Here is a 57,671-nt window from a genome sequence, read left to right on the forward strand (position 1 = left end):
GTTCGCGCAGCGCATCGAGCTTGCGCACGGTGCTCTCGCGGCCCGACAGGACCGTCAGCACCTCGGGACTGCCCGAGAGGTCGAGACGCACCACAACCGAGGCATCGCTCTGGCGGATGAGGAAGCAGCGCGAGTGCGCCGGGAGCGTGCGGATCACTTCGAGTTCGTGGAGCGACAGGCCAAAGCCCTCGCAGTAATCCTCGGGCCGCGCGCGCGAGTTGGGCATGAAGAGCATGGTCGCGGTCTGCTCGACCAGCGCGGTCGAAATGCGGCTGTCGAGCGCGTCGCGCGCCGACTGGGTGGCAAAACCGACCAGCGCGTTCCTCTTGCGCAGGGTCTTGAGCCAGTCGCGAATGCGCGCGGCGAAGACCTCATCATCGAGCGCCTTCCACCCCTCATCGATGAGGATCATGGTCGGCTCGCCGTCCAGACGCTCATCGATCCGGTGGAACAGGTACATCATCACCGGCGTGCGCAGACGCGGGCTTTCCAGAAGCGCGGTCATGTCGAAACCCAGGACACGGGTGTCGAGATCGAGCCGGTCCTCGGCGTTGTCGAAGAGCCAGCCGTGTTCGCCCCCTGCAATCCAGGCATCGAGACGCGAGGCGAGATCGCCCGGTTCGGGACGGCGGGCACCGGCCAGCAGCTCCCGGAAATGCGAGAGACGGCGCAGCGAGGCATCGTTGTGATAGGCCGCATCGACTGCGCTTGCGATGGTCGCCATCTCTTCGGCGCCCTTGGCCTCGAGCAGGACGCCCAGCCAATCGCGCAGGAATGCGCGGTTGGCGTCGGTATCGGGCAGCGCGAGCGGGTTGAAGCCGGTAGGGTGGCCCGCCGCGATGCGGCTGTAGGTGCCGCCGATACCGCGCAGGAAAACCTCGGCGCCGCGGTCCTTGTCGAAGAGGATCGTGCGGGGCGCGAACTTCTGCGCCTGCGCGGCCAGGAAGTTCATGACCACCGACTTGCCCGAACCCGACGGTCCGATGACAGTGAAGTTACCAAGATCGCCCTGGTGGAAGTTGAAGAAGAACGGGGTCGAACTGGTGGTCGCCAGCAGCGTCACCGCCTCGCCCCAGTGGTTGCCGCTCGCCTGACCCAGCGAAAAGCCGTGGAGCGAGCCGAAACAGGCCATGTTCGCGCTGGAGATGAGCGCACGGCGCACGAGGAACTCTTCGTTTCCGGGGAACTGCCCCCAGAAAGCAGGCTCCAGATTCGCATCCTCGCGTACCGCAACCGCGCCCGCATCGGCGAGCGAAGCGGCGCAGGCCGCGCTCAAGGTATCGAGTTCGTCGAGCGTGTCGGCGCGGACCAGCACCGAGAGGTGATGGTCGCCGAAGCCGACCGCGCCAGTGCCCAGCGCGTCGCGCGCGGAGACCATCTCGGACCGCTCGGCCATGGCCTCTTCGTCGGCCGAACGCAGGCGTCGAATGGCAAGATCGATGCGCTCGCGCGCGATCTGGCGATCACAGGGCGCATAGGTTTCGGTCAGCACCATCTCGGCGGGCAGGCGCAGCAGCGCATCGGTCAGCCCGGGCGACGTCGCATCGGGGTATTCCTTCAGGCTGACCATGGCGCCAAAGGCAGGCCGCCCATCGGCCCCGCGCAGTTCCAGCGCGTCGAGGCCGAAGTTGATGCGGCGATAGGGCAGCATGTGGCCGATGTCGGTGCCCGCAGCCGGACGGCGCACAGGCCGCATCTCGCCGTTGTAGAGCGCGCTCAGCAGTTCAAGGACTTCCGAACAGGTGCCCGTCGTGCCTTCGTAATCGCCCAGAAGCCGCGCGCCGTAAGCGCCAAGCGAAGCCACCATGGCCGCGGCGGCCGCGCGCAGCGCGCGCACATCGGCCGGGTCGATCCCGGTGCCATCCTCGCCCTTGCTGCCACGCAAGCTACGCGAAAGACGATCGGCCCAGCCCGCCTTGCCGCGCGCGGGACGGCGCACCAGGGTAATGAACTGGTCGTTGACGAACAGATCGCCCGAGCGCGTCCGCTCACGCCAGCGCGCGTCGATATGCGCGGCGAGCGGGTCCTCGAAATGGCCGTCGAGTTCGACTTCGACGCGGCGGCGGATGACGTGGTGATAGAGCACGAAGCGCGCATCGAGCGAGGAGCGCAGCAGCACCTCGCGCGTCGCCACGTGGGCGTTGAGCTCATCGGTGTCGGCGGTCTCGAAAGCCAGCCCCGGCACCATCAGCGCCAGCGCCAGCGATCCATCGCGCAGGCGCACCACGCTTTCATCGACAAGCTGCGCATAGGGCAGACGGTCCCCCGCCACCGCTTCCTTGGCGGCCCAGCCCGTCAGCACGTCCTTGAAGCGACGACCCATTGTCATTCCCCCGCGAGCGCCCCTCAGGGCGCGTAACTGTTGCAGCCCCAGCGCTTCCAGTTGCGCACGCGGGGACACTTGCTGACTTTCTTGAGCCAGAGATCGAAGACCCGCGGTTCACGCAGGCAGGCGAGGTAGCCGATCGCGTGCATCACCGCGAAGGCGAGCAGCGCCGCGAAGTTCTTGGTGAGCAGGAAGACCTCGGTCGTCACCATCCCGTTGATGATGAAGTAGCTGAAGGTCACTCCGGCGAACATCTGCGGCCGGGTCAGCGCCCTGTGAACCGGGAAGCGGGCCAGCGCCATCGCGGCTCAGCCTGCGACCTGCTGGATGCCCGATACGATCGCGCCCGCACCGAACAGCACGAAGACGCCGATGATGACCGTCGCGCCAAAGCGCCAGTTCATGCGGCCCGTCAGCATGCCGAAGCCCACCGCGGCCACTGCCATGACGGCCACTGCCGTGGCGACATTGCCAAGCAGGGTACCCTGCAGCCAGGTGAGCGCGTTGACGATGGGGCCCGAACCGGCAGGGTCCTGCTGACCGGCCACCTGCGCGAAAGCGCGCACGGGGCTGAGAAGCATCGTTGCAAGGGCCAGGAGCCCCGAAAAAACCTTGGAAAGCGATCGCCGTGAAACGCAAACGAACGTCATAACTCGAATCATCCTGCCCTGTGTCTGGGGGCGGATTGCGCGAATCTTGTGACAAGCTTGTGACGATCACACGGCGAAGACGTCATTCTCCCATCTCCCCTGCGCCAGAGCGCCCACGGGGCCCGGCTGGCGACGCAGGCGCTGACGAAGCAGGAGCCCATTCTAGATGGTGCCGGCGCGACCCGAAAGGCGACCATCCGAGGTAGGGCATCGGGGGTAGGAGCAGGGCCAGAAGGGATGAGGCGCCCAGCCGCGGCCACATCGGTGAGCCGCGTGCAAGGCAATCGCAGGCACGTGCGAGCAGACCTGCCGGGGGCAGGAAGAGGACAGAGACAAGGGCCCGCCGAGACAGGGGCCCACCCAAGGCTCAAAGACTCGCGCGCGCGAGTCGGGCGGTGGGCCCAGTACTCGAAAAAGGGAGGCGAAACCTCAGAGCATGGCGAGCGTGCGCTGCGCGTCGAGCCCTTCACGCTTGGCGGTCCGCGCAATGTAGCGCGAATCGATCCACTTGCCGCTGCCGGTTTCGAGGTCGTAGCGCTCATCGCTGACAATGGCGGCATCGTAGGCCTTGCGCGCGTCGTGGACGCGGCCAAGGCGGGTATAGGCCGCCCCCAGGTTGATCAGGAGCGCAGGGTCCTCCCCGCGCACCTCGCGCGCGGCCAGCAGCTTGGCGAGCGCCGCCTGGTCCTGCCCGGCCACGAGTTCGGCGTAGGCCACGTCCTGCGATTCGGCGCGCGGCAGTTCGACCGTGAGCGAAAGGGCGGACTGGCCAGCAAGGAGAGCCAGAGCTGCGGCGGTCAAGGACATGTGTTTTTCTCCCTCGAGTTCATCAATGCGGCCGATTGTGCGCGAAAAGCCACAGCCCTCAAGCAAAATGACAGGAGTGTCATAAAACTGCAATCTTGATGCGAACCCCGCAGAAATACGTGAGTCGTTGCGAACGGTTCTTCGTCCCCGCACGCCTTGACACACGACCGTCACATCCCGGTCAGAAAAGTCCATATTTCTGTCATGGCAACGCCAACAAATTGTCACCCCCCACCCCTAGGACGCCGCCAACGATGGCGGGCCCGCCGCGATCGTCGAATTTGATCCACTCGATCGAAACCGATCCAACGGGGGAATACACGTGAAGAAATTCTCTGGCCTGATGCTCCTGGGCTGCAGCGCTCTCGCACTTGCGGGCTGCGGGGCCGATGACATTGCCTCGCCCGGCGCCGGAAGCGTCGTGGTCAACAACGGTGGCGGCACCACGCCGACGCCCACGCCCACGCCGACCACCGGCGTGATCGAAGCGGCCGCGGAATGCCCGACCTTCAACGCGACGGGCGGCCTGTCGAACGACGGCACCATCGAGGACCCCAACGGCAATTCCTGGCGCATCTGCACCCTGCCCGCACTGGTCGATGCCAGCTCCAGCCTGCCCAACGAGACGGGCGTTCTCTATCGCATCAACGGCCGCGTGGACGTGGGCTGCGACGGCGGCTTCTCGGTCCCGTCCTCGGGCTCGCCCTACACCACCACCACCGCCTCGTGCCTCAACGCCGGCATCTCGAGCCTGACCTCGGACACCGCAGTTGAGCTGACCATCGATCCGGGCGTCATCGTCTACGCCGAGAACGCCGCCGATCCCGCCTGGCTTGCCGTCAACCGCGGCAACACGATCCAGGCCAACGGCACCGCCTCCTCGCCGATCGTGTTCACCAGCCGCCAGAACGTCGTCGGCTCGGCCACCGACAGCTCGGATCGCCAGTGGGGCGGCATCGTGCTGCTCGGCCGCGGCATCATCACCGACTGCACCGCGGGCGGCAGCGTCGCCACCGACGATTGCCAGCGCGAGACCGAAGGCGCCGCGACGCCGGCCACCTTCGGCGGCCGCGACAACGGCTACAGCGCCGGTTCGCTGCAGTACGTGCAGATCCGTTACTCGGGCTACAACCTGGCGCCCGACGCCGAGCTCCAGTCGCTCACCGGCGGCGGCCTGGGCACGGGCACCACGCTCGACTACATCCAGACCGTCAACAGCTCGGACGACGGCTCGGAGTTCTTCGGCGGCGCGGTCAACATGAAGCACTACATCGCGGTCAACGCCGACGATGACAGCCTCGACACCGACACCGGCCTCAAGGGCAACTTCCAGTACCTGCTGCTGCTCCAGCGTGCAGGTGCGGGCGATGCCTTCTTCGAGATCGACTCGAACAACAACATCAACTCCGATCCGGCCGACCGCCAGCAGTCGACCTTCGCCAACTTCACCGCGATCCAGTCGGGCAACCGTCCGGACAACTCGGACGAAGCCAGCATCCTGGTGCGCGGCGACTCGGACATCAACTTCGTCAACGGCATCATCAACACGCCGAGCAACGAGTGCATCCGCGTCGATGGCCGTACCGCCACCGGTTCGGCGACCTTCACCGCCAACTCGGTCGTCATGACCTGCGGTGACACCGGTCCGTTCCTGAGCACGGGCAGCCAGTACTCGGGCACGAACACCGCTGAAGACATGTTCAACGCGGGCACCAACAACAACGCCTCGATCACCTCGACGCTGACCAGCACCTTCGTCAACGGCTCGAACGAGAGCGGTGTCGTGGCCTACGCCAACATCACCGACTTCTCGAGCTTCTTCGACGTGGTCGACTACATCGGTGCCGTGCGCGATGCCAACGACACCTGGTTCCGCGGCTGGACCTGCGACAACGCCACCGCCGATTTCGGCACCGGCAGCCTGTGCACCGGTCTTCCGGTCGCCTGAACGATCGCCCGTTGAACGGGGAAAGGGGCGGTCTGTCGGGCCGCCCCTTTCGCTGATCCGAATTTATGTGTTTCTGAGGGGGAACCTTCCCATGACCAAGTCGCGGCTCGTCCCGCTCCTGCTTCTCTCCACGGTGATGACGCCGGGTATCGCGCAAGCGCAGGACAGCACTACCACGCCCGAAACCCTTGCCGCTCCCGCCGAGACGGCGCAGGACGAAACCGAAGTCGAAGGCCCCGACGTTTCGATCCCGGGCGGTGCGATCATCGTGACCGGTCGGCGCATCGTCAACGTCGAGCGCTCCGCGACCGAGGTCCTCTCGGTTCTCTCCAGCGAAGATATCGCGCGCACTGGCGAAGGCGACATTGCGGGCGCCCTGGGCCACGTCACCGGCCTTTCGGTCGTGGGCAACGGCTATGTCTACGTGCGAGGCCTGGGCGATCGCTACTCGCTCGCGCTGCTCAACGGCTCCCCCCTTCCCAGCCCTGAACCGCTCAAGCGCGTCGTTCCCCTCGACCTCTTCCCGACCAGCGTCGTGGCCTCCTCGATGGTGCAGAAGAGCTACTCGGTGAACTTCCCGGGCGAATTCGGTGGCGGTGTGATCAACCTGACCACCCAGGCCGTGCCCGAGGAAAGCTTCCTCAAGATCGGCGGCGGCATTGGCTGGGACAGCGAGACCACCAACAAGCTGAGCTATTCCTACTACGGCTCCAAGACCGACTGGACGGGCTATGACAACGGCCTGCGCCGCGTGCCCCATGACATGCAGGCGCTGTTCGACAGCAACCAGGCGCTCAACCCCAACAGCGAGCTGGCCGACGACATCGGCTCGATCCTGTTCACGCCGCGCAACTCGGTGATCCAGACCATCGAGAACACGCAGCCCAACTTCAGCGCCGATCTTTCGGCGGGCACCTCCTTCGACCTTGGCGGCGCGACGCTCGGCGTGATCGCAACCGCGGGCTATTCGAACACCACGCAGACCCGCCAGGCGCTGCGCCAGTCGACCCAGCTCCTCTCGGGCGCTTACGAGGACCGCGATCAGGACGGCACCACTGTCCAGAGCGACAACCGCATCATCGTCAACGGCCTTCTTGGCCTGGGCCTTGAATGGGGTGAAAACTCGATCCGCTGGACCAACGTCTATATCCACGACACCGACAAGTACGCGGCCCTCGCCTCCTTCAAGCAGCCCCAGCAGAACGATGACTGGGACTTCATGGAGCAGAGCACGGGCTGGTACGAACGCCAGCTGATCGACAGCCAGTTCACCGGCGAGTTCAAGCCCACCGACGACACCACGATCGATCTGCGCGCCGGATACGCGAACTCCAAGCGCCTCGCTCCCTACGAAATCGTCTCGCGCTACATCCGCCGCAACACCGGCGATGGCAGCGTGGGGGACCTGTTCACCAACGCGCTGGGCAGCGGCACCGGATCGGCGCCGACTTCGATCTCCTTCTCGCGCCTCAACGAAGATGTCTGGTCGGCGGGCGCCGACGTCAGCCACCGCTTCTCGACCAACTGGTCGGGCACGGTGGGATATGCCTACCAGATCAACTCGCGCGAGAGCCGCCAGCGCCAGTTCCTGGTCATTGCCAACGGCGATTCCGAACTGATCGAAGCGCTGGGCACCGCGCGCCTCGACGTGCTGCTCCAGACCGGCATGTGGTACCTTGATCGCACCGGGCTCGACTACGACCTGCAGCTGCAGGACCCGACCGCGCCTTACGCCAACTACCGCGCACGTCTGCTCAACCACGCCTTCTATGCCAAGGTCGATGGCACGCTGGCCTATGGCCTCACCCTCGATGCGGGTGTGCGCTGGGAGTGGGCCAAGGAGCAGTCGCTGCTGGTCCCGGTCGAAGGCGTGGCCGAAAGCGGTGTGACGCTGAAGAACGAGTACTTCCTGCCGGCCGCCACGCTGACCTACGAGATCGATCCCGAGATGCAGATCCGCATCAACGGCTCGAAGACCATCGCGCGGCCCCAGTTCCGCGAGCTGATCTTCCAGAACTTCTTCGATCCGGAAACCAACCGCACCTATCAGGGCAACCCGCAGCTCATCGACAGCCAGCTCTACAACGCCGAAGCCCGCTGGGAGTGGTACTTCAACCGCGACGAGCATGTCTCGCTGGGTGGCTTCTACAAGCACATCAAGAACCCGATCGAGAGCTACCTGCTCTACTCGAACGGCTACTTCACCCGCTATGCCAACGCGCCAAGCGCCGATCTTTACGGTGCGGAAGTCGAACTGCAGAAGTACTTCGACCTCTACAACCTGGGTTCGTTCTTCGAGACCCGCCGCATCGCCGTCAACGCGAACTACACCTACACCAAGTCGCAGCTCAACGTGACCGCCGATGACGTCACCAACGTCAACGGCTTCCTCTCGGCGGCGACCAACTACTTCGTCGACGGCGCGCCGCTGACCGGCCAGTCCGAGCACATCGCCAACTTGCAGTTCGGCCTGGAAGACACCGACAGCCTCTCGCAGCAGACGATCATGCTCAACTACGCCTCCAAGCGCGTCACCAGCCGCGGCGTCAACGGCACCATCCGTCAGCCCGACATCTTCGAGCACCCCGGCTTCACCATCGACGTGATCGTGCGCCAGGGCATCATGATCGGGGCGAGCGAACTGGAACTGAAGTTCGAGGGCCGCAACCTCACCGGACGCGCCCACAAGGAGTACCAGAGCTTCGAAGACGGCGACGTCCAGTTCAACACCTACGACCTGGGCCGGGTGTTCAAGGCATCCGCCTCGATCAAGTTCTGACCTTACCGTTTCTTGCGAACACGCCGGGAAGCCCCCTTCCCCCGCGTGACCTCACAGCCCGGCCGCAGCGATGCGGCCGGGCCTTTTTTTGGCTTACCGCCCATCGAACATCGCCTCCACGCCCGTCTTGCACCGCGCCGATCACGCAGCTAGGAGGCGGGCTCGTCACACGGGGAGTAGCCGCCTGCCCTCCCGCCCCTGCTTCCCGGCAAGGGTTCCGGCAGGCCCTGTCGTCAACATACTTGGCCGAGAGGCCATGGCGCACAGGAGATCGCGCAGAATGGTTCAAGGGCCTTCCTATCGCGCTTCGGGCAAGACCAGAGACGCCGGACGCCATCGCCTGGCCGGGCGGGGGCCGATGGCCTCTTTGCGTTCACTGCCCGCCCGGCCCGGATAGAAATTCGATATGATGGAAGCCTTTCTCACCTCGAGCGCGGTTGTTGCTCTCGCCGAAGTCGGCGACAAGACGCAGCTCCTCGCGATCGTGCTCGCCACTCGCTTCAAGAAGCCCTGGCCGATCGTCGCGGGCATTCTTGTCGCCACGCTTGCCAACCACTTCCTCGCCGCGCTCGTGGGCGAACAGGCCGCGGCGTTCCTGGATGGCCTGTGGTTCCGCTATCTCGTGGCGGCCAGCTTCATCGTCATGGGCCTGTGGACGCTGATCCCGGACACGTTCGACGAGGACGATGAGCCCAGGCCGGGCCGCTTCGGGCCGTTCCTCGCCACGACCATCGCCTTCTTCCTCGTCGAGATGGGCGACAAGACCCAGATCGCGACCGTGGCGCTCGCCGCCCGCTTCGAGAGCGTGGTGCCGGTCATGCTGGGCACGACGCTGGGCATGATGATTGCCAATGCGCCGGCCGTATTCCTCGGCAACGCGCTCATCGAACGCGTCCCCATGCGCGTGGTCCACTTGATTGCAGCGCTGCTGTTCGTAGCAATCGGCCTGTGGCTGCTCGTCCAGACTGCGGGCTGGCTCGGCTGATCTCCTTGTCGGAACGCATGGCGTCTTCCTCGCGTTGAGGTTTCAAACACCAACACGAGGAGATACGCCATGGACGACAAGGTTCAGCACACCTTCTGGAAGGCCTTCGCCGACAGCCCCTTCATCATGATGAAGCTGTCCGATGCGCCTGGCCACGCCGAGCCGATGACGGCGATGCTCGACAAGGATGCGACCCATTCGATCTGGTTCTTCGCGCGCCGCTCCAACCGCATCGCGGGCGGCGGCAAGGCAATGGGCCAGGTCATGACCAAGGGCCACGACGTCTTCGCCTGTCTATCGGGCACCCTCACCGAAGATACCAGCGTCACGCGCCGGGGCGACCTCTGGAACAACGCGGTCGAGGCCTGGTTTCCCGAAGGCAAGGACGATCCCGATGTGATCATGCTGCGCTTCGACATTGCAGATGGCGAAGTATGGACCGCCGACATGGGCCTGAAGCAGGTCTACAAGCTCATCACCGGCAAGCCGATCCACGCCGAGAACGTGGGCGAGCACGCGCTGGGCGCGGTCTGACAGTCTGAAATGCGCGTGACGACGCGGCCCGCTCAGGCCGCGTCGAACACGTAACCGAGCGAGCGCACGGTGCGCAGCGGATTGCCCGCCCCCACGCCCTTGAGGGCACGGCGCAGGCGGCCGATCCACACGTCCACGGTGCGCTCGTCGACCGGCGGCTCCTGTTTGCCCAGCGCCGCGATCAGCTGCGCGCGTGTAAAGACCCGCCCCGGATGCTCGATGAAGTAGCGCAGGAGACGCAGTTCGTTGGGCATGAGCGAAATGGGCTTGCCCTGCCAGCGCGCCTGGAAGGCCGCGACATCGACGGTCAGGTCACCCTGGGCCACGGTGCGGATGCCGGTGGCATCATGTTCACTGACATTGGCCCCCAGCACGCGGTCGAGCAGTGCGTTGCGCACGAGCGGACCGACTATGTAGTCATCCGCCCCCATGCGCAGCGCGCGCTTGCGGTCCTCGACATTGTCTTCTTCGAGCACCATCGTCACATGCGCATGCGCGGTCAGCGCATCGGCGCGCAGACGGCGGCAGAGCTCCAGACCCGACATTTCGGGGAGCACCCAGTCCACGAAGACCCACAAGGCGCCCTCGATCAGCGGCAGTTCGCAATAGTCTGTCCAGCGGTGCAGCACCACGTCGAAGTCGTCGTGGCGAAACGGCGCGTAGCCGCCCGAGAGTTCGCTGGCCAACAGGATATCAATACGCCGCATTGGCCCCTTTTCCCCTAAGGTTCCGCGGCTACTTGCAGGCGAAGTGTGACGGACAGGTGACAATTCGGCGACGTCCGCGTGAATTTGGCACACAGGTACAGATTGTCACACAAGTGCCGCCCAACCGTCACGCCCACGCAACGGCGTCATGGCAGTTCACAGGGACACGCTGGAGCAACCGGGGAGGCCACGCATGGCCAAGGACGTGGACGCACTTTTCGAGATGGCAGGCAAGATTCCCGAGTGGCTCGACCTGCCCGACCCCAAGGGCTTTCGCCCCAAGCGCAAGTATGAAACCATCTGGATTTCCGACGTGCACCTGGGCACACGCGGCTGCAATGCCGACATGCTCGTCGACTTCCTGCGCTCGGTCGAGTGCCGCACGCTTTACCTCGTGGGCGACATCGTCGATGGCTGGCGCCTGCGCAAGAACTGGTACTGGCCCGACGCCCACAACGAAGTGATCCGCCGCATCCTCAAGATGGCGCACCGCGGAACCCGCGTGGTCTTCATCGCGGGCAACCACGACGAGATGCTGCGCGACTACGCCGGGCTCACCTTCGGCGGGGTCGAACTGGTCATGGAAGCGATCCACGAAACCCGGGACGGCCGGCGCCTCCTCGTCACCCATGGCGATGCCTATGACGGCGTCGTCCTCTACCACAAGTGGCTCGCCTACCTTGGCGACCAGGCCTACGGGCTGCTGCTGCGCGCGAACATCGTCTTCAACGCGGTGCGCCGCCGTCTCAAGATGCCCTACTGGTCGCTCTCGGCCTATATGAAGAAGCGCGTGAAGAACGCGGTGGCCTATATCTCCTCGTTCGAGGAAGCGGTTGCCTCCGAAGCCACCCAGCGGGGCTTCGACGGGGTCGTCTGCGGCCATATCCACTGCGCCGAGATCCGCGAATTCGGCGGCATCACCTACTACAACGACGGCGACTGGGTGGAGAGCTGCACCGCGCTGGTCGAGGACTTCACAGGCGCGATCTCGATCGTCGACTGGGTCGCCGAGACGGGCGGGCGCACAGCGCCTGCCGCCGCACCGGAGCATACCCCCCAAGGTGCCGATCATCCCGCCCCTCTGCCCGCCCCTGCGGCAACTGGAGCCCTCGCATGAGACTGGCGCTTGCAACCGATGCCTGGCTGCCGCAGGTCAATGGCGTCGTCCGCTCCCTTCGCGCAACGCTCGAGGAACTGACAGCCCGCGGCCACAGTGTCGAGACGGTCACCCCCGACAAGTTCCTCACCGTTCCCATGCCTGGCTATGCCGAAATCCGGCTGGCGATGGCTCCGCGCTTCGGCGTGCGGCGCATGCTCGATGCCGCCCAGCCGCAGCTCGTCCACATCGCCACCGAAGGCCCCATCGGCTGGGCGGCGCGCGGCTGGTGCCTCTCACGCGGGGTGCCCTTCACCAGCGCCTTCCACACCCGCTTCCCCGAGTACGCCGCCGTGCGCACCGGAATCAGTGCCGAGCGGTTCTGGCCGATCATGCAGCGCTTCCACGCGCCCTCGAGCGGGGTCCTTGTCTCGACCCGCAGCTTCGCGCGCGAACTGGCGGGACGCGGGATCGCCAACACCATGCCCTGGAGCCGGGGTATCGACCATGACCTGTTCCGCCCGGAAGGACCGCGCCATCCCTTGATGGCCAAGCTGCCGGGCCCGATCCTTCTCAACGTCGGACGCGTCGCACCTGAGAAGAACCTGGAAGCCTTCCTCGACGCCGACATTCCGGGCAGCAAGGTCGTCGTCGGCGATGGCCCGGCGCTCGAAAGCCTCAAGCGCCGCTATCCCGAGGCCCATTTCCTCGGCCCCATGCGCGGGGAGGAATTGGCGAGCGCCTACCGCGCGGCCGATTGTTTCGTCTTCCCCAGCCGCACCGACACCTTCGGCCTCGTCGTGATCGAGGCGCTGGCCTGCGGTGTGCCCGTGGCGGGTTATCCGGTAACCGGCCCGATCGATATCCTGGGCGAAGACGGGTGCGGCGTGGATCTTCCGGTCGTCTGCCCGGCAGGCGTGCTCGACACCGATCTTTCCCGCGCCATCGAGGGCGCACTGGCCATCCCGCGCGAGGATGCCGCGACAATGGGCAGCCTCTACTCCTGGGAGCGTGCGACGGACCAGTTCCTGACCGCCATCACCCGCGCCGTCGAAGCGGCCCAGGATGGGCGCGCGCACGAAGCGGCCTGAGAAGCGGCCTTCATTTTCCGCCCCTGATTTACACTTTGCCTGAAATGAAAACGCCGGGAGCCTTTCGGCCCCCGGCGGATATTCAGTTGACGTCCATCGCGTAACCCGCCGCACGGACCGTGCGGATGGGATCGGCCTCACCATCACGGTTGATCGCCTTGCGCAGGCGCCGGATGTGGACGTCCACGGTGCGCTCGTCGATGTCGGAGTCCATGCCCCACACCCCGTCTAGGATCTGCTGGCGCGAGACCACGCGGTTCGGGCGCTCCATGAAGTAGCGCAAGAGGCGAAATTCGGTGGGGCCCAGGTGCAGCGGCTCACCGCCGCGACGTACCCGGTGGCTTGTCGCATCAAGCTCGATATCGCCCCACTGCAGGACATTGCCCGCAAGGCTGGGGCGCGAGCGGCGAAGCAGCGCCTCGATCCGGGCCATCAGCTCGCGCGGGGAAAAGGGCTTGGTCATGTAGTCGTCGGCGCCCGTCTTGAGGCCGCGGATCATGTCCTCCTCCTCGCCGCGCGCGGTGACCATGATGACGGGGATCTGCGCGGTTTCCTGGCTCTTGCGCAGCTGGCGGCAGACCTCGATGCCCGGAATCTGCTCGATCATCCAGTCGAGCACGATGGCATCGGGCGCCTGTTCGCGCACCATGACGAGAGCTTCCTCGCCATCGCCCGTGCTGCGCACGTCATAGCCTTCGGCAGAGAGGTTCCAGGTGAGCAGTTCGCACAAGGCGACATCGTCTTCGACAACAAGGACCGAGGGGTTCATCGGATCTTCCCTAGCTGGGGGAGGCACCTGCCCGGCGCCCCCCGGATCAGGTTCACAAGGTTCAGGCGAAGCCGCCGGTATCGTCGGTCTGGCTGTCGCGCTCGGTGCAGTATTCACCCGTTGCGGCGTAGTAGACCATCTCGGCGACGTTGGTCGCGTGGTCGCCGATGCGTTCGAGGTTGCGCGCGATGAACAGCATCTGCGCGGCCACGGTGATGGTGGAGGGGTTCTCCATCATGTGCGTGAGCAGCGAACGGAACAGCGTGTTGTAGAAGTGGTCGAGCTTGGCGTCGCGGCGGATGACCTCCACGGCCAGCTGCGCATCGCGCGAGCCATAGGCGTTGAGGACGTCGCGCACCATGCCTTCAGCGATCTCGGCCATGGTCGGGACCAGGGTCACGGGATCGATGTTGGCCGCGCGGTCAAGCGCGTCGATGCGCTTGGCGATGTTCTTGGCATAGTCACCGATACGCTCGATCACGCCCGAGATCTTGAGCGCGGCGATGACGTCGCGAAGGTCGTCGGCCATCGGCGCGCGAAGGGCAATGGTGCGCACGGCAAGCCGGTCCACCTCGGCCTCGAGCGCGTCGAGCTTGGCGTCATTGGCGACAACCTCGCGGGCGAGCTCGTCGTCGTGCTGGGTCAGCGCCTTGATCGCATCGCGAATGGCCACTTCGGCAAGCCCGCCCATTTCGGCGACGAGGCCGCGCAGCTGACCGATCTCGGAATCGAAGGCCTTGACGGTATGATCAACCATACGAATGTCCCTGTTGGCCCGCGCCCCTTTTGCAGGGGTCTAGCGGGACTGAAGCTATCAGCCGTAGCGGCCGGTAATGTAGTCCTTGGTGCGATCCTCACGCGGGGTCGTGAAGATCTCGCTCGTCTCGCCGTATTCGACCAGGTGCCCCAGGTGGAAGAAGGCGGTGCGCTGCGACACGCGCGCGGCCTGCTGCATCGAGTGGGTCACGATGACGATGGCGTAGGTGTCCTTGAGCTCGTCGATCAGCTCCTCGATGCGCGCGGTCGCGATCGGGTCGAGCGCGGAGCACGGCTCGTCCATGAGGATGACCTCGGGACTGACCGCGATGGCGCGCGCGATGCACAGACGCTGCTGCTGGCCGCCCGAAAGCGCGGTCCCCGCGTCCGAGAGGCGGTCCTTCACCTCGTCCCACAGGCCCGCCTTGGTGAGCGAGCGCTCGACGATCTCGTCCATCTGCGCCTTGCCCTGGGCAAGCCCGTGGATACGCGGCCCGTAGGCGATGTTCTCGTAGATCGACTTGGGGAACGGGTTGGGCTTCTGGAACACCATGCCCACGCGCGCGCGCAGGGCAACCGGGTCCATCGAGGCCGCGTAGATATCCTCGCCATCGAGCAGGATCTCGCCCGTCACCTTCGCGCCCGCGATGGTGTCGTTCATGCGGTTGAGCGAGCGCAGGAACGTGGACTTGCCGCAGCCCGAGGGGCCGATGAAGGCAGTGACGATGCCGTTGTCGATGTCGATCGAGACGTTGTCGATCGCCTTTTTCTCGCCGTAGAAGACGTCGACGTTGCGGGCAATAAGCTTGGGTTCGGTCATAATCCTACCAGCGGACCTCGAATTTGTTTCGAAGGTATATGGCCAGGCCGTTCATCGCCAGCAGGAAGACCAGCAGGACGATGATGGCAGCCGAGGTGTTCTGGACAAAGCCCTTGTCGATCTCGTCCGACCACAGGAAAATCTGCATCGGAAGCACACTCGAAGGGTCGGTGACGCCGCCCGGAGGGGTGGCGACGAAGGCGCGCATGCCAATCATCAGCAGCGGCGCGGTTTCCCCCAGCGCACGGGCCATGCCGATGATCGTGCCGGTGAGAATGCCCGGAAGGGCCAGCGGCAGCACGTGGTGGAAGGTCGTCTGCACCTTGCTCGCCCCGATGCCGTAGGCGGCCTCGCGGATCGAGGGCGGAACGGCCTTGATCGCGTTGCGCCCGGAAATGACGATGACCGGCATCGTCATCAGGGCCAGCGTCAGGCCGCCGACCATCGGCGAGGAACGCGGCAGGTGCAGCGTGTTGATGAAGACCGCCAGGCCCAGCAGGCCGAAGATGATCGAGGGCACGGCAGCCAGGTTGTTGATCGAGACCTCGACGATGTCGATCCACTTGTTCCTGGGCGCGAACTCCTCAAGGTAGATCGCGGCGAGCACGCCCATCGGGAAAGCCAGCAGCAGCGTCACCAGCATGGTGAGGAGCGAGCCCTTGGCCGCGCCCCACACGCCCGCGATGTCGGGGTTCGTAGAGTCCGCGCCCGAGAGGAACGACCAGTCAAGGCCGCCCAGCCCGTTCTTGAGCATGATGACAAGGAGCAGCGCCAGGAACGCGACCGAGAGGACGACGGCGCCAAGGCCCAGAGCCTTGAAGCGGCGTTCCGCGGCGTGGCGCTTCGCAAGGCGCTTTTGCGCCTCGGGCGATTGCCAGGTTGGATTACTCATAAGCTTCCCGGAACCGCTTCACCACGCGCAGCGCGATGATGTTGAGGACGAGGGTGACGATGAACAGGATCAGGCCCAGCGCGAAGGCCGACAGGGTCTTGGGGCTGTTGAATTCCTGGTCGCCCGTCAGGAGCTGGACGATCTGGAAGGTGACCGTGGTCATCGAATCGAGGGGGTTGGCCGAAAGGTTGGCCGCCGCGCCCGCGGCCATGACGACGATCATCGTCTCACCAATGGCGCGGCTGATCGCCAGCATGACGCCTGCAACGATGCCCGGAAGCGCGGCGGGGAGCAGCACCTTCTTGATCGTCTCGGAACGGGTTGCGCCCAGCGCCAGCGAACCGTCGCTCATCGCGCGCGGGACGGCGGCAAGCGCATCGTCGGCCATCGAGGACACGAAGGGAATGATCATCACGCCCATGACGAGACCGGCGGCCAGCGCGCTTTCGGTGGAGGGGTTGTCCGCTCCCATCGAGGCGGCGAAGTCGCGGATCATCGGCGCCACCGTCAGCGCGGCGAAGTAGCCGTAGACGACGGTCGGGATGCCGGCGAGGATCTCGAGGATGGGCTTGAGCCACTTGCGCACGCGGCGCGAGGCGTACTGCGTGAGGTAGACCGCGCTCATCAGGCCGAGCGGAATGGCAACCGCCATGGCAATGATCGCGCCAATGTAGATCGTGCCCCAGAACAGCGGAACCGCGCCGAAGTTCTCGTCGATGTCGGCGCCCATCGCGTTGCCAGGCGACCAGTGCGTGCCGGTGAGAAACGCGATCGGCGAGACGTCCTTGAAGAACAGCCCGGCCTCGAACACCAGCGAGGCGACAATGCCGAAGGTTGTCAGGATCGCCATCAGCGAGGCGAGCAGGAGCACGCCCATGACCACGCGTTCGACCTGGGTGCGCGCCTCGAAGCGCGCGCGGATGCGGGTGAAACCATAGGCACCGCCTGTAAAGGCGACAATCGCGACCAGCAGCGCGCCGATCAGCGAAAAGCGGGTGATGATCGCACGCAGCGGCGCGGCAAGCGCCTGCGCCTCGGAAGCGAAGACGGCCGCGCCCGGATCATTGGCCAGAAGGTAGGCCTGCGAGATGATCGCGCTGCGGTGCATGGCGTTGTCGGGGAGCGCCGCCGCAGCCGGATCGGCCAGCAACGCGCCTTCGACGAGGCCGGGCTGGATGCCCGACCACACGGCCCAGACGACAAGCGCCGGGACCACGATCCACAGCGCCAGGTGCCAGCCATGATAGTTGGGCATCGAGTGCATCGATCCGCGCCCGTCGTAGAGGAGGCGCGCACGCCCCCTCCCCACGAACCAGCCGATGAGGCCGAGGCCCACTACGGCCAGGAGAATTCCTGTCAAAATCATGGCCGGCAGCCGGTCCTTCTTACTTCAGTTCGCTCGGGTCGAGGAGCGTGCCCTCGGCGATGACCTTCGCGTTCTTTTCGCGCACGTCATCGGGCGAGATCACCATGCCCTTTGCCTTGAGAATGCCGTCGGGGCCCCAGGCCTTGGGCCAGGCGGCGACGTAGTCGGCAAGGCCCTTGATCGGGGCCATGTGCTGCTTCTTCACGTAGATGTAAAGCGGACGAGCGCCGGGGTAGGAGAAGTCGGAGATCGAGGCATAGGTCGGGGTCACGCCCGACATCGGAATGCCCTTCAGCACATCGCCGTTCTCTTCGAGGAACGAGTAGCCGAAGATACCCACGGCCTTCGAATTCTGCGAGATCTTCTGAACGATCAGGTTGTCGTTCTCACCCGCATCGACATAGGGGCCGTCTTCGCGGATCTGGTGGCAGGTCGCCTCGTACTTGTCCTTGTCGCTGTCCTTGAGCGCCTTGGTCGCCGCGTCGGTCTTGCAGCCTGCTTCCAGAATCAGTTCCTTGAGCGCATCGCGCGTGCCCGAAGTCGAGGGCGGACCGTAGACGAGGATGGGCATGTCGGGCAGCGCCGGGTTCACGTCCTTCCAGGTCTTGGCGGTGTTGGGCTTGCCGAACGGATTGGCGGCCAGCGCCTTGTAGATGTCGGTCGGCGTCAGCTCCATGCCGGGGCCGTCCTTGGCCTCGGCAAAGGCGATGCCGTCGATGCCGACCTGGATCTCCATGATCTCGGTGACGCCGTTGGCCTTGCAGGTTTCGTATTCGGACTTCTTCATCCGGCGCGAGGCGTCCTCGACATCGGGGAAGTCGAAGCCGACGCCCTGACAGAAGAGCTCCATGCCCGCGCCCGTGCCGGTCGATTCGATGACCGGCGACTTGCTGCCCGAGCTGCGGGCGAAGTCCTCGGCGACCGCGGTCGCGAAGGGATAGACCGTCGAGGAGCCGACGGCGGTCACGTAGTCGCGCGCACCCGAGGCGCCGCCGCCCGAGCTGCCGCAGGCGCTGAGCGCGAGCACCGAAGCCGCGGCGAGGACGAGAGAACTGATGGATCGCATGAAGATATCCCTTGGTCTGGACGTGCCGACGCCCCTATTGGCCTTGAATGACACTTCCATGACGAAAGCATGACATTCTTCGGCGGGGCCCGGAATAGGTCGTATCAGGTTCGGTCTAAGTCGGTCTTCCGCGCAGGCGACCAGCCCTCCTGGACTGGCCATCCTGCAGCGGGTCTAGGGCGTGCCCCGAAGCGATGCAAGCTGCACCGGGCACGCAAAGGTCGGGATTTCCTCCTCCTTTTGGACAGGAAAACCCGCAAGGTCAGGAACCGGGAGGCGCAGGCGGTGCCAATGGCTCGGGCGCACGCCTCCCGTTTGTCAGGACAGGATCAGAAGTCGACCTGCGCGCGCATCGCGATCACATCCACACCGTAGGAGCGGCTGCCGTCCGCGGTCTGATAGAACGCATCGGTGTAATCGAGGCGCGCGTAGTTGAGCATGAGGCGGGTGTAGTCGGTCTGGGTCCAGATCAGCGAAGCCTCATAGCCCTTCTGGCTGCCGCCCACGATGCCCGCATCAGTGAGGTCGAGGTAGTCGTAGCGCAAGTTGAGCTGGAGCGCCCCGAAGCCGCCCTCGCCCACCGGACGCGCGGGCTTCACGCGGTCGAACGTCCCGTGCTTGTAGCCGCGGGTATCGCCGCCGGTGAGGAAGTAGCCCACCTCGATCGCGCCGCCGAAGAAGGTCGGATCGGCATCGCCCACCGGGCGTGAGACATGCTGCCAGTGCCCTTCCGCGCTGGCGTGGAAGCGCCCGGCAATGACCGCGCTCTCCAGGCCATAGCCGATCTCGGCGTCGGCCGAGAAAAGCCCGGTGTTGATGTAGCGGGTCGAAGTGAAGTGCTCGAAGGGCCGCTGGCGGTAGCGCACGGCCGAACCCTGCTCGGGCAGCTTGGCGTAATGGTACGAACCGCCCAGGTGCACCTGGGCCGAGCCGATCTTCGGGGCATAGACCACGCGCGTGTCCACGCTGAAGTTCTTGTTCGGCGTATCCTCGGCGTTGTCCGAGAAGATGCCGCCCTGCAGCAGCAGGTCACCGGTGCTGTACTGGGCCGAGATGCCGATGCGGCGCTCGAAGTTGAAGGCGTCGGTATAGGCCGCACGCTCGATGAACGAGGTGTTGAGGCTGCTCGAGAGTTCTTCCAGGCCCTGGAAGGTGTTGTGCTGGCCCGCCTCGATGGTGAGACCACCGTCCTGGTAGCTGACGTAGGCGTCGGTAAAGTCGGCGGCGCCCGGTGCGAACTCGGTCTCGAACTTGTAGCCGAAGCCGCCCGGAATCTTGCCGGTCACGCGCAGACGCGCGCGGCGCACTTCGCTGCCGAAGCCGTCACTCGGCCCCAGGCTGTCGGGCGCATCGATGTACCCGGCATCCAGGTTGAGACGCCCACCCAGCTTGAAGGCCCAGCCATCCGAGGTGGTGACCTCGGGGCCGCCCTTGAACTTGACCTTCACGTCAGGCCCGGCCGCCTTTGCCGGTGCGGCGGCGGCGGTCACCACGGGCGCGGGGCTTGCACCCGCATTGGCCGCCAGCGCAGGCGTAGCCGCAGCCGAGGGAACGGCCGCAGGCGCGCCATTGCCTTGGGCGACCTGGGCTTCCAGATCCGCGATACGCGCCGCCATGCGCGCCATCTGCGCACGCATTTCCGCAAGCTCGCGCGCGACGGAGCTATCCGCACCTGCCTGCGCACCGTCGGCCGCATAGGCATCGATGGGGGCACCACCAGCCAGCACAAGTGCAACGGCCGCTGCCGAAATTCCAAGAACTGAACGCAACCCGAGACCTCATTTTTATAACGTCGATGTGTCTGTTGGGCGACGCCACTATGACCAGCAAATGTCACTTTGATGACATGGAGTGGAAACAGAGGTGCCCGCGACGGACAAAGCGACGTGTTCAAATGCTCAAGTGCTTGTCTTCGTACTCAAATCAATTTTCGCGCAGCGGCAGCATCAGGCTTGCGGTCGTGCCCGCGCCGGGGCGGCTGTCGATATCGAATCGGCCGCGGTGACGCTCGACGATGTGCTTGACGATGGAAAGTCCGAGCCCCGTTCCGCCCGCCGCGCGGCTGCGGCTGTTGTCGGCACGGTAGAAGCGTTCGGTCACGCGGGGCAGGTGTTCAGGCGCGATGCCTTCGCCTTCGTCGCGCACCATGACCAGCACCCAGCCGGTGCGCGCGACCTCCACCGAAAGGTGCACGGTGCCATCGGCCTTGCCGTACTTGAGCGCGTTGTCGATGAGATTGCGCAAGACCTGCAACAATTGCCCCTTGTCCCCTGCGATCACCGCGTGCTCGGCGTTGACGACCAGCTCAATGGTGGCGCTGGAGCGGAATTCGCCGGCGACTTCCTGAGCGAGCTGGACCATGTCGACGCTGTCCGAAGGGACCTCGTGCTTGACCGCCTCGATCCGCGAGAGCGACATGAGGTCCGAGATCAGAGCCTGCATGCGCTGCGCCTCGTGGCGGATCGTGCCGAGGAAGCGTTCGCGCAGTTCCTCGTTGCCGCCCGCCTTCGGGTTCATCAGGGTTTCCACGTAACCAATCACGTTGGCGAGCGGCGTGCGCAATTCGTGGCTGGCGTTGGCGACGAAGTCGGCGTGCGACTTGGCCACGCTCACCCGCTCGGACAGGTCGTAAAGGCTGACGATCCGGTCACCGCCCGGCAGCACCTTGCAGTCCACTTCCCACACGCTCCCCCCGGTGGAAAGCCCCGAGATACGGGCCGTGCCGCCTGTTTCGCTGAGGATCGCGGCGACCGCCTTGGGATCGCGGATCGCAATGCGCACGTCCTGCCCGACGATGTGCGCGCCCAACAGGTCCTTCGCCGCCGAATTGGCAAAGCGCACCTGCCCGCGCGCGACCATGACCGCCGGTGTCTGGAGATGCTCCAGCAGATCCACCCCTTCGATGACCATCAATCGCGTATCCTCAATCTTCATCCACCAGCTGTCCGCTCTTGCCCTGAAGGCCCTTCCGGCGCCGGGGCTCTCACCCCCCCATGCAGCGCCGCAGCGGACACACCGTCATGCAACGCCGCCGTGCGATCAGCAAGCCTTGCTAGAGGCGCAAGACGACAGTCCTGTGGCAAGCTGCACGCACGCTGCGTCGATCTTGCACATCCTGACCGCATGGGGGGCGCAAGCTGCGTTCAAAACGGAGCAACTGCCTAGCGGATGACATATACCCTTGATATGCTGCGCCCGCGTGGTCCAAAGAGGCCGTGACACAAGATTCACGATGGCCGGGAGGAGGAGCTCGGCCTCAGGTGGAAAGGCTTACGTGACCAAATTCACTTCCGATCGACTCCTCCTGTTCGGCGCGACGGGCGACCTTTCGCGTCGAATGCTCCTGCCCTCGCTCTGCGCGCTGGATGCCGAAGGGCTGCTCGATCCCGATATCCAGATCATCGGCACCGCGCGCTCCGAGATGGACGACCAAGCATTCCGCAACTTCGCACGCGAATCGCTGGAACAGTTCCTCGCGCCCGAACGCCGCGGCGGTATGGCGACCTTTCTCAACCGCCTGTTCTACCAGCAGCTCGATGCCAACGACCCGGAAGGGTACAAGGCGCTTGCGGCCAAGGTGGGCGAGCCCAGGCAGGGCCTCTCGATCTTCCTGTCGACCGCGCCCAGCCTGTTCGAGCCGACGATCCGCGGCCTGGAACAGAACGGCATGGCCGGACCCAACGTGCGCATCGCGCTCGAAAAGCCCTTGGGCGTCGACCTGGAATCCAGCAAGGTCATCAACGATGCCGTCGCCTCGGCCTTCCCCGAGGACCGCATCTTCCGCATCGACCATTACCTGGGCAAGGAAACCGTCCAGAATCTGATCGCGCTGCGCTTTGCCAACCTCATGTTCGAACCGCTGTGGAACGCAGCGCACATCGACCATGTCCAGATCACCGTCTCCGAAACCGTCGGCCTGGAATCGCGCGTGGGCTACTACGACGATTCGGGCGCGCTGCGCGACATGGTCCAGAACCACATGCTCCAGCTTCTCGCGCTCGTCGCGATGGAGCCGCCCGTATCCTACGAAGCGACGACCGTGCGCGATGAGAAGGTCAAGGTCCTGCGCTCGCTGCGCCAGATCAAGGCCGAGGAAACCGTCACCGGCCAGTACCGCGCGGGCGCCATCAACGGTGAAGCCGTTCCCGGCTACGACGAGGAACTGGGCAAGCCCTCCGACACCGAAACCTTCGTCGCCATCAAGGCCCATATCGACAACTGGCGCTGGCAGGGTGTGCCCTTCTACATGCGCACCGGCAAGCGCATGCCCAAGCGCACGACCGAGGTCGTCGTCCAGTTCCGCGACGTGCCGCACTCGATCTTCACGGGCCGGGGCGCCAGGACCGTGCCCAACCGCCTCGTCATCTCGCTCCAGCCGGACGAGAACATCACGCTCTCGCTCATGGCCAAGATGCCCGGGCTCGACCGCGAGGGCTTCGGCCTGCGCGCGATCCCGCTCGCCATCTCGATGCCCGACGCCTTTGCCGGCCCGCAGCGTCGCATCGCTTACGAACGCCTCTGGCTCGACCTGATCGAGGGCGACCAGACCCTGTTCGTGCGCCGCGACGAAGTGGAGGCCCAGTGGGAGTGGATCGACGCGATCCGCGCCACCTGGGAGGAACACCGCATCGAGCCCAAGACTTATACGGCTGGAAGCTGGGGACCGTCCGCCGCCATCGCCCTTGCCGAGCGCGACGGCGTGACCTGGCACGAATAAGGCCGTCCCGCGACCTCTCGCGGCCCGTCGTTCGGGCCGGAAACATGAAGATTGCACGCGCACGCGCCGCACCGCTCGGCCGGGCAGGCGGCGTGAAGCGCGATCAGGAGAAGACCCATGACCAACCTCGCCCCCGTGGTAGACCGCGTCACCGACCGCATCATCGAACGCTCGAAGGAAAGCCGCGCGGCGTATCTGGAGATGGTGCGCGGCGAAGCCGGGAAGCACTCGGACCGCTCGTTCCTGTCCTGCTCGAACCTGGCCCACGGCTTTGCCGCCAGCGGCGAGGACAAGGGCGCCATCGCGGCGATGAGCACGATCAACATCGGTATCGTCACCGCCTTCAACGACATGCTGAGCGCGCACCAGCCCTACGGCCGCTACCCCGAGCAGATGAAGCTGTTCGCGCGTGAAGTGGGCGCTACCGCGCAGGTCGCAGGCGGCGTGCCGGCCATGTGCGATGGCGTGACGCAAGGCTTCGATGGCATGGAGCTCTCGCTCTTCAGCCGCGACACCATCGCGCTCTCGACCTCCGTCGCGCTGTCCCACGCGATGTTCGACGGCATGACCCTGCTGGGCATCTGCGACAAGATTGTCCCCGGCCTCGTCATCGGGGCGCTGCGCTTCGGGCACCTCCCGGCTGCGTTCATTCCCTCAGGGCCGATGCCCAGCGGCATCTCCAACAAGGAGAAGCAGAAGACCCGCCAGCTCTACGCCGAGGGCAAGGTCGGCCGCGAGGAGCTGCTTGCCAGTGAGAGCGCCAGCTACCACTCGGCGGGCACGTGCACCTTCTATGGCACGGCCAACTCCAACCAGATGATGATGGAGATGATGGGCCTGCACATGCCGGGCGCCGCCTTCGTGCCGCCCAACACGCCCCTGCGCCAGGCCGTCACCCGCGCGGCCACCCAGCGCGTTGCTGCGATGAGCCGCAAGGGCGACGACTATCGCCCGATGGCCGAAGTCGTCGATGAAAAGGCCATCGTCAACGCCATGGTCGGCCTGCTCGCGACGGGTGGCTCGACCAACCACGCCATCCACATTCCCGCGATGGCGCGCGCGGCGGGGATCCTCGTCGACTGGCAGGACCTCTCCGAGCTGTCCTCCGCCGTCCCGCTCCTCACCCGCGTCTACCCCAACGGCTCGGGCGACGTGAACCACTTCCACGCCGCGGGCGGCATGGCCTGGGTCGTGCGCGAACTGCTCGATGCAGGGCTCGCCCACGAGGACGTCCTGACCATCGCGGAGGGCGGCATGCGCGCCTATGCCACCGAGCCGACGATGGACGGCGACCAGCTGACCTGGAAGCCTGCCCCCGAAACTTCGGGCGATGACACCATGCTGCGCCCCGTTGCCAATCCCTTCCAGCCCGATGGCGGCATGCGCCTTGTCGAAGGCAACATCGGGCGCGCTACCTTCAAGACCAGCGCGGTCGAGAAGGAGCGCTGGACGATCGAGGCCCCGGCCCGCGTGTTCGACACCCAGGAAGCGGTTTCCGCCGCCTTCAAGGCGGGCGAGCTCGACCGCGACGTCGTCGTCGTCGTGCGTTTCCAGGGCCCGCGCGCCAACGGCATGCCCGAACTGCACAAGCTGACCCCGCCGCTCGGCATCCTGCAGGACCGCGGCTACAAGGTTGCGCTGGTGACCGACGGGCGCATGTCCGGCGCCTCGGGCAAGGTTCCCGCCGCGATCCACGTCACCCCCGAAGCGCTCGCGGATGTCGAGGGCAACTGGGGCCCGCTCGCCTACCTGCAGGACGGCGACATCGTGAAGGTCTGCGCCGAGACCGGCGAACTTTCGACCACCGCCGATCTTGCCAGCCGCGCGCCCGCCGAAGCCCCGAAGCCCGCGATGGGCATGGGCCGCGAGCTTTTCGCCATGTTCCGCCTTTCTGCCAGCGGCGCGGAACAGGGCGGCTCGGCCATGCTCCAGGTCGCAGGCCTGTGAGCGCGGCTGAGACCATCGCACGGCCCGAAGCTGCGCCGACTAACGGCATGGCCGGGCAACCGGAGAAAGAGATGACCCAGCTTGTCTCCGTCGACATCGGCGGAACCCATGCCCGCTTTGCCATTGCCACCGTAGATGCCGATGGCGCGATCACTCTGGGTGAACCGGCGACGCTTCACACCAAGGACCACGGCAGCTTCCAGCTTGCCTGGCAGGCCTTCGCCCAGATGAACGGGGGCACGCTCCCCAAGGCCGTCTCCTTCGCGGTGGCCGGACCGGTCGGGGGCGAGGTGATCAAGTTCACCAACAACCCCTGGATCATCCGCCCGGCCATGATCGAGGAGCGCCTCGGCGCCACCAGCTTCACCATCGTCAACGATTTCGAGGCGGTGGGCCACGCGGTCGCCTGCGCGCAGGAAAGCGAGTTCGTCCACCTTGCAGGTCCCGACACGCCCCTGCCCCCGCGCGGAACCCTCAGCGTTCTCGGGCCCGGCACCGGCCTTGGCGTGGCTCATGTCTGGCGCGACGGCGTGAAGGGCTACCACGTCCAGGCAACCGAGGGCGGCCACATCGACTTCTCGCCGCTCGACCTCATCGACGATGCCATCCTGGCGCGGCTGCGCAAGCGCCACAACCGCGTCTCGGTCGAACGGGTGGTTTCGGGCCCGGCCATCGTCGATATCTACGAGACGCTGGCCGCGATGCAGCAGACCCCGCACGTCGACAAGACCGACATCGAGATCTGGACGGCGGGCACCTCCGATTCCAAGGAAGACCCGCTGGCTGCCGCCGCGGTTGACCGCTTCTGTCTTTCGCTGGGCGCGGCGGCAGGCGATTACGCCCTGGCGCAGGGCGCCAGCGGCGTCGTCATCGCGGGCGGCCTTGGCTATCGCATCCGCGAGACCATCCTCAAATCCGGCTTCTCCGAGAAGTTCTGCGCCAAGGGGCGCTTTGCCAACATGATGGCAAACCTTCCCGTCAAGCTTATCACCCATCCCCAGCCCGGCCTCTTCGGAGCCGCCGCGGCCTATGTCCGGGAGCACCTTTCCTGATGTCCGACTATGCAGCCCGCGTCGAGGCCGTGATGCGCCTCGCCCCCGTCGTTCCCGTCCTCGTGATCGAGGATGTGGCCCACGCCGTGCCGATCGCCGAGGCGCTCGTCGCCGGCGGTCTTCCCGCGCTCGAGGTCACGCTGCGCACGCCCTGCGCGCTCGACGTCATCAAGGCGATGAAGACCGTACCCGGCGCAACCGTGGGCGCAGGCACCGTGCTCAACCCCACCGACATGGAAAAGGCGCTCGATGCGGGCGCGGAGTTCCTTGTCTCGCCCGGCCTTACCCCGCAGCTTGGCGAAGCCGCGCTCAAGGCCGACGCACCGTTGCTTCCCGGAACGTCGAATGCGACCGACGTCATGCTCGCGCTCGATATGGGCTTTGAGCGCCTCAAGTTCTTCCCGGCGATGGCGGCAGGCGGCCCCCCGGCTCTGAAAGCCATTTCGGCGCCGCTCGCGGCGGCCAAGTTCTGCCCCACCGGCGGCGTCTCGCTCGCCAATGCGCCCGACTGGCTCGCGCTCGATGCGGTCATCTGCGTGGGCGGCAGCTGGATGGTGCCCAAGGGCGCGCCCGACGTTGCGAAGATCGAGGCCGATGCACGCGAGGCCGCTGCCCTGAAGGCCTGATCCCACCTCTTTTCCTCCCCACCTGCCTGCAGTTCGCGAAGGAGACATGACGATGACCGGACCCGCCCTCACCACCGTCGAGGACCTCACCGCCCGCCTTCGTGAACTGCACAAGCTCACAGCGCAAACGCCGCTCTACAACCCCGTTTTCCAGCTCGGGCTCGAACTCTCGCGCAAGCTGGAAAACGGGGAGATGTCGCTCGACGACATCGAGGCGCTGGTCGCCGAAATGGAGTGCGAGGGCCTGCGCGCCCGGGCCGCCCGGCTCGACCGGATCCTGGGCACGCTCACCCCCGAAGCGAACGACACCGCGCTCGACACCGCGGCCAGCGAGGACGACTTCACTGCCTTTGCCGCGCGCTGGCAGCGCCCGGCCGGGCACGTCGTCTTCACGGCGCACCCGACATTCCTGCTGACACAGGCCCAGACCGAAGCCGTGGCCGGCTCCGCTTCGACGGGCGACTTCTCGCAGGCCAGCGTCTGCACGGCCGACGCCGCCCGCGACACCATCACTCTCGACTACGAACACACCAAGGCCATGGCCGCGCTGGGGCGGGGCCAGAAGGCGCGCGACCGCATCGCCGGGCGCCTCTTTGATCTGGCCGCAACGCGCTGGCCCAAGCGCTGGAAAAGCCTCCAGCCCTGCCCCGTCCGCTTTGCGACCTGGGTCGGCTACGACATGGACGGGCGCACCGACATCTCGTGGAACACCTCGATCCGCTACCGCCTTCAGGAAAAGGCGATGCGGCTCGAAGGGTATGCCGCCAGCCTCGAAGCGCTCGAACCCGAGATCGCGGGGCGCCTGGCGCGCGCGGCCGCCCACACTTCCGAGATGGCCACCCTCTTTGCGCAGGATTTCTCCGATCCCGGCGCGCTGTCCAGGGCCGCCAACGCGCTCACCGCCGCGCATCCCGACAAGCTCGTCAGCCTCGATGGCATCATCGTCGAACTGGAAGAGGAAGCCCGCCACGCCGGGCAGGAGACCGCGCGCGACCTGCTGGTTGTCACCGCCGCGATGCGCGCCGATGGCCTGGGCATGGGCGGCATCCACTTCCGCGTGAACGCCTCGCAGCTCCAGAACGCGATCCGCCGCCGCATTGATCCCGACGGCAAGCTCTCCCTCTCCAGCCAGGCCGCGCTCATGCGCATGCGCGAGCTGCTGGCCGAAGTGAAGCCGGTGAAGTCCAACTTCGCGGCCCTCGCCATCGAGAACAGTACCGCGGTGCGCCAGTTCCTCGCCATGGCGCAGATCCTGGCCCACATCGACGCCGATTCCCCGATCCGTATGCTGGTGGCCGAATGCGAGCAGCCCACCACGGTGCTCGCCGCACTCTATTTCGCGCGCAAGTTCGGGATAGAGGACATGGTCGATGTCTCGCCCCTGTTCGAGACCGAGACCGCGCTCGAACATGGCGGCCGCTTCCTCGACGCCGTCCTCGCCGAACCGGCCTTCCGCGACTACGCGCGCCTGCGCGGCCGGGTCTGCATCCAGACCGGCTTTTCCGACGCGGGCCGCTTCGTCGGGCAGATCCCTGCCGCGCTTGCCATCGAGCGTCTGCAGGGACGCCTTGCCGAAGCCATGGCGGCCAACGCCATGACCGACGTGGCCGCGCTCATCTTCAACACAGGCGGTGAATCGATGGGCCGGGGCTGCCACCCCTCCAGCGTCGATGACCGTTTCGACTGGCAGATGTCGCCCTGGGCCCGTCGCCGCTTCCTGCGCGCCGGGATCAAGCTGGAACCCGAAGTCTCCTTCCAAGGGGGCGATGGCTACTTGTGGTTCGGCTCGGATGAGCTGGCGCTCGCAACGCTCACCCGCATGGCCGAGCGGCCGCTGTGGGGCGCCGACCCCGACGCGCAGACCGACGTCTTCTACAGGCGGACCGACCTCAGCCTCGACTTCTACCGCAACATCCGCAGCGTGCAGCACGCGCACCTGGAATCGAGCACCTACAGCCGCGCGATCACGGCCTTTGGCCTGGGTATGCTGAACGACACCGGCAGCCGCAAGTCGCGCCGCCAGTCCGACCTCGCCTCGGACCGGACGATGAACCTGCGCCAGATCCGCGCGATCCCGCACAACGCGATCCTCCAGCAGCTGGGCTACCCGGTTAACGTAATCGCGGGCGTGGGCACCGCGGCGGATGGCAATGTCGAGGAGATCGCCGAGCTCCTGAAGGACAGCGCGCGCGGCCGCCAGATCATGCGCCTTGTGCGCGCGGCCGATTCCATTGCCTCGATCAAGACGGTGGGCGCCTATGGCGAACTGTTCAACTCCGCCTACTGGGCCAGCCGCCCGTACCGGGGCGATGAGCAGTACATCACCGATGCCTGCCTCAAGATCGGCGAGTACCTGACCAAGGACGACCGCACCGGCGTCTTTCGCCGCCTCGCCTCGCGCCTGCGGGTCGACGCGATGAAGCTGCACAAGCTGATGGACCTTGTCCCCGACGAACAGCCTCTGCCCGATCGCGAGCACACCCGCCGCTCGCTCGGCGTGCTCCAGGCCCTACGCATCGCCTTGATGAAGCACATGTTCCTGCGCGCGGTCATGGTCCCCGCCTTTTCCCGCGCCAACGACATCAGCCGCGACGACGTGCTGGAAATGGTCTTCACCCTGCGCACCGAAGATGCTCTGGCGCAGCTGCGGCGGGCCTTCCCGATCCATTTCCCCTCGATCCAGGACTTCGAGATCGACGAGCCCAGCGAATACCCCGATGGCAGCGCGGCAGGCTATGGCCAGATCCACGAGGACTACATCCAGCCGATCGAGCGCAGCCATGCACTGGGGCTTCGCATCACCACGGCCATCGCCAACGAGTTCGGTGCCCATGGCTAAGCACTCTCACACCTGAGCCGGAACCCCGCGCTTGCCCTCCCGTTATAATTATGTTTCGTACTCGAAAAATGATCAAACAGGGAAAGGACCGCGCCGGATGACCGGACTGACCCAAGAGGAACAGGCGCTGATCGCGCCCATCGAACGCGCGCCGATCGAGGCGCGCACGCTCGATTGGGCGGGCGTGAACAGCGGCACAGCCAACCTGGACGGCCTCGCCACCATGGCGCAGAAGCTCGGCGATGCCTTCGCGCAGCTGCCGGGCGAGGTCTCACTGGTAGAACCGACCGCGGTCGAGAAGGTGGACAGCGGAGGCAAGCCGCAGGCCCAGCCCCACGGGCGCCACCTGGTTCTCTCGGTCCGGCCCGAGGCGGCACGGCGCGTGATCCTGACCGGCCACATGGACACCGTCTATGCGAGGGAGCACCCCTTCCAGACCTGCGACTGGCTGGATAGCGATACCCTGCATGGCCCCGGTACAGCGGACATGAAGGGTGGCCTTGCGCTCATGCTCGAAGGGCTTCTAGCCTACGAGAAGGCCCAACCCACGCTGGGCTATGACGTGATGATCAACGCCGACGAGGAGACAGGCTCGCTCTCTTCGAACGCCCTCATCGCACGGCTTGCGAAGGACAAGCTCTTTGCCCTCACCTACGAGCCCGCGCTTCCCGATGGCTCGATGGCCCGCGCCCGGCCCGGCTCGGGGAATTACGCGGTGGTGATCCACGGCCGCTCGGCCCATGCTGGGCGCAACCCGGAGGACGGCCGCAACGCGATCCTTGCTGCGAGCGACCTGGCCCTGCGCCTGGCCGCGGGACGGCGCGACGGCCTGTCGGTGAACCCCGCCCGGATCGAGGGCGGCGGGCCCAACAACACCGTGCCCGACCTCGCCATCCTCCACTTCAACCTGCGCCCGCGCACGCCCGAACTGGCCGAAGCCGCCGAAGCGCTGGTCGAGGCCGCGATTGCCGAGGTCACCCGCCTCCACGAAGTCGCGATCCACGTCCACGGCGGCGTCTCGCGCCCGCCCAAGCCGATCTCGAACCGGACCGATGCACTCTACGGCGTCGTCTCGAAGGCCGCCTCGGATCTGGGCCAGGCGATGAGCTGGAAGGACACAGGCGGGGTGTGCGATGGCAACAACATCGCGGCGACCGGCGTTCCTGTCCTCGACACCATGGGCGTACTGGGCGGCGCGATCCATTCGCCCGACGAGTTCATGCTCGCCTCTTCGCTTGCCCCCCGCGCGCAGCTGACCGCGCTCGTTCTCCACCGCATTGACCACAAAGGCCTGCCTGCATGACCTTCCTTCTGCGCCCTGCCCGCGAAAAGGACCTCGAAGCGCTCTACCGCATGGCCAAGTCGACGGGCGGTGGCTTCACCAATCTGCCGCCCGACCGCCCCACCCTGCGCACCAAGCTGCAGACCGCCGCCGCCTCCTTCGCCCGCACCGAAGAGGTCCTCGGCGACGATCTCTTCCTCTTCATCCTGGAAAACACCGAGACCGGGCGCATTGCCGGGACCTGCCAGATCTTCTCGCAGGTGGGCATCAAGTACCCCTTCTACTCCTACCGCATCGGGCGCATTACCCAGCACTCCAAGGAGCTCGACCGAACTTTCCGCGCCGAGATGCTGACGCTGTGCACCGATCTGGACGGTTCGAGCGAGGTCGGCGGGCTGTTCCTCGATGCCGGTGAACGCGCGAGCGGAGTAGGCAAACTGCTCGCACGCAGCCGTTACCTGTTCATGCGCGGGCACCGCGCACGCTTTGCCGACCGCACGCTGGCCGAACTGCGCGGCGCCATCGACGATGCGGGCAACTCGCCCTTCTGGGACGGGCTGGCCGGGCGCTTCTTCGACATGTCCTTTCGCGACGCGGACGAGTTCAACGCCCGCCATGGCCACCAGTTCATCGCCGATCTCATGCCCAAGCACCCGATCTACACCGCGCTCCTCTCCGAGGCTGCGCGGCAGGTCATGGGCCAGCCGCACTATTCCGGACGCCCCGCCAAGCGCATGCTGGAGAGCGAGGGCTTCGCCTTCCAGAACTATGTCGACATCTTCGACGGAGGCCCCTCGATGATGGCCGAGACTGACCGCATCCGTACCATCCAGGACGCTCAGGACGTGCGCATCGCCAGCCTGAGCGCGGCCAGTGAGGATCCGCCCAGCCACATCGTCTCGTGCGGCAAGCTCGCCGATTTCAGGGCCTGCCTTGCCCAGGTCGACGAGGCTGGCAGCGGCGCGATCACGCTCGATGCGGAGAGCGCCGCGCTCCTGCAGGTCGCCCCCGGCGACACCGTCACCATCGCGCCCGTCTGAGGAAGCCGCCCACCATGATCACCGAAATCAACTTCGACGGCATCGTCGGCCCCAGCCACAACTACGCCGGCCTCAGCCTCGGCAATCTCGCCTCGGCCAGGAACACCGGCAAGATCGCTCGCCCGCGCGAGGCGGCGCTCCAGGGTATTTCCAAGATGCGCGCGAACCTTGAACGCGGGCTCCCCCAAGGCCTGTTCCTGCCCCAGCGCCGCCCCGACGAAGGCTGGCTGAGGCAGCTGGGTACGACCATCGAAGAGGCCAGTCCCGCGCTGCGCGCCAACGCGCTGTCCGCCTCTTCGATGTGGGCCGCTAACGCGGGCACGGTCAGCCCGGCTACGGACTGCGCGGACGGACGCTGCCACATCACCGTCGCCAATCTGGTCACCATGCCTCACCGCAGCCACGAATGGCGCGAGACGCTGGCCCAGCTCCTCCTCGCCTTTGCGGATGAAGACGCGTTTGCCGTTCACGCGCCGGTCCCGGCACCGTTCGGCGACGAGGGCGCGGCGAACCACATGCGCCTGTGCGCGCGCCATGACGCGCCGGGCATCGAGGTCTTCGTCTACGGCGAGACCGGCGGCCCCTTCCCCGCGCGCCAGCACCGTGAAGCAAGCGAAGCCATCGCCCGGCGCCATGGGCTCGATCCCGCCCGCACCGTCTTCGCGCTCCAGTCGCCTGAAGCCATCGCGGCGGGCGCCTTCCACAACGACGTCGTCGCGGTCGCCAACGAGCGCGTGCTCTTCACGCACGAGCAAGCCTTTGCCGACAAGGACGCACTCTATGCCGAGCTACGTGCCAAGCTGCCCGAGATCGAGATTGTCGAAGTGCCCGCCCACGCGGTCAGCCTTGCCGATGCGATCACGTCCTACCTGTTCAACGCCCAGTTGGTGACGCTGCCGTCGGGCGAGGCGGCGCTGGTGCTCCCCGGCGAAGCGCGTGAGACGCCTGCGGTCTGGAACTGGCTGGAGACCCATGTCGCGGGCAATGGTCTAATCCGCCAGCTCTTCGTGCATGATCTGCGCGAATCCATGGCGAACGGCGGCGGCCCTGCCTGCCTGCGCCTGCGCGTGGTCGCCGATCCGGCCGACGTGGACCCTCGCTTTCTTGCGACGCCCGAGAAGCTCGACGCCATCGCCGCCGTGGTCGAGGCCCACTGGCCCGAGACGATCGCGCCTGACGACCTCGCCAGACCCGAACTCTGGGCCCAGTGCATCGCCGCGCGCGCGGCTCTATGCGCCGCGCTCGACCTTCCCGAGCTCGACCGGGACAGCTTCTGAACGGCAACGGGGGCGGATCCTGTCCGGTCCACCCCCGCTCCTGAACATCGCTAATAAGGTACCTGCCCCGGCGCTGCGGGCGCCGGAGGCGGCGGTGTTCGCAGCGGACGCGGACTGCCCTGCCCGCGCGTCACGTTGACAGGAGGAGGCCCACTGGGCTGACGGCCGGTTGCGCGGTTGAGGAAATCATCGGTTGCCGCCGCGGGTCCCTGCGGAGCGGGCGCCGGGGCATAAGCCGGAGCAGGTCCTGGCCCATAGGCCGGATCGCCAACACTCGAACCGTCCTCGTAGAGCGGCTCATCGCCGTTCGCACCAGGGCCCTGCGCGTCGGGGTAGACGACGTTGCCGTACTCATCGACGTAATAGTACTCGTCCGGATCACCCTGGAGGTATTCGTCGTCGGGCTCCAGCTGCCATTCGGGCAACTTGAGCTCGGTCTCGAACTGCTCGACCGGACGGCCCTTTACCGCGACCGCCATGTAGTCATGGAAGGCGCGGGCGGGCGCGTGTCCGCCCGACAGGCCCGCCACGCGCTTGGCATCGTCGCGGCCCATCCACACGCCTGTCGTGATCCCGCTCGAAAAGCCCAGGAACCAGCCGTCCTTGTTGGAGGACGTCGTACCCGTCTTGCCCGCGACCGGGCGTCCGATCTGCGCCGCACGGCCGGTGCCGGTCGCCACCGTCGTCTGAAGAAGATCGGTGATGCCCGCGGCCACATAGGGCGGGACCAGCATCTGGCCCTGGACCGACTTGTGCTCGTACAGCACCTCACCGGTGGTCGTCGTGACCTTGCGGATGCCGAAGGGTTCGACCGACGTCCCGCCAGCAGAAACCGCGGCAAAGGCCTGCGTCATGTCGATCACACGCACTTCCGAGGTCCCCAGCACCATCGAGGGGTTGGTGGAGACCGGCGTCGAGATGCCAAAGCGGCGTGCCATGCTGGCCACCGTTCCGAAGCCCACTTCCGAGCCCAGCTTGGCCGCAATGGTGTTCTTGGAATAGGCAAAGGCGGTGCGAACGTCGATCTCACCCGAATACTTGCGGTTGGCGTTCTGCGGGCTCCAGCCATCGATGGTGACCGGCTCGTCGACCACGGTGTCATCGGGTGTGTAGCCCGCCTCCAGCGCAGCCATGTAGACGAACAGCTTCCAGGCCGAACCGGGCTGGCGCACTGCGCTCGTCGCGCGGTTGTAGTTCGAGGTGACGTAATCGGTGCCCCCGACCATGGCGAGCACACCGCCATCGCGGTCCAGGCTGACGAGCGCCCCCTGCGCGCCCTCGGGCGCGTTGGCGTCGACCGCCTTGGTCGCCGCCTCCTGCATCTTGGGGTCGAGCGTGGTCCACACCTCGATCGGCTCGCTGGTCTCGGGCAGCAGCATGTCGAGCTGGGGCAGCGCCCAGTCGGTGAAGTAGCGCACCGAGTTCTGCCCGGCATCGACCGCCATCTCGATCTGGGTGAGATCGATCGAATTGGCCTCGACCTGCGAAATCGCGCCGGTTTCCGCCATGAGGCCGAGCACGACCTTGCCGCGCCCGATCGAGGCTTCTACGTCGGCGGTCGGGGAATAGTGGGACGGCGCCTTCACCAGGCCTGCGATGATCGCCGCCTCGCCGGTCGAGAGCTCGGTCGCGGGGTGGCCGAAGAACTTGCGGCTCGCCGCGTCGATGCCATAGGCACCGCCGCCAAAGTAGACCTTGTTGAGATAGAGCTCGAGGATCTGGTCCTTGCTGAACTTGCGCTCCATGGCGAGCGCGAGGATCATCTCCCGGCCCTTGCGCCCGAAGGTGCGGGCGTTGTTGAGGAAGATGTTGCGCGCCAACTGCTGGGTGATCGTGGAGGCGCCTTCGCGGAAGTGCCCGCGCTCCACGCGCACCTTGAAGATGCGCGCCAGCGCCACCGGATCGACGCCGATGTGGTCACGGAAACGCCGGTCCTCGGTGGAGACGATGGCGTCCTTCATCACCTTGGGAATCTGGTCGTAACTCAGCCACTTGCCGTAGCTGGGGCCCAGCGAGACGAGTTCGGAGCCATCGTTCGCCCGCACGACGATCATCTGCCCGTTCTGGCTGCTCTTGAGCGAGGTCATCCCCGGCAGCTCGCGCATGGTGAAGAACACCGCCGTGCCAAGGAAGATCGCGCCGAGTAGCGCCAGCGCCGTGCCCCAGATGAGAACGCCGCGCACGATGCGACGCGCCAGCGGCGGCTTGGACGGCGACTTCTTGCGGGGGGACGCGCCGGATGCGGGGCGCCGGCCGGGTTTCTTGGCCATCGGAGTACTGGAATTCCCTCTTGCGGACGACGATTGTCCGTTCGACGCCCTACACCTTGCAGAAGGAATTGTAACCTGCCGTTAACAGCGCCCGGCGAGCGTGTTCAACACTTCATCGAGGGGGCCGAGATACCCCGGAACACAGACGCCAAGAAAAGGATTCAAGGGGTCATCACTCCTTGACCCCAAAATCGGCGACCTCACCCTTCCCAGCCAAGGCGGCGCGCAGAAGGTGAGGTCGACAGTTCGGGGTGCCCGAGGACGATGGCCCTCGGAGATCACTTTTCCTACCCCCCCTACTCACCGTCCTCCGGCTCGAAATCGAGCGAGGCGCTGTTGATGCAATAGCGCAGGCCCGTCGGGCCAGGGCCATCGGGAAAGACGTGACCCAGATGTCCTTCGCAACGCGCGCACAGCACTTCCACGCGCACCATCCCGTGCGACATGTCGCGCCGCGTTTCCACCGCATCTTCCTCGACCGGGGCGGTATAGGCAGGCCATCCACAGCCCGAGTTGTACTTGGCCTCGTTGGTGAAGAGCGGCGCGCCGCACCCGGCGCAGAAGTAGGTGCCGTCGGCGTAATTCTTGTCGTACTTGCCGGTAAAGGCGCGCTCAGTTCCGGCCTCGCGCAGCACATGGTACTGCTCGGGCGTGAGCTTCTCGCGCCATTCGGCTTCGGTCATGGCAAGCTTGTCGTCGGTCATCGGCTTCTCCGCTGTCTCAGGCACGCGATATGGGCATCGCGGCGCAAATGCCAAGTTCGCCTAGAGGCTGGCGAACAGCACCATCATGCGCTTCCACGCGCGGTCGGCCTCTTCGGGATCCCACGCCGGGGAATCGGGGACGCACCAGCCATGGTCCGCGTCGTAGACCTCGATCTCGGCTTCGCGGCCTGCGCTGGCGGCCGCTTCGCGCAGCTTCGTCTTCTGCTCGGGCTGGCGCGCATCGTCGTTGCGCGCGATCGCGAAGAGATAGGATGCCTTGGTTTCGTCCAGCAGCGCGTCGGGACTGTCGGGCTCCCCTGTCACCAGCCCCGCCCCGTGGAACGAGGCGGCCGCCCCCACCCGTTCGGGTGCGGCAATGGCCGTGCGCACGGTGAAAGGCCCGCCCATGCAATAGCCGTTCGAGCCGATCTTGCGAGAGGTATCGACTTCCTCGCGCGCGTCGAGGAACGCGACGAAGGCCGCGCCGTCGCGGGTCACCGCTTCGGGGCTCAGCGCTTCACGCATGGGGGCGATCTTCGCCTTGCCCTCCTCGGTACGCCAGTCGGAAAAACTGGTCAGAACCGGCGCGGGGCTGGAGCGGTAGTACTGGTTGACGACAAGGACCGCGTAGCCTTCTGCAGCCAGCGCCCGGGCCATGATCTTCTTGGCATCGCGCAGGCCTGCGATGTCCGGCCACATCACGATACCGGGATGCTGCCCGGTCGAGGGGTGGACAAAAAAAGCATCGCACACGCCATCCTCGGTGGTGATCGAGACCATCCGCTCGCGCAGGTCCGAGCCCTCTTCGCCGGCACTTCCCGCTTTGCCCGCACAGCCGACGAGCGCGGCTCCGGCGCCCAGCGCCGCGAACTGGCGGCGGTTGAGCCCGCCTTCGCGGCGCGTCGCATCGTCAGCCTCGGTGAATTCGTCGCACATGGATTCGCGTCTCCCTCGCTTGGCGCTCGCACCAGACTATCGGGCGGGCAACGCGCTGGCGAGGCCCACAGTTGCCCTCCTCGTGCAAAAAGGCCCGCTCCATGCCGGATGGCGCGGGGCGGACCTTTCACGAAACGCGAAATCTGGGCAATCAGCCCTTGAAGACGACCGTGCGGCCACCGTTCAGAAGGACGCGCTCTTCAAGATGCAGGCGCACCGCTTCGGCGAGCACGCGGCGTTCGATGTCGCGGCCCTTGCGCACCATGTCCTCGGGCGTTGCGGCGTGGGTCACGGCCTCCACGTCCTGGTGGATGATCGGACCTTCATCGAGGTCCGCAGTCACATAGTGCGCGGTCGCCCCGATCATCTTTACGCCCCGCGCGTGAGCCTGGTGGTAGGGCTTGGCACCCTTGAAGCCGGGCAGGAACGAGTGGTGAATATTGATGCAGCGGCCCGAAAGATAGCGGGTCATGTCGTCCGAAAGGACCTGCATGTAGCGGGCCAGCACGACCAGCTCGGCACGGGTTTCCTCGACCAGCGCACGCAGCTTGGCTTCCTGCTCGGGCTTGGTCTCCTTGGTGATCGGGAGGTGGTGGAAGGGGATGCCGTCGAGCAGGTGCGTCGTCACCGCCTCGCGCGGGTGGTTCGAGACCACGCCCACGATGTCCATGTTGATCTCGCCGATGCGCTGGCGATAGAGCAGATCGGCGAGGCAATGGTCGAACTTGCTGACCATGAGCAGGACGCGGCGCGCACGGTCGCGGCGCTGCATCGTCCAGGCCATGCCGTATTCCAGCGCGATGGGCCCGAAGCCCTCGCGGATCTCTTCGCGGTCGGTCGTGCCCGGATCAAAGGCCACGCGCATGAAGAACTTGTTTTCGAGCAGGTCATCGAACTGCTGCGCCTCGACGATGTTGCACCCGCACTGCGCGAGATAGCCGGTTACGCGCGCGACGATACCGGGCCTGTCCGCACACGACAGCGCGAGAATGAGGGGCTGCGACACTATTTCTATTTCCTCGTCTTGAGCATGTTCCAGGAACCGACCGAGCGGGGGGATGGCAAGGGCTGACACACATCTGGCACGCGCCCTTGCCCGCATCGAACGGCAACATGAATTCCTGTCTGTTCAGAATGCGATAGGCCGCCCCGGATGTCGAGCCCGGGACGGCCTTGATCACCTGTAAAAATGTGGCGTCCCGCAGCCTTCCCGGCAGGTGCCGGGCACAGCCAGGGGCACGGGTTGGGCGCTCAGGCGGCCGAACGCTTGGTCAGCGCAGCCTCGCTCTCGACCAGGAGCGCCGCGATGATCTCGGCCACCGGCTCCTCGGCCTTGACCATGCCGACCGACTGGCCCGCCATGACCGAGCCGCCCTCGACATCGCCGTCGATGACCGCGCGGCGAAGGGCGCCGGCCCAGAAGTGTTCGATCGCCAGCTGCGCCTCGCCCATGTCCAGTTCGCCCGCATCGAGCTTCTTGGCGACTTCGATCTGCTTGGCGGTGAACTCCTCGGTGCCCTTGTTGCGCAGCGCGCGGACGGGGATCACCGGCAGGCGTGGGTCGACCTGGACCGAGGCGATGGCATCGCGCGCCGAGGCACGGAAGAACATCTTCTTGAAATCGGGGTGCGCGATGGATTCGCTGGCACAGGCAAAGCGCGTACCCAGCTGCACGCCCGAAGCGCCCATTTCGAGGTAGCCTGCCATGGCCTCGCCGCGGCCGATACCACCTGCCACGAAGACGATGTTGTCCTCGGCCAGCGTCGGCAGGATTTCCTGCGCCAGAACGGAGGTGGAAACCGGACCGATGTGGCCGCCCGCCTCGTTGCCCTCGATCACGAGCGCGTCGGCGCCCGAACGCAGCAGCTTCTTGCCCAGCGCCAGCGTAGGGGCGAAGCAGATCACCTTGGCACCGGCCTCCTTGATCGCCTCGACACTGCCCTTGGGCGGAATGCCTCCGGCCAGCACGACATGACCCACACCGTGCTGCGCGCAGATCGCGATCAGCTCGAAGAGCTGGGGGTGCATGGTGATAAGGTTCACGCCGAAAGGCTTTTGTGTCAGCGTCTTGGTAGCTGCGATCTCGGCATCGAGCAGTTCGGGGGTCATCGCCCCGCAGGCGATCACGCCAAAGCCGCCCGCATTGCTGATCGCGGCAACGAGGTTACGCTCGGACACCCACGACATGGCGCCGCACAGGATCGCCGTCTCGGTCCCGAGGAATTCGCGCCCCCGAGCCATCAGGGCGAGTGTCTTGTCGTGTGCGGTCATCGAAGGTCCTTTGCGCGGTAAGCCGAACGAAGCGCCATAAGGGCACGAATCGTCCCCGACAAGACGCGAAGCGGGAACCAAATCGGATCGCCTCCGTTATGAACCGACGTTCATTTTACAAAGGCAGGTGCATGTTCCTATCCAAGACCGAAGGGCTGACCCCAGCCGCCCCATTTCGGAAAGTCATGCAGATTCCAACAGATTACCAACTCAGTGGCGAAACTTTTGAGGATGTCCTCGACCTCGAGGCCGCCGTTCGGCTTGCCGCCAGCACGACCAACACGATTGCCCGGCCGGATGTCATGGATATCCACGATGCCTGGATAAAACTGCAATCGCGCCTGCCACAGGCGGCCTGGCAGCAGCTGGAGCCCAGCATCGCGCGCATGCTCGACGCCTTCAACGATCGCAATACCGGCGCGATGCAGCGCGAGCAGGAGCATATTGCCGCACGCCTTGCCGAACTGCGGCGCGTCGCGGCCTGATCGAGGGCCTGGCCAGAGGCCGGGCACTCATTCCCTCCGACATATCCCGAAGGCCCCGCCTTTCGGGAATAAAGCGCGACCAGGGGGCAATCCCCCCGCCCCCTGGCCGCGTCGCGATCCGCCTGACACCAAGGCCTCACCCCCATGAGACCATGCCCGGCGGACGTTCCACCCGGCCCACGAGGGACCGGGGTCGCGTAACTCGACGCCCTTACGGCGTAACCGTGAACTCCCCTGCCAGATCGGCCTTGGAGCTGCCACCTGCCCAAACGTCGAAGATACTGGCATCCTGGATCCAGTCCTTGGTGACCGAACTCCAGTAGCGCAGATCGTCCGCCGTCAGCGTGAAGGTGACGCGCTGCGTCTCACCCGGCTGGAGCGCAATGCGGCGGAACTTCTTGAGCTGGCGTTCCGGGCGCGAGGACGTGCCCGAGCGCTGGTGAATGTAAAGCTGGGCCACCTCGTCCGCGGCACGCGAACCGGTGTTGGTGAGATCGAAGGACACCTCGACGGGCTCGCCCTTGGCCACGGTGTCCTTCGCCACGGTGAGGTTGCCGTACTCGAAGGTCGTGTAGCTCAGGCCATAGCCGAACTCGTAGAGCGGGGCGTTGCTCGCCTGGTCCCAGTAGCGCGTGTCCGCACCCCAGGGAGCGTGCGAAATCATGCGATCATAGCTGAAGGGCGCCTGCGAGCCGTCGCGGATCCAGCTGATCGGCAGCTTGCCGCCGGGCACCGCGTCGCCGGTGAGCAGGTTCGCGATGGCAGGGCCGCCCTCGGAGCCGGGATACCACGCTTCCAGCAGGGCATCGGGCTTGGCACCCTGCAGGTTGATCGGACGCGCGTTCATCAGGACGACGACGACCGGCTTGCCCGTCGCGATGACCTCTTCCAGCAGGCGCTGCTGGTGGCCGGGCAGTTCAAAGGAGGCACGCGAGGCAGCTTCCCCTGCCATGTTCTGTGCTTCGCCCAGGACCAGGACGGCAACGTCTGCATCCTTGGCCGCGGCCACTGCGCGGTCGAACTCCGCCGCCGTCTTCGCCTCATCGGCCTCAGCAAACTCGGGCAGGTCCACGGGCGGGTTGATGTCGTCGAAGAAGGAGCGATTGATGCGCTTGGGGATCGGCACGCCCGGCGCGTAGGTCACCTTGACCGTATCGCCCAGCTTGGCCTTGAGCCCCTCCAGAACGCTGACGCCGACGGGCTTGGGGCCGGGGAACACCCAGGGGCCAAGCTGGTCATGGGGCGCATTCGCGAAGGGACCGATCAGCGCAATCGACTGGGTCTTGCTGGTGTCGAGCGGAAGCACGCCCTTGCTGTTTTCCAGGAGGACGGCGGCGCGCTCGGCGGCCATGCGCGCAATGTCGCGATGCTCGGCCTTGGCGGCCACGGATTTTGCCTTCGCAGGATCCGCGTAGGGCTGTTCGAACAGGCCGAGACGGACCTTGGCCTCGAGCAGGCGCAGCACGGCCGTGTCGAGCGTCTTTGCATCGAGCGTGCCGTCCTTCAGCGACTGCGCGAGCGAGAGCATCGGGCTGTTCTTGGCCGGCATCTCCATCGACAGGTCGAGCCCCGAACGGATCGCGCGAACCGCGGCCTCTTCCGGGTTCGCCGCAGCGCCCTGGCGCACGAGCGAGGACACGTTGTTGGCATCGGAGACGACGAAGCCGTCAAAGCCCCATTCCTTGCGCAGAACCTCGTTCAGCAGCCACGAACTGGTCGTCGCGGGCACGCCGTTGAGCTGCATGTAGGCCGCCATGATATTGCCCGCGCCCGCATCGATAGCCGCCTTGAAGGGCGGGAAGTAGACGTTGCGCAGCTCGCTGTCGGAGAGGTCGACCTCGTCGTAGTCACGTCCGCCAAGCGACGCGCCGTAACCGGCAAAGTGCTTGGGACCAGCCAGAATGCGCCCCGGCGTGCCGATCTTCTCGCCCTGGAAGCCGCGCACCTGTGCGGCCGCCATCGCCGCGCCCAGCACCGGGTCTTCGCCCGCGCCCTCGACGATACGGCCCCAGCGCGCGTCACGCGCGATGTCGACCATCGGCGCGAAGGTCCAGTTGACGCCCGCCGCGCGCGCTTCGGCCGCTGCGACCGCCTGACCCTTCTCGGCCACGGACGGATCCCAGGACGCGGCCATTGCGAGGGGCACCGGCATGATCGTGCGGAAACCATGGATCACGTCGAAGCCGAACAGCAGCGGAATGCCGAGACGCGTCTTCTCGACCGCGATCTTCTGCAGGCGGTTGATCTCGACCGGGTCGGTCATCAGCAGGAGCGAGCCCACCTCGCCGCGCGCCACGGCATCTTCCACGCTGATCGCGCTCGTCATCGCTTCGGACGAGGTCGCCGACGCTTCGCCAAGGTAGAAGTACTGGACCAGCTGCCCAGCCTTTTCCTCCGGCGTCATCTGCGCCAGCAGCGCCTTCGCGCGGGCCGTGACCGCCTCGTCCTCGGTGCTTGCCGCCGCGCGCGCCTCGGCCCGGTTCGCCATGCCACCCACGACAAGAGCGCCCGCCGGAACCAGGCAGGTCGCCATCAGGAGAAGACGCCCGAGCACGCGGCGCGTCGGCGTGCGGCGTGCGGTGGGGAGGCTGGCTTTCAAATCATGTACTCCAGATAGGCTGTGCAAACGGAGCGCGGGCCAGGACGCCTCGCATGCGCCCGGCGCAATGTTCTCGCACGGGTGGGCGGCCTCGCCCTGCCCCGATGTCCGTCACTACGCTGCGCCCCGTTCTATTATTGCGTTTGAGACTAGGTTGCACGGGCAGGCACGATATATTCTCAAGCCCGACACTATCCGCGTAGCGGTAAATCGACACGAAAAAAAGCGCCTATGACGCCCGCTGTGTCGCATTGCACACAGGAGCGTGCCGACTGCGCGCGCCCAACCTAGATCCGCGTCGCGCCCAGCGTCTCGCGCCAGTGCAGATGGCGCTCCTTGAGCACGCGCGGGACAGCAAGACCAAGCTCCTCACCATCCAGCTCCTCCAGTTCCTCCCAGGCAAGGCCGCCCTCGCCCGCCGCATTCCACGCTGCCTGCAGACTGCGGTGCGGGCTCGTCCCCTGCCGCAGCGTGAACAGGACCCGGTTGGCAATCGCATCGAGATCGCTGGCCGCCCCCACCCACACTCCGCCATCGCTGGCACGCAGCGCGTAGATGCCCGGGCGCGCCACCTTGCGGCGGTAGTCGGCCTGCAGGCCCTTGCGGTGTTCCTTGTTCATCATGGTGTGAGCCTCCCTTCGCGGCGAATCATTTTTACCCGGATATATTGACCTGGCCCCGAGATCAATTTATCCGGGTGAAATTATGAGCACGTCGCTTTCCACTACCTGCACCGCCTTCCGCGACGGTACCCGCCTGGCCACAGGCACCCGGGCGGAGCTTGTCCGCAAACTTCGCGCCGATCCGACCGGGGTCGTGGTGTTCGAGGATGCCAGCGGCCGGGTGGTCGATCTCGACTGGCGCGATACCGCGCCCCCTGCCCCGCAGGAGCCGGAACCACCGCGCAGGCGCGGCCGCCCCCGACTGGGCGTGACCGCCCGCGAGGTGACGCTGCTGCCGCGCCACTGGGACTGGCTTGCGCGCCAACCTGGCGGCGCATCGCAGGCGCTCCGGCGGCTTGTCGATGAGGCGCGGCGGGCCGATGGCGGACGCACGGCCCTGCGCACCGCGCAGGAGCGCTGCTACCGCGCGATGGCGGCTCTTGCCGGGGACTATCCGGGGTTCGAGGACGCGGCGCGCCAGCTTTTTGCGGGCGACATGGCCGCCTTCGGAGAGGCCGTGGCGGGATGGCCGGTGGACGTGCGCACTTATCTCGTCGCGCTGGCCCAGGTCCGCGAAGACGATCTCGCCTGATGTTCACACGCAAACGGCCCGGAAAGCCCCTTCAGGGAGCCGTCCGGGCCATTGGTAATGCAATGTCGCTCCGGCCGCAGCCGGAGGCCTGGGGTCACCCCTTGGCGTCGAGCCCGTAGGCCGAGTGCAGCACACGCACGGCCAGTTCGGTCTCGTCGGCGTCGATCAGCACCGAGACCTTGATCTCGCTGGTGGTGATCGCCTGGATGTTGATGCCGCGATCCGCCAGGGTCTTGAACATGGTCGCCGCAACGCCCGCATGGCTGCGCATGCCCACGCCCACGACCGAGATCTTGGCGACGCTGTCATTCGAGATCAGACGGTAGAAGCCGATCTGTTCCTTGCGCTCTTCGAGCATGGCCAGCGTACGTGCGAGATCGGCCATCGGCGCGGTGAAGGTGACGTCAGTCTCGCCCTTTTCCTTCGCCACGTTCTGGATGATCATGTCGACGTTGATGTTCGCCTCGGCAAGCGGGGTGAAGATCGAGGCCACCGCGCCCGGACGGTCGGGCACGCGGGTAAGGGTAACCTTCGCCTCGTTCTTGTCGGCGGCGATACCGGTGATCAGCTGGCGTTCCATGTCGCTTTCTTCCAATTCTTCATCGCTGACAATCATCGTGCCGGGCAGGTCGTCCGCCGAGGGGGCGTTCTCGTCGATGAACGAGGAGAGCACCTGCACGCGCACGTTTTCCTTCATGGCGAGCGAGACCGAGCGGGTCTGCAGCACCTTCGAGCCGACAGAGGCGAGTTCGAGCATTTCCTCGTAGGTCACGAGCGGCAGCTTCTGGGCCTTGGCAACGATGCGCGGGTCAGTGGTGTAGACCCCGTCCACGTCGGTGTAGATGTCGCAGCGGTCCGCGCCGATGGCCGCGGCAACCGCCACCGCCGAGGTGTCCGAGCCGCCGCGGCCAAGCGTGGTCACGCGGCCCTCGGGCGAAACGCCCTGGAAGCCGGGGAACACGGCGATCTCGCCCGAGGCCATCGAGGCAAGCACGCCTTCAGGATCGATGTCCTCGATGCGGGCCTTGGCGTGGGCATCGTCGGTCTTGATCGGCGCCTGCCAGCCCAGCCACGAACGGGCCTTGCAGCCCATCGACTGCAGCGTCAGCGCGAGGAGACCCGAGGTCACCTGCTCGCCCGAAGAAACGACCACGTCGTACTCGGCCGGGTCATAGAGCGCGTTGGCTTCGCGGCAGAAATTCACCAGCCGGTCGGTCTCGCCCGCCATGGCAGAGACAACCACGGCCACTTCGTGCCCGGCTTCCTGCTGGCGTTTGACAATACCCGCCACGCGCCGGATTCGCTCGGTCCCGGCCATGGAGGTGCCGCCGAATTTCATCACGATACGGGCCAAGGTGTCAGTGCTCCCGTCAAAAAAGGGGATTGCGCGGCGGTTTGCGAAAATTTCAATCGACGCGCAATATGGATAAGGTTCGGGCGCGCTGTTAGGGGGGTCTTATGAACAATGCAACTCCCCGTGCGCCCGAGCAGGCAAATCCGGACACGACCACCCCGGCCACGATCCGCCCCGAGGAAGCCGCCCACTTCGGCGCGATGGCCGCGGAATGGTGGGATCCCAAGGGCTCCTCGGGCATGTTGCACAAGCTCAATCCGGTGCGTCTTGGCTTCATCCGCAGGGCGATCGATGCGCATTTCGGAGGCGATTCGCGCGCGCTCAAGCCGCTGGCCGGACGCCGCGTGCTCGACGCGGGCTGCGGCGCGGGCCTGCTGTGCGAACCGCTCGCGCGCCTGGGCGGCGAGGTCACCGGCGTCGACGCCGCCCCTGAGAACATCGCGGCGGCCTGTGCCCACGCCGAGGCGTCGGGCCTTGCCATCGACTACCGCTGCGGCGAGCTCTCCAGTCTGGGCCTTGTTGGCTATGATCTTGTCTGCTCGCTCGAGGTGATCGAGCATGTCGCCGACAAGGCCGCGTTCCTCAAAGGTCTTGCCGCCACCCTTGCCGAGGACGGCCTGATGATCCTTTCGGCCCCCAACCGCAGCGCGCTCTCGCGCCTGCTGCTGGTCGAGGGCGCCGAGCGGCTCGGCATGGTCCCGCGCGGCACGCACGACTGGTCGGCTTTCCCCACCTTCGAGGAACTGACGCAGCTTGCCACAGAGGCGGGCCTGGCACTGGGTGAGCCCACCGGGATCTCCTGGTCACCGGCGCGCGGGCTCCACCTCTCCGAGGATCTTTCGCTCAACTTCATCGTCACCGCGCGCCGCGCGGGCGTGTCCGAGGACTGAGCCCCGCACCCATGGGCCAGCTTGGCATCGAGATCGCCCTCGCGCTTGCGGGGCTCGGCACCGCTGCGCTGCTCGCCTGGCCGCGTCTGTCGCGCGCCCGGCTGTGGCGCGCCGGGATCACTCCGCTGGCCTCGATCATCGGCAGCGGGTTCCTGATCCTCGGGCCGATCCTGACCGACAGCTTCGGCACCTGGGGCATTGCCGCGATGGCGCTGCTGTGTCTTGCGGGCTACCTCTTCGGCGCAGCGATCCGCACCAACATTGCCAGGCTGGAGGAAGGCGCGCACGAGACGCCGCTCTCGACCGGCCTGGAGCGCATCTCCAGCTGGGCGCTCGCCTTCGCCTACGTGATCTCGGTTGCCTACTACCTCAACCTCTTCGGCGCCTTTGCCGCGCGCATCTTCGGCGCGCCTTCCGACACGCTCGCCCGGCTCATCACCACAGGGGCCTATGCGCTGATCCTGCTGGCGGGCCTCACCAAGGGCTTTTCACTCCTGGAGCGGCTCGAGCAGCTTACCGTCTCGATCAAGCTCATCATCATCGCCGCCCTCATCGGCGCGCTTGCGGTTCACGCCGGGATCGAGTGGGAGACCGGAACGGTCACGCGCAGCGGCATGACACTCGGCGCCTGGCCCGCCCTGCAGCTGATGTTCGGCCTCATCGTCACGGTCCAGGGCTTCGAGACCTCGCGCTACCTGGGCGATCACTATAGCGCCGCCGAGCGCCAGCGTTCGATGAAGCTGGCCCAGGCAATCGCCAGCGCCATCTACATGGCCTACGTCGTGCTCCTCGCCGTCAGCTTTCGCAGTGGCAGCTTCGAACTCAGTGAAACCGCGATTATCGACATGATGCGCACCGTCTCGGCGCTCCTGGGGCCGCTGCTGATACTCGCAGCGCTCAGCGCCCAGTTCAGCGCCGCGGTGGCCGACACAAACGGCTCGGGCGGGCTCGTTGCCGAACTCACGCACCAGCGCTTCGGCATGAAGCCCACCTATGTCCTGCTGATCGCAGCGGGCCTTGCCCTCACCTGGCTGGCCGATGTCTTCGTGATCGTCAGCTTCGCCAGCCGCGCCTTTGCGCTCTACTACGCGATCCAGTCCGCGCTTGCGGCGATCCGCTCGCGCACCGCGGGCGCCGGGCCTTTGCGGATTGCCGGGTTCGGGGCGCTGACCGTGCTAGGCCTGGCTGCGGCGCTCTTTGGAACCTCGGTCGAGGGCTAAAAAAGAAGTAGATTTTCAAGGGGCCATCGCCCCTTGACCCCAAAATCGGCAACCTCACCTTTCTCGAAAACCGCAGCGCGACACAGGTGAGCCAGACAGTTTGCGGAGCCCGAGGGCGATGGCCCTCGGACTTCATTTCTCTAACTGTTAAACTTCGTTCACTTCAGTACGGCTTCCCACTGCATCTGGTTGAAGCCGACCAGGATACCCTTGGGGTGTTCGACGATCGGCCGCTTGATGGTGCTGGTGTGCTCGGCCATGATCCGCACCGCCTTGGCCGCATCGATATCGGCCTTGTCCTCGTCCGACAGCTTGCGGAAGGTGGTTCCGCGCTTGTTGAGGACCGTCTCGACGCCCTCGGCCTCGACCCAGGCTGCCAGCTTCTGCGGATCGGCCCCTTCCTTCTTGTAGTCGTGGAAGGTGTATTCGATGTCCCGCGCCTCAAGCCACTTGCGGGCCTTCTTCACGGTGTCGCAGTTGGGAATGCCGTAGACTTCAAGGCTCACGAAGAGGCCTCCTTGTTCTCAAATTCATGGATCCGCGGCGAATCGCACGCGAAGAGGGTATAGCTGTGATAGTAACGATGGCGTCCCTCGCCCTGCACCCGCGCATGTTCGGCCTGGCGCCCCCAGGCGCGCGCGGCCGCTTCGTCCGCCCATTCGGAGAGCGCCACGACCTCGCCATCCTCGGCGGTGTAGCTCTTGAACGTGAGGAAGCCGGGCTGGCGGCGCGCAAGGTCCTCCATTGCGGCGGCATCGCGGGCGTAAGCCGCACCATCGATATCGGCGCGTTTGCGGTTGCGGAAGACGACGAGAAACATCGCGGTCCGAGATGGGGCCCGCAACAATCGTATGCAAGCGCTAATACTGGACAAACGATGCGTTGCGCGACAAAGCGCCCGCTATGTCCGTAAACACGTTTGGCCGTCTGTTCCGATTCACCACCTGGGGCGAAAGCCACGGGCCTGCCATCGGCGCTGTCGTCGACGGGTGCCCCCCGGGCCTCGCGCTTGATGAAAGCGCTGTGCAGCCTTTCCTCGACGCGCGCCGTCCGGGTACGAGCAAGTTCACCACGCAGCGCAAGGAGCCGGACGCGGTCCGCATTCTCTCGGGCGTGTTCGAGGCTCCGGACGGCGTGCAGCGCACCACCGGCACCCCGATCAGCCTGATGATCGAGAACGTGGACCAGCGCTCGAAGGACTATTCGGACGTCGCCCGTGCCTATCGTCCAGGCCACGCAGACTATGCCTATGACGCCAAGTACGGCTTTCGCGACTACCGGGGCGGCGGACGTTCCTCGGCGCGCGAAACCGCCAGCCGCGTGGCCGCCGGCGCGGTCGCCCGCCTCGTCATCCCCGAAGTCACCATCGTTGCCTACGTCTCGGAGATTGGCGGCGACCTCATCGATCCGGCAAACTTCGACCTGGAAGAGATCGGCAACAACCCCTTCTTCTGCCCGGACCCAGCCGCGGCAAAGCGCTGGGAAGCGATTGTCGATGATGCCCGCAAGAGCGGATCGTCGGTCGGCGCGGTGGTCGAATGCTACGCCAGCGGCGTGCCTGCAGGCTGGGGCGCCCCGCTCTACGGCAAACTCGATGCCGACCTTGCCGCCGCGATGATGGGCATCAACGCGGTCAAGGGCGTGGAAATCGGCGATGGCTTTGCTGCCGCACGCCTGACCGGGGAAGGCAACGCCGACCCTATGCGCCCCAACACCGAGACCGGCCCCGACGGCGCGCCCGAGTTCCTCGCGAACCACGCAGGTGGCATTGCGGGCGGCATCTCGACCGGCCAGCCGGTGACCTGCCGCGTCGCCTTCAAGCCGACCAGCTCGATCCTCACCCCCCAGCCCACCGTGACCCGCCCCAACGAAAAGGGCGAGCGCGAGGCCACCGAACTGTTCACCAAGGGTCGCCACGATCCTTGCGTGGGCATTCGCGGTGTCCCCGTGGTCGAAGCGATGATGGCGCTGGTGCTGGCCGACCACAAGCTGCTCCAGCGCGGGCAGTGCGGCTAAGGCGGCCTCGCTCGGTTTGACCTCCCTTCGCATCCTGATCGACGCCGACGCCTGCCCGGTAAAGGAAGAGACCTACAAGGTCTCCGCCCGCTACAAGGTGCCGGTCGTTGTCGTCTCCAACCAGATCATCCGCATTCCGCAAAGTGCCCTCGTCTCACGCCAGATCGTGAGCGATGCCTTCGACGCAGCCGATGACTGGATTGCCGAGAACTGCTCCAAGGGCTCGGTCGTCATCACCGCTGACATCCTGCTGGCGGACCGCTGCCTGAAGGCGGGCGCCGAGGTTCTGGCGCCCAACGGCAAGCCCTTCACCATGGCCTCCATCGGCGGCGCCATCGCGACCCGCGCGATCATGGCTGACCTTCGCGCCGGAGGCGATCAGATCGGCGGACCGCCGCCCTTTTCCAGGCAGGACCGCTCGCGCTTTCTCTCCGCGCTCGACCAGGTCCTCACCCGCCTCGTCCGCGCCGCACAGAGCGGCCAACCCTAGGGAATACAAGCTGAATATCGCACACCCCTGATCCGATTCCGCTGGTGTAGCGCGCCCAACTGGCTAGACATGGCGCCAACAGCAACTGAGGGGTTCGCACATGGGGCATACGTCCGACAGCCTGATCCGGGTCGGCCTGGCACTTATTCTTCTGATCGTCGTGCTCGTCGGCGGAGGCCTCGGATCGTGCGCCGCCTACAATGGCCTGCGGGTCTGGAACGCCCAGGTTGCGGGCGAAGCCCAACTGGCGCAGGCAACCCAGAACCGCCGCATCGCCGTTCTCGAAGCGCAGGCCGCGCTCGACAGCGCCAAGCTGAAAGCCGCCGCTGAAGTCGAGCGCGCAAAGGGCCTCGCCGAAGCCAACCGCATCGTCGCGGACAGCCTGGGCGGCCCCGAAGGGTACCTGCGCTACCTCTATATCCAGAACCTCGAGGAGTCCCGGGGACAGATCATCTACGTGCCGACCGAAGGCGGCCTGCCGATCCTGGAGGCCGGGCGGCTCAATCCTTCCAACTGATCCGCCCGCCCGGTTGGATCAGCCGAAGCGCAGCGCGCCTGTCAGGTCACCCGGCGGCGGGCCTCCGGCCGCGATCATCGCCTGCTCGCGCTCGGCCAGCCCCGGCAGCTTGCGCAGGCCGAAGCGGCGGGTAAGGAAGCGCGCGATCGAGCCGGTGTCATAGATCGTGTGGTCGACCTCGCCCTTCTTCGCATGGGGTGAGACGATCAGCGCGGGGATGCGCGTACCCGGCCCCCAGCGGTCCCCCTTGGGCGGGGCGACGTGGTCCCACCAGCCGCCGTTTTCATCGAAGGTGATGACAACCAGCATCCGCTCCCACTGCGGCGAGGCTTTCAGCGCTTCGACGATCCCTGCGATGTGGCGGTCGCCCGCATCGACGTCGGAATAGCCCGCGTGCATGTTGAGGTTGCCCTGCGGCTTGTAGAAGGTGACGCTGGGCAGCGTGCCCGCCTTGGCGTCGGCCAGGAAGCGGTTGGTCCGCGCCGTCTCGCCCGTGCCCGCGTCGCGCAGGTGCGCCTCGCGCGCCTCGGTGCCCGGTGCGAACTGCGTGTAGTAGTTCAGCGGCTGGTGGTGCGGCTGGAAGTTCGGGCGCGAGGGGAAGTCGGCCGAGTTGAGATGACCTTCCAGCGCCTTTGCCCATCCGCCTGCATACCAGGCCCAGTCCACGCCCTTCTCGGAAAGCACGTCACCAATGGTTTCGTGGCTTTGCGGAACAAGCGTGTGGCTGCTCTGCGCGTTGGCATAGCCGGGGCGATCCGGGTCCAGCTCATATGTCGGGGCGAAGGGCGGCAGCATCGTGTTGACCGCATAGAAATCGGGCGAGAGGCTGTTGGGTACAAACCGCACGGGCCCGTCCATCGCGCTGGCCGGTGACTGCGCGGTCTGTTTGGGCACGATGCCCTTGGGATCCTCGCCCTCCAAATGCGTGATGCGCCCCTTGGCCGGGCTCGCATCGGCGTCCGGATAGAACGGCGGGCGCGCCGCGACCAGGTACTGGTGGTTGAGGAACGAGCCGCCAAAGGCGCCCATGAAGAAGTTGTCGCACAGCGTGAAATCGCGGGCGATCTGCCACAGCCGCAGGTTCGCCGCATTGTCGCCATAGTAGCCCATGGGCAGCGCGCCCGCATCGCTCCAGGCGACAAAGCCGTCGTTGCGCCCGCCGTTGATCTGGAGCTGGTTGTTGTAGAAGGCATGGACCAGATCGCGCGTCACCACGCCGTGGGGCAACGGATCGCCCTCGGGCGTTGCGAGCACGAACGGCGCGTTGGCGAGCGGCGCCAGATCATCGGGGCCAATGGCGATCGTCTGATGCTCCACAACCTGCTCGTGGGGGACCATGCCCTCCCAGATCGGGGGCAGGGTTTCGAGGAGAGAGCCGTCGCGGTCGCGCTGGCGCGCACGCTCGGGTGAGACCTCGGACAGCGGCTGCTCCAGCCCCGGAAAATCGCCGAAGAGATTGTTGAAGCTGCGGTTCTCCGCGTAGATCACCACGACCGTATCGATATGCGCAGCGAGCTCGGCATCGCTGGGCGGCAGGGACGCGCCGCCCTTCTGCACCGACGTGCGCGCCGCAGCGTCTTCAGACGCCAGCCCGCCAAGCGCAGCGGCTCCAGCCGCGGTGGCCATGCCGGTGAGGACGCGGCGGCGGTCAGGATTGGCGGGTGCGCCGGGGCGCGGCTCGTCGCGGTGATTGTCTGCCATGGCGAGGGACTTAGCCGCCCCGAGCCCCAAGCTCAACGCGGCAATGACACGCGCCGTCGCATAGTGCGTGGCCCACCCGCCGCGCGCTTGCCCTGCATCGGGAGGCACAAACCGCAGACCTCCGCCGATAATCGACTAATTCGCTAAATCGATCACCCGGTAATCGCGTAAATCGATCAACCCAATCGGATCATCCCGCTACAAAATGTCACCTGGTCCGCCTATCTCAGCCTCGTCAGTTCAACACACCCAAGCGAGGGAGATTTCTCATGGGTATCATCGGCAGCAAGATCCAGCCGTTCACCAACACCGCGTTCCAGCAGGGCAAGGACTTCTTCGACGTCTCCGAAGGCGACATTGCCGGCAAGTGGGCCGTGTTCTTCTTCTACCCCGCCGACTTCACCTTCGTCTGCCCGACCGAGCTCGAAGACCTCGGCGACCAGTACGAGACCCTGCAGGGCATGGGCGTGGAAGTGTTCGGCGTTTCGACCGACACGCACTTCAGCCACAAGGCCTGGCACGACACCTCGGAGAAGATCGGCAAGCTCAAGTTCGCCTTCCTCGGCGACCAGAACCACGAGCTGTCGAACAAGTTCGGCGTTCTGCGTGAAGCCGGCCTTGCCGACCGCGCCACCTTCGTCGTCGATCCCGACGGTGTCATCCAGATCATGGAAATCACCTGCGAAGGCGTCGGCCGTAACGCCGTCGAGCTCGTCCGCAAGATCAAGGCGGCTCAGTACGTGCGCAACAACCCCGGCCAGGTCTGCCCGGCCAAGTGGGAAGAAGGTTCGGACACCCTCGCTCCCTCGCTCGACCTCGTCGGCAAGATCTAAGCCCGACGCGACAACGTATCGCCGGGCGGCCTGAGCGCCGCCCGCGATATCCGGGTCGCGTGCGGACGGTGCGCGGCCCGGGACTTCCCTCCCCCGGATGCGCCCCCGTGCGCGCCCGGAGCCGGAGCGGCAGAGCCCGGACCGCCACCTTCTTCCCCCTCACGCATTCTCTTTCTTCTCTCCCCGAAAGGACCCCGACATGCTTGACGCCAATCTGAAGCAACAGCTCTCCCAGTACCTCGGCATGCTGCGCGAACCGATCGAGCTCGTCGCCTCGCTTGGCGACGATGCGAAGTCGGCAGAAACCCGCGAGCTGCTCTCGACCATCTCCGAACTGTCCGACAAGGTTTCGGCCAGCTTCGATGGCGATGATGCCCGCAAGCCCAGTTTCGAAATCCGCCGCGCGTCGACCCCGGAAGCCTCTGTACGCTTCGCCGGTGTTCCGCTCGGCCACGAGTTCACCTCGCTCGTTCTCGCCCTGCTGTGGGCCGGCGGCCACCCGCCCAAGGTCGAAGAGGACGTGCTCACCCAGATCCGCGAGCTCGAGGGCGACTACGAATTCGAGATGTACTTCTCGCTCTCGTGCCACAACTGCCCCGACGTGGTGCAGGCGCTCACCCTGATGGCGCTCAACAACCCGGGCGTGAAGGCCACCCTGATCGAGGGCGGCGCCTTCCAGGCCGAGGTCGAGGACCGCGGCGTCATGGCCGTCCCGGCAGTCTTCCTTGATGGCACCATGTGGGGCTCGGGCAAGATGGACGTGGCCGAGATCCTCGCCAAGCTTGACACCAAGGCGGGCGAAAAGGCCGCAGCCAAGCTCGCCGAAAAGAAGCCCTTCGAGGCGCTCGTCATCGGTGGCGGTCCGGCTGGCGCGGGCGCCGCGATCTACACAGCGCGCAAGGGTTTCTCGACCGGCATCGCCGCTGAACGCATGGGCGGGCAGGTGCAGGACACCATGGGCATCGAGAACTTCATCTCGGTTCCCTACACCGAAGGCCCCAAGCTCGCCTCCGCACTGGACGCGCACATCGCCGAGTACGACATCGACACGATGCCGCTGCTGCGGGCCGAGAAGCTCATCCCGTCCAAGGACCTGGGCGGCTACCACGAGGTCGTGTTCACCAACGGCGCCTCGCTCAAGGCCCGCTCGCTCATCCTCACCACCGGCGCGCGCTGGCGCCAGCTTGGGGTGCCCGGCGAGGCCGAGTACCAGACCAAGGGCGTGGCCTACTGCCCGCACTGCGACGGCCCGCTCTTCAAGGGCAAGCGCGTTGCGGTCATCGGTGGCGGCAACTCGGGCGTCGAAGCGGCGATCGATCTTGCCAACATCGTGGGCAGCGTCACCCTCATCGAATTCGACACCCAGCTGCGTGCCGACCAGGTCCTGGTCGACAAGCTGAAGTCGATGAAGAACGTGACGATCCTCACCAACGCCCAGACCACCGAGGTCACCGGCGATGGTGCGAAGGTCAATGGCCTCAAGTACAAGGACCGCGCAAGCGACGAGGAAAAGACCCTCGAGCTCGAAGGCATCTTCGTGCAGATCGGTCTGGTCCCGAACACCGAGTGGCTCAAGGACAGCGGCGTCGAACTGTCGAACCGCGGCGAGATCGTGATCGACCAGAAGGCAGCGACCAACATTCCCGGCATCTTCGCCGCGGGCGATGCGACCACCGTGCCCTACAAGCAGATCATCATCGCGATGGGTGAAGGCGCCAAGGCCGCCCTCTCGGCCTTCGACTTCCTGATCCGCAACGAGGCTCCGGCGGACGTGGCCCAGGGCGCCCAGGAAGCGGCCGAAGCCGTCGCCTAAGCCACACCGCAACCAGCGGACGTGAACAGGGGCGGGAGCGCGCAGGCGCTTTCCCGCCCCTTTTGCGTGATGGGGCCAGCCCGCAAGAATGCTGCACCTGCGAATGCAGAGAACCGAACCGCCTCTCGTGCCCGCCTGCAATCCGCAGGAAACCGGGAAAAAGTGCTCAGATTGCGGCGGGTTGAAATTTTTGGCTTCTGCGTGTATATAAGCCCCATGACCAACAATATTTCAGAATTCTCCCGCTTCACCTATCTAGACGAAAACTTCCAGGATCTGCGCGACTACTGCGAAGACAAGGGCATCTGGATTTGCCAGTCCCTGCGCCGTAAAGGCCCGCTTACTTTCGCGCTGGCAAGAAACGAGGAAGTAGCCTCCGAACTGAGCGCCCGTTTCAGCTGATCCATTCAAAAGCCGCGCCCAAGAGGACGCGGCTTTTTCATTGCCCGCTTCTTGCCGACGCGCACGCCGCGGGCACTTCCCAGAAAAACGAAGAACTTCCAGCGACTTGCCCCTTCGGGACAGAGATAAAGGCTGGAAGACTGATTCCGAGGGCCGCCGCCCTCGGGCTCCCCAAACGGCCCCCCCCTCACCTTGCGCATACAACGCTGCTTGAGAACGGTGAGGTCGCCGATTTTGGGGTCAAGGGGTGATGACCCCTTGCATCATCTCTTTCTTGAACCTTCAGCGCCGCCGCTTGAGCACGATGTAAAGCGCGCCCTGGCCGCCGTGCCGCCGATGCGCACCGCGAATGGCGACGATGTCGCTCGCGTGCTCGCTCACCATCAGCCAGTCCTTGATCTTGGCCCGGATCGCGCCGCGTCGCTCGCCCCGGTCCATGGCGTCAACCGGGCGCGGCTTACCGGTGACAACCAGCACCACCCGCGCGCCCATGGCCTTGCCCTGCGACAGGCCATCCATGAGCCGCCGATACGCATAGTCCAGGTTCGAACCGTGGAGGTCGAGGCTGAAGTCGGGAACGAGCGTACCCTTGGCAATCCGCCGTTCCCAGGAGCCGTCGAGATGCAACTGGGTCTCGCCCTTGGGCGCCTTCGCCGGAGCGGGCTTGGGCGCCAGCGGCGGCGGAACGCGTCCCTTCACCTTCTTCTTGATGACCGGCGGGGCAGGGGTCGCCTTCTCGGCAGGTACAGGTGCATGGGAAACCGGGCGCCGCACGGCAGGTTCGAGCGGCTTGACGGTGCGCGCAACTTCGCCCCAGAGGCGCGCTTCATCCTCGCTCAGGCGGCGTCCCGGCCGCCTCACAGCACGCCCAGACGCGCCAGGGTGCCCTTGGGCAGCAGGAGCAGCGCGTTTCCGCGCCCCGTCATGTCGCCCGCCGTCGCGCGCGCCTCCTCGCCGTTGCCCCAGAAGGTATCGAAGCGATTGGCACCCTTGATCGCCCCGCCGGTGTCCTGCGCAACCCAGAGGCCATCGGCCTCATGCCGATCAAGGTCGAGGAACACAGGCGCGCCCAGCGGCACGAATTTGGGATCGGTCGCGACCGACGCGTGCGCCCGCACCGTCACGCCCAGCGCGCCCACCGGGCCGTCACCTGTCAGTTCACGGAAGAACACGAAGGAGCGGTTCTCGCGCATCAGCGCGGCACCCTCTTCCGGGTTCTCGCGAATGTACTGCATGATGCCCTGCATCGAGGCGGCATATTGTCCCGGCCCATCGCCCAGTAGCCCGCGCTGGCGCATCAGGCTGCCGATGGCGGTATAACCGTGGCCGTTCTGCCCGGCATAACCGATGCGCATGACCTCACCGTCCGGCGCACGCAGCATGCCCGAACCCTGGACCTGGAGGAAAAAGACCTCGACCGGATCACGCGCCCAGGCAATGATCGGGGCACGGCCCTGAAGCGCGCCGTCCTCGATCTGAGCACGGTCAAAGTAGCGGGTGAAGCGCCCCTCCTCGTCGTAGCGCCCGACCGGCATGCGCCCGTTGTCGAGCCGCTCGGCATCGCCCTCACGGGCGCGCACGAGGTCGTCCGGCACACCGTAGACCGGCACATCGTATCCCGGGACATGGTCGCGTGAACCCGCGATGTCGGGCTCGTAGTAGCCCGTTGCGAAGGCCGCGCCTTCGCCCACGCGGACTGTCTCGAAGTAGGTGGCGAAGAAGCGAGAGGCATCCCCCTGCGACCAGGTTGCTGCAGCCGTACACGCCGACTGCCAGTCTTTGGCGCGAGTCAGGCCGCTCACATCCTCACGGACAACGAGCTTGGGACAGCTTTCGGCGAAACCAGCCAGTGCCGCGCCCGCATCCATTGCCCCCACCGGGAGCGACGCGAAGGCCGGCCCTGGACGTACGCCGGCGGCCAAGGCATTGGTCGGCGCAGGAGCGGTTGCGGAGCCCGGAGCCTCGACACGTCCCGCGCACGAAGCCAGCAGCACGGCAAGCCCGCCCATGAGCGCCATGCGGCCGACCGAGGCACGCGAAGAGGCGAGGCAGCGCTCGAACAGGGACGCTGACAGGCGATCTCGGACCACGGGGCAGGCACTCCAGAAAAATTCAATGGGGCCCGGCTTCGCAGGACCGAAAAAACGAAACGGGCAGCGAAGCGTTGCAGCGCTTCCTGCCCGTTACCTGCGCATTTGCGCGGGAAAGATCAACCGGCGTCGGTTTCCTCGAGGATCCAGTCGGGATCGCTCGAACGCACCTGCCGGGTGAAGGTCCAGACATCGACCGCCTCGATCGCATCGTCGAGCGAACCGGCAACGACATTGCCTTGCGCGTCGCGGGTGACGGCGGCGATGTCCGAGCGGAAGCGCAGCGTGATGCGCGCCGTGCCGTCTTCCACACCTGCCGCCACGATCTTGACGTCCTCGATCCGCACGAGACGGTTGTCGAGCGTCTCGCCCGCTTCGATCCGCGCATCAATGGCGCTCTCGAAGCTCTCGTAGACAGGCGCGTCGCACAAGGCGCGCAGTTCGGCCTTGTCGC

51 protein-coding genes (1 of these 51 running past the window's edge) are annotated in these 57,671 nt (G+C 66.1%); 24 read left to right on the top strand and 27 right to left on the bottom strand.

Annotation, left to right across the window (positions count from 1 at the left end):
- The 4 genes from MTR65_RS14645 to MTR65_RS14660 all read right to left on the bottom strand — a co-directional run.
- Positions 1-2,323 (bottom strand): VirB4 family type IV secretion/conjugal transfer ATPase (locus MTR65_RS14645; protein ID WP_243801614.1); only part of this gene is annotated, 2,323 nt, incomplete at its 3' end.
- A 23-nt stretch (positions 2,324-2,346) separates the two neighbouring features.
- Complete coding sequence (locus MTR65_RS14650; RefSeq protein ID WP_148628225.1) at positions 2,347-2,628, bottom strand: VirB3 family type IV secretion system protein; 282 nt, start codon at positions 2,626-2,628, stop codon at positions 2,347-2,349.
- Positions 2,629-2,634: 6 nt separating this feature from the next.
- Complete coding sequence (locus tag MTR65_RS14655; RefSeq protein WP_413465088.1) at positions 2,635-2,988, bottom strand: TrbC/VirB2 family protein; 354 nt, start codon at positions 2,986-2,988, stop codon at positions 2,635-2,637.
- Between the two features lie 417 nt (positions 2,989-3,405).
- On the bottom strand, positions 3,406-3,783 hold the full coding sequence (locus MTR65_RS14660; protein WP_226633194.1) for a hypothetical protein: 378 nt from the start codon (positions 3,781-3,783) through the stop codon (positions 3,406-3,408).
- A gap of 322 nt (positions 3,784-4,105) precedes the next feature.
- Between MTR65_RS14660 and MTR65_RS14665 the strand changes: the two genes are divergently transcribed.
- The 4 genes from MTR65_RS14665 (at position 4,106) to MTR65_RS14680 (ending at position 10,029) form a co-directional block, all read left to right on the top strand.
- A complete protein-coding gene (locus MTR65_RS14665) occupies positions 4,106-5,731 on the top strand; it encodes a hypothetical protein (RefSeq protein WP_243801475.1) in 1,626 nt (541 codons plus the stop codon).
- Between the two features lie 91 nt (positions 5,732-5,822).
- Positions 5,823-8,510, top strand: a complete 2,688-nt coding sequence (locus MTR65_RS14670) for a TonB-dependent receptor domain-containing protein (RefSeq protein WP_243801477.1) — start codon at positions 5,823-5,825, stop codon at positions 8,508-8,510.
- 409 nt (positions 8,511-8,919) lie between these two features.
- The gene (locus MTR65_RS14675; protein ID WP_243801617.1) at positions 8,920-9,495 is read left to right on the top strand and encodes a TMEM165/GDT1 family protein; all 576 of its coding nucleotides are present in this window, start codon (positions 8,920-8,922) and stop codon (positions 9,493-9,495) included.
- A 69-nt stretch (positions 9,496-9,564) separates the two neighbouring features.
- Positions 9,565-10,029 carry a pyridoxamine 5'-phosphate oxidase family protein gene (locus MTR65_RS14680; RefSeq protein ID WP_243801480.1) on the top strand — a complete coding sequence of 155 codons (465 nt, stop codon included), beginning with the start codon at positions 9,565-9,567 and terminating at the stop codon, positions 10,027-10,029.
- A gap of 32 nt (positions 10,030-10,061) precedes the next feature.
- Here MTR65_RS14680 and MTR65_RS14685 read toward each other — a convergent pair whose 3' ends face one another.
- On the bottom strand, positions 10,062-10,736 hold the full coding sequence (locus MTR65_RS14685; protein WP_243801482.1) for a response regulator transcription factor: 675 nt from the start codon (positions 10,734-10,736) through the stop codon (positions 10,062-10,064).
- 193 nt (positions 10,737-10,929) lie between these two features.
- Between MTR65_RS14685 and MTR65_RS14690 the strand changes: the two genes are divergently transcribed.
- The gene (locus MTR65_RS14690) at positions 10,930-11,853 is read left to right on the top strand and encodes a UDP-2,3-diacylglucosamine diphosphatase (RefSeq protein WP_243801484.1); all 924 of its coding nucleotides are present in this window, start codon (positions 10,930-10,932) and stop codon (positions 11,851-11,853) included.
- Positions 11,850-12,923, top strand: a complete 1,074-nt coding sequence (locus tag MTR65_RS14695) for a glycosyltransferase family 4 protein (protein WP_243801487.1) — start codon at positions 11,850-11,852, stop codon at positions 12,921-12,923. Before MTR65_RS14690 ends, MTR65_RS14695 begins: the two co-directional genes overlap by 4 nt.
- Before the next feature lie 82 nt (positions 12,924-13,005).
- On the opposite strand, the gene phoB is transcribed toward MTR65_RS14695, so the two are convergent.
- The 8 genes from phoB to MTR65_RS14735 form a co-directional block, all read right to left on the bottom strand.
- Complete coding sequence (gene phoB, locus MTR65_RS14700) at positions 13,006-13,692, bottom strand: phosphate regulon transcriptional regulator PhoB (protein ID WP_039388183.1); 687 nt, start codon at positions 13,690-13,692, stop codon at positions 13,006-13,008.
- 61 nt (positions 13,693-13,753) lie between these two features.
- Complete coding sequence (gene phoU, locus MTR65_RS14705) at positions 13,754-14,449, bottom strand: phosphate signaling complex protein PhoU (protein WP_039388184.1); 696 nt, start codon at positions 14,447-14,449, stop codon at positions 13,754-13,756.
- Positions 14,450-14,506: 57 nt separating this feature from the next.
- Positions 14,507-15,268: a phosphate ABC transporter ATP-binding protein PstB gene (pstB, locus tag MTR65_RS14710; RefSeq protein WP_039388185.1), complete on the bottom strand. Its 762-nt coding sequence runs from the start codon at positions 15,266-15,268 to the stop codon at positions 14,507-14,509.
- Between the two features lie 4 nt (positions 15,269-15,272).
- Positions 15,273-16,160, bottom strand: a complete 888-nt coding sequence (gene pstA / locus MTR65_RS14715; protein ID WP_226633176.1) for a phosphate ABC transporter permease PstA — start codon at positions 16,158-16,160, stop codon at positions 15,273-15,275.
- A complete protein-coding gene (gene pstC, locus MTR65_RS14720; RefSeq protein ID WP_243801489.1) occupies positions 16,153-17,526 on the bottom strand; it encodes a phosphate ABC transporter permease subunit PstC in 1,374 nt (457 codons plus the stop codon). The genes pstA and pstC overlap by 8 nt, the downstream gene beginning before the upstream one ends.
- 19 nt (positions 17,527-17,545) lie before the next feature.
- A complete protein-coding gene (locus MTR65_RS14725; RefSeq protein WP_243801491.1) occupies positions 17,546-18,592 on the bottom strand; it encodes a substrate-binding domain-containing protein in 1,047 nt (348 codons plus the stop codon).
- Positions 18,593-18,921: 329 nt separating this feature from the next.
- Positions 18,922-20,361: an OprO/OprP family phosphate-selective porin gene (locus MTR65_RS14730; protein WP_243801493.1), complete on the bottom strand. Its 1,440-nt coding sequence runs from the start codon at positions 20,359-20,361 to the stop codon at positions 18,922-18,924.
- A 154-nt stretch (positions 20,362-20,515) separates the two neighbouring features.
- Positions 20,516-21,526 carry a sensor histidine kinase gene (locus MTR65_RS14735; RefSeq protein WP_239026356.1) on the bottom strand — a complete coding sequence of 337 codons (1,011 nt, stop codon included), beginning with the start codon at positions 21,524-21,526 and terminating at the stop codon, positions 20,516-20,518.
- Positions 21,527-21,866: 340 nt separating this feature from the next.
- Here MTR65_RS14735 and zwf point away from each other — a divergent pair, with 340 nt between their 5' ends.
- From zwf to MTR65_RS14775, 8 genes are all read left to right on the top strand, one after another.
- Positions 21,867-23,309, top strand: coding sequence for a glucose-6-phosphate dehydrogenase (gene zwf, locus MTR65_RS14740; protein ID WP_243801496.1), 1,443 nt, complete (start codon positions 21,867-21,869; stop codon positions 23,307-23,309).
- Positions 23,310-23,426: 117 nt separating this feature from the next.
- The gene (edd, locus tag MTR65_RS14745) at positions 23,427-25,256 is read left to right on the top strand and encodes a phosphogluconate dehydratase (protein ID WP_243801498.1); all 1,830 of its coding nucleotides are present in this window, start codon (positions 23,427-23,429) and stop codon (positions 25,254-25,256) included.
- Between the two features lie 71 nt (positions 25,257-25,327).
- Positions 25,328-26,308 carry a glucokinase gene (locus tag MTR65_RS14750; protein ID WP_243801501.1) on the top strand — a complete coding sequence of 327 codons (981 nt, stop codon included), beginning with the start codon at positions 25,328-25,330 and terminating at the stop codon, positions 26,306-26,308.
- Positions 26,308-26,934, top strand: coding sequence for a bifunctional 4-hydroxy-2-oxoglutarate aldolase/2-dehydro-3-deoxy-phosphogluconate aldolase (gene eda, locus MTR65_RS14755; RefSeq protein WP_243801503.1), 627 nt, complete (start codon positions 26,308-26,310; stop codon positions 26,932-26,934). Before MTR65_RS14750 ends, eda begins: the two co-directional genes overlap by 1 nt.
- Positions 26,935-26,986: 52 nt before the next feature.
- Positions 26,987-29,773 carry a phosphoenolpyruvate carboxylase gene (locus MTR65_RS14760; protein ID WP_243801506.1) on the top strand — a complete coding sequence of 929 codons (2,787 nt, stop codon included), beginning with the start codon at positions 26,987-26,989 and terminating at the stop codon, positions 29,771-29,773.
- Positions 29,774-29,870: 97 nt separating this feature from the next.
- The gene (locus MTR65_RS14765) at positions 29,871-31,076 is read left to right on the top strand and encodes a hydrolase (RefSeq protein WP_243801509.1); all 1,206 of its coding nucleotides are present in this window, start codon (positions 29,871-29,873) and stop codon (positions 31,074-31,076) included.
- Positions 31,073-32,095: an arginine N-succinyltransferase gene (locus tag MTR65_RS14770; RefSeq protein WP_243801511.1), complete on the top strand. Its 1,023-nt coding sequence runs from the start codon at positions 31,073-31,075 to the stop codon at positions 32,093-32,095. The genes MTR65_RS14765 and MTR65_RS14770 overlap by 4 nt, the downstream gene beginning before the upstream one ends.
- A gap of 14 nt (positions 32,096-32,109) precedes the next feature.
- Positions 32,110-33,372, top strand: coding sequence for an N-succinylarginine dihydrolase (locus MTR65_RS14775; RefSeq protein WP_243801514.1), 1,263 nt, complete (start codon positions 32,110-32,112; stop codon positions 33,370-33,372).
- 50 nt (positions 33,373-33,422) lie between these two features.
- Here the strand turns inward: MTR65_RS14775 and MTR65_RS14780 are convergent, their stop codons facing one another.
- The 5 genes from MTR65_RS14780 to MTR65_RS14800 all read right to left on the bottom strand — a co-directional run bounded on the left by MTR65_RS14780 (position 33,423) and on the right by MTR65_RS14800 (position 39,553).
- On the bottom strand, positions 33,423-35,642 hold the full coding sequence (locus tag MTR65_RS14780; RefSeq protein WP_243801516.1) for a transglycosylase domain-containing protein: 2,220 nt from the start codon (positions 35,640-35,642) through the stop codon (positions 33,423-33,425).
- Positions 35,643-35,938: 296 nt separating this feature from the next.
- Positions 35,939-36,346 carry a peptide-methionine (R)-S-oxide reductase MsrB gene (gene msrB / locus MTR65_RS14785; RefSeq protein WP_243801518.1) on the bottom strand — a complete coding sequence of 136 codons (408 nt, stop codon included), beginning with the start codon at positions 36,344-36,346 and terminating at the stop codon, positions 35,939-35,941.
- Positions 36,347-36,406: 60 nt separating this feature from the next.
- Positions 36,407-37,282 (bottom strand): dienelactone hydrolase family protein, encoded by an 876-nt coding sequence (locus tag MTR65_RS14790; protein ID WP_243801520.1) that lies wholly within the window; start codon positions 37,280-37,282, stop codon positions 36,407-36,409.
- A gap of 151 nt (positions 37,283-37,433) precedes the next feature.
- Positions 37,434-38,288 carry a formyltetrahydrofolate deformylase gene (gene purU / locus MTR65_RS14795; RefSeq protein WP_039388211.1) on the bottom strand — a complete coding sequence of 285 codons (855 nt, stop codon included), beginning with the start codon at positions 38,286-38,288 and terminating at the stop codon, positions 37,434-37,436.
- A 245-nt stretch (positions 38,289-38,533) separates the two neighbouring features.
- Entirely contained in the window at positions 38,534-39,553 is a 1,020-nt protein-coding gene (locus tag MTR65_RS14800; RefSeq protein WP_243801523.1) for an NAD(P)H-dependent flavin oxidoreductase, read from the bottom strand.
- Between the two features lie 131 nt (positions 39,554-39,684).
- On the opposite strand from MTR65_RS14800, the gene MTR65_RS14805 reads away from it, so the two are divergent.
- Complete coding sequence (locus MTR65_RS14805) at positions 39,685-40,038, top strand: hypothetical protein (RefSeq protein WP_243801525.1); 354 nt, start codon at positions 39,685-39,687, stop codon at positions 40,036-40,038.
- A gap of 211 nt (positions 40,039-40,249) precedes the next feature.
- Here the strand turns inward: MTR65_RS14805 and MTR65_RS14810 are convergent, their stop codons facing one another.
- Positions 40,250-42,637: a glycoside hydrolase family 3 N-terminal domain-containing protein gene (locus MTR65_RS14810; RefSeq protein ID WP_243801527.1), complete on the bottom strand. Its 2,388-nt coding sequence runs from the start codon at positions 42,635-42,637 to the stop codon at positions 40,250-40,252.
- Positions 42,638-42,924: 287 nt separating this feature from the next.
- Positions 42,925-43,260 carry a GIY-YIG nuclease family protein gene (locus MTR65_RS14815; RefSeq protein ID WP_243801529.1) on the bottom strand — a complete coding sequence of 112 codons (336 nt, stop codon included), beginning with the start codon at positions 43,258-43,260 and terminating at the stop codon, positions 42,925-42,927.
- Between the two features lie 82 nt (positions 43,261-43,342).
- On the opposite strand from MTR65_RS14815, the gene MTR65_RS14820 reads away from it, so the two are divergent.
- On the top strand, positions 43,343-43,891 hold the full coding sequence (locus MTR65_RS14820; protein WP_243801532.1) for a DUF2239 family protein: 549 nt from the start codon (positions 43,343-43,345) through the stop codon (positions 43,889-43,891).
- Positions 43,892-43,985: 94 nt separating this feature from the next.
- Here the strand turns inward: MTR65_RS14820 and MTR65_RS14825 are convergent, their stop codons facing one another.
- Positions 43,986-45,245, bottom strand: a complete 1,260-nt coding sequence (locus tag MTR65_RS14825) for an aspartate kinase (protein WP_413465087.1) — start codon at positions 45,243-45,245, stop codon at positions 43,986-43,988.
- A gap of 104 nt (positions 45,246-45,349) precedes the next feature.
- Here MTR65_RS14825 and ubiG point away from each other — a divergent pair, with 104 nt between their 5' ends.
- Together ubiG and MTR65_RS14835 are read left to right on the top strand one after the other, a co-directional pair.
- On the top strand, positions 45,350-46,135 hold the full coding sequence (ubiG, locus tag MTR65_RS14830) for a bifunctional 2-polyprenyl-6-hydroxyphenol methylase/3-demethylubiquinol 3-O-methyltransferase UbiG (RefSeq protein WP_243801534.1): 786 nt from the start codon (positions 45,350-45,352) through the stop codon (positions 46,133-46,135).
- An 11-nt stretch (positions 46,136-46,146) separates the two neighbouring features.
- Complete coding sequence (locus MTR65_RS14835) at positions 46,147-47,355, top strand: hypothetical protein (RefSeq protein WP_243801536.1); 1,209 nt, start codon at positions 46,147-46,149, stop codon at positions 47,353-47,355.
- A gap of 158 nt (positions 47,356-47,513) precedes the next feature.
- Here MTR65_RS14835 and MTR65_RS14840 read toward each other — a convergent pair whose 3' ends face one another.
- Positions 47,514-47,861 (bottom strand): arsenate reductase, encoded by a 348-nt coding sequence (locus tag MTR65_RS14840; RefSeq protein ID WP_243801538.1) that lies wholly within the window; start codon positions 47,859-47,861, stop codon positions 47,514-47,516.
- A complete protein-coding gene (locus MTR65_RS14845) occupies positions 47,858-48,175 on the bottom strand; it encodes an antibiotic biosynthesis monooxygenase family protein (protein WP_243801540.1) in 318 nt (105 codons plus the stop codon). Before MTR65_RS14845 ends, MTR65_RS14840 begins: the two co-directional genes overlap by 4 nt.
- 83 nt (positions 48,176-48,258) lie before the next feature.
- On the opposite strand from MTR65_RS14845, the gene aroC reads away from it, so the two are divergent.
- The 3 genes from aroC (at position 48,259) to MTR65_RS14860 (ending at position 50,378) form a co-directional block, all read left to right on the top strand.
- Positions 48,259-49,371: a chorismate synthase gene (gene aroC / locus MTR65_RS14850; RefSeq protein WP_243801542.1), complete on the top strand. Its 1,113-nt coding sequence runs from the start codon at positions 48,259-48,261 to the stop codon at positions 49,369-49,371.
- 16 nt (positions 49,372-49,387) lie between these two features.
- A complete protein-coding gene (locus MTR65_RS14855; protein WP_243801544.1) occupies positions 49,388-49,861 on the top strand; it encodes a YaiI/YqxD family protein in 474 nt (157 codons plus the stop codon).
- Positions 49,862-49,961: 100 nt separating this feature from the next.
- The gene (locus tag MTR65_RS14860; RefSeq protein WP_226633117.1) at positions 49,962-50,378 is read left to right on the top strand and encodes an SPFH domain-containing protein; all 417 of its coding nucleotides are present in this window, start codon (positions 49,962-49,964) and stop codon (positions 50,376-50,378) included.
- 18 nt (positions 50,379-50,396) lie between these two features.
- Here the strand turns inward: MTR65_RS14860 and acpA are convergent, their stop codons facing one another.
- Positions 50,397-52,079 (bottom strand): acid phosphatase, encoded by a 1,683-nt coding sequence (acpA, locus tag MTR65_RS14865; protein ID WP_243801546.1) that lies wholly within the window; start codon positions 52,077-52,079, stop codon positions 50,397-50,399.
- Between the two features lie 269 nt (positions 52,080-52,348).
- On the opposite strand from acpA, the gene ahpC reads away from it, so the two are divergent.
- The 3 genes from ahpC to MTR65_RS14880 all read left to right on the top strand — a co-directional run bounded on the left by ahpC (position 52,349) and on the right by MTR65_RS14880 (position 55,127).
- A complete protein-coding gene (gene ahpC, locus MTR65_RS14870; RefSeq protein ID WP_243801548.1) occupies positions 52,349-52,912 on the top strand; it encodes an alkyl hydroperoxide reductase subunit C in 564 nt (187 codons plus the stop codon).
- Positions 52,913-53,111: 199 nt separating this feature from the next.
- A complete protein-coding gene (ahpF, locus tag MTR65_RS14875) occupies positions 53,112-54,725 on the top strand; it encodes an alkyl hydroperoxide reductase subunit F (RefSeq protein ID WP_243801551.1) in 1,614 nt (537 codons plus the stop codon).
- A gap of 216 nt (positions 54,726-54,941) precedes the next feature.
- Complete coding sequence (locus MTR65_RS14880) at positions 54,942-55,127, top strand: hypothetical protein (RefSeq protein WP_213501041.1); 186 nt, start codon at positions 54,942-54,944, stop codon at positions 55,125-55,127.
- A gap of 282 nt (positions 55,128-55,409) precedes the next feature.
- Here MTR65_RS14880 and MTR65_RS14885 read toward each other — a convergent pair whose 3' ends face one another.
- From MTR65_RS14885 to MTR65_RS14895, 3 genes are all read right to left on the bottom strand, one after another.
- Complete coding sequence (locus MTR65_RS14885; protein ID WP_243801553.1) at positions 55,410-55,988, bottom strand: Smr/MutS family protein; 579 nt, start codon at positions 55,986-55,988, stop codon at positions 55,410-55,412.
- The gene (gene mltA, locus MTR65_RS14890) at positions 55,985-57,145 is read right to left on the bottom strand and encodes a murein transglycosylase A (protein ID WP_268739475.1); all 1,161 of its coding nucleotides are present in this window, start codon (positions 57,143-57,145) and stop codon (positions 55,985-55,987) included. The genes MTR65_RS14885 and mltA overlap by 4 nt, the downstream gene beginning before the upstream one ends.
- Before the next feature lie 191 nt (positions 57,146-57,336).
- Positions 57,337-57,671, bottom strand: the 3' end of a protein-coding gene (locus tag MTR65_RS14895) for a Tim44/TimA family putative adaptor protein (RefSeq protein WP_039388240.1). 358 nt of this gene lie beyond the right edge of the window; only the last 335 of its 693 coding nucleotides appear in the window; its start codon lies off the right edge, out of view; it ends in the stop codon at positions 57,337-57,339.

It is taken from the genome of Novosphingobium mangrovi, from assembly GCF_022818885.1.
Classification (GTDB): Bacteria; Pseudomonadota; Alphaproteobacteria; order Sphingomonadales; family Sphingomonadaceae; genus Novosphingobium; species Novosphingobium mangrovi.

Bases quoted from the DNA above. Each gene is read 5' to 3' on its own strand.
- MTR65_RS14650 (WP_148628225.1), bottom strand. From the start codon at position 2,628: ATGGCGCTGGCCCGCTTCCCGGTTCACAGGGCGCTGACCCGGCCGCAG.
- MTR65_RS14655 (WP_413465088.1), bottom strand. From the start codon at position 2,988: ATGATTCGAGTTATGACGTTCGTTTGCGTTTCACGGCGATCGCTTTCC.
- MTR65_RS14660 (WP_226633194.1), bottom strand. From the start codon at position 3,783: ATGTCCTTGACCGCCGCAGCTCTGGCTCTCCTTGCTGGCCAGTCCGCC.
- MTR65_RS14670 (WP_243801477.1), top strand. From the start codon at position 5,823: ATGACCAAGTCGCGGCTCGTCCCGCTCCTGCTTCTCTCCACGGTGATG.
- MTR65_RS14675 (WP_243801617.1), top strand. From the start codon at position 8,920: ATGGAAGCCTTTCTCACCTCGAGCGCGGTTGTTGCTCTCGCCGAAGTC.
- MTR65_RS14680 (WP_243801480.1), top strand. From the start codon at position 9,565: ATGGACGACAAGGTTCAGCACACCTTCTGGAAGGCCTTCGCCGACAGC.
- MTR65_RS14685 (WP_243801482.1), bottom strand. From the start codon at position 10,736: ATGCGGCGTATTGATATCCTGTTGGCCAGCGAACTCTCGGGCGGCTAC.
- MTR65_RS14690 (WP_243801484.1), top strand. From the start codon at position 10,930: ATGGCCAAGGACGTGGACGCACTTTTCGAGATGGCAGGCAAGATTCCC.
- MTR65_RS14695 (WP_243801487.1), top strand. From the start codon at position 11,850: ATGAGACTGGCGCTTGCAACCGATGCCTGGCTGCCGCAGGTCAATGGC.
- phoB (WP_039388183.1), bottom strand. From the start codon at position 13,692: ATGAACCCCTCGGTCCTTGTTGTCGAAGACGATGTCGCCTTGTGCGAA.
- phoU (WP_039388184.1), bottom strand. From the start codon at position 14,449: ATGGTTGATCATACCGTCAAGGCCTTCGATTCCGAGATCGGTCAGCTG.
- pstB (WP_039388185.1), bottom strand. From the start codon at position 15,268: ATGACCGAACCCAAGCTTATTGCCCGCAACGTCGACGTCTTCTACGGC.
- pstA (WP_226633176.1), bottom strand. From the start codon at position 16,160: ATGAGTAATCCAACCTGGCAATCGCCCGAGGCGCAAAAGCGCCTTGCG.
- pstC (WP_243801489.1), bottom strand. From the start codon at position 17,526: ATGATTTTGACAGGAATTCTCCTGGCCGTAGTGGGCCTCGGCCTCATC.
- MTR65_RS14725 (WP_243801491.1), bottom strand. From the start codon at position 18,592: ATGCGATCCATCAGTTCTCTCGTCCTCGCCGCGGCTTCGGTGCTCGCG.
- MTR65_RS14735 (WP_239026356.1), bottom strand. From the start codon at position 21,526: ATGAAGATTGAGGATACGCGATTGATGGTCATCGAAGGGGTGGATCTG.
- edd (WP_243801498.1), top strand. From the start codon at position 23,427: ATGACCAACCTCGCCCCCGTGGTAGACCGCGTCACCGACCGCATCATC.
- MTR65_RS14750 (WP_243801501.1), top strand. From the start codon at position 25,328: ATGACCCAGCTTGTCTCCGTCGACATCGGCGGAACCCATGCCCGCTTT.
- eda (WP_243801503.1), top strand. From the start codon at position 26,308: ATGTCCGACTATGCAGCCCGCGTCGAGGCCGTGATGCGCCTCGCCCCC.
- MTR65_RS14760 (WP_243801506.1), top strand. From the start codon at position 26,987: ATGACCGGACCCGCCCTCACCACCGTCGAGGACCTCACCGCCCGCCTT.
- MTR65_RS14765 (WP_243801509.1), top strand. From the start codon at position 29,871: ATGACCGGACTGACCCAAGAGGAACAGGCGCTGATCGCGCCCATCGAA.
- MTR65_RS14770 (WP_243801511.1), top strand. From the start codon at position 31,073: ATGACCTTCCTTCTGCGCCCTGCCCGCGAAAAGGACCTCGAAGCGCTC.
- MTR65_RS14775 (WP_243801514.1), top strand. From the start codon at position 32,110: ATGATCACCGAAATCAACTTCGACGGCATCGTCGGCCCCAGCCACAAC.
- MTR65_RS14780 (WP_243801516.1), bottom strand. From the start codon at position 35,642: ATGGCCAAGAAACCCGGCCGGCGCCCCGCATCCGGCGCGTCCCCCCGC.
- msrB (WP_243801518.1), bottom strand. From the start codon at position 36,346: ATGACCGACGACAAGCTTGCCATGACCGAAGCCGAATGGCGCGAGAAG.
- MTR65_RS14790 (WP_243801520.1), bottom strand. From the start codon at position 37,282: ATGTGCGACGAATTCACCGAGGCTGACGATGCGACGCGCCGCGAAGGC.
- MTR65_RS14800 (WP_243801523.1), bottom strand. From the start codon at position 39,553: ATGACCGCACACGACAAGACACTCGCCCTGATGGCTCGGGGGCGCGAA.
- MTR65_RS14805 (WP_243801525.1), top strand. From the start codon at position 39,685: ATGTTCCTATCCAAGACCGAAGGGCTGACCCCAGCCGCCCCATTTCGG.
- MTR65_RS14815 (WP_243801529.1), bottom strand. From the start codon at position 43,260: ATGATGAACAAGGAACACCGCAAGGGCCTGCAGGCCGACTACCGCCGC.
- MTR65_RS14820 (WP_243801532.1), top strand. From the start codon at position 43,343: ATGAGCACGTCGCTTTCCACTACCTGCACCGCCTTCCGCGACGGTACC.
- ubiG (WP_243801534.1), top strand. From the start codon at position 45,350: ATGAACAATGCAACTCCCCGTGCGCCCGAGCAGGCAAATCCGGACACG.
- MTR65_RS14835 (WP_243801536.1), top strand. From the start codon at position 46,147: ATGGGCCAGCTTGGCATCGAGATCGCCCTCGCGCTTGCGGGGCTCGGC.
- MTR65_RS14845 (WP_243801540.1), bottom strand. From the start codon at position 48,175: ATGTTTCTCGTCGTCTTCCGCAACCGCAAACGCGCCGATATCGATGGT.
- aroC (WP_243801542.1), top strand. From the start codon at position 48,259: ATGTCCGTAAACACGTTTGGCCGTCTGTTCCGATTCACCACCTGGGGC.
- MTR65_RS14860 (WP_226633117.1), top strand. From the start codon at position 49,962: ATGGGGCATACGTCCGACAGCCTGATCCGGGTCGGCCTGGCACTTATT.
- acpA (WP_243801546.1), bottom strand. From the start codon at position 52,079: ATGGCAGACAATCACCGCGACGAGCCGCGCCCCGGCGCACCCGCCAAT.
- ahpC (WP_243801548.1), top strand. From the start codon at position 52,349: ATGGGTATCATCGGCAGCAAGATCCAGCCGTTCACCAACACCGCGTTC.
- ahpF (WP_243801551.1), top strand. From the start codon at position 53,112: ATGCTTGACGCCAATCTGAAGCAACAGCTCTCCCAGTACCTCGGCATG.
- MTR65_RS14880 (WP_213501041.1), top strand. From the start codon at position 54,942: ATGACCAACAATATTTCAGAATTCTCCCGCTTCACCTATCTAGACGAA.
- mltA (WP_268739475.1), bottom strand. From the start codon at position 57,145: ATGGCGCTCATGGGCGGGCTTGCCGTGCTGCTGGCTTCGTGCGCGGGA.